The 49,095-nt window shown below is 74.4% G+C and carries 43 protein-coding genes and 1 pseudogene; 23 read left to right on the forward strand and 21 right to left on the reverse strand.

The window, feature by feature from the left end; all coding sequences use genetic code 11:
* Positions 1-21: 21 nt before the first annotated feature.
* Positions 22-459, reverse strand: a complete 438-nt coding sequence (locus tag ACFWEG_RS10965) for a DoxX family protein (protein ID WP_387212077.1) — start codon at positions 457-459, stop codon at positions 22-24.
* Positions 460-703: 244 nt separating this feature from the next.
* On the opposite strand from ACFWEG_RS10965, the gene ACFWEG_RS10970 reads away from it, so the two are divergent.
* Positions 704-871 carry a hypothetical protein gene (locus tag ACFWEG_RS10970; RefSeq protein ID WP_387212079.1) on the forward strand — a complete coding sequence of 56 codons (168 nt, stop codon included), beginning with the start codon at positions 704-706 and terminating at the stop codon, positions 869-871.
* A 39-nt stretch (positions 872-910) separates the two neighbouring features.
* Positions 911-1,120 carry a hypothetical protein gene (locus ACFWEG_RS10975; protein WP_387212082.1) on the forward strand — a complete coding sequence of 70 codons (210 nt, stop codon included), beginning with the start codon at positions 911-913 and terminating at the stop codon, positions 1,118-1,120.
* A gap of 80 nt (positions 1,121-1,200) precedes the next feature.
* On the opposite strand, the gene ACFWEG_RS10980 is transcribed toward ACFWEG_RS10975, so the two are convergent.
* Positions 1,201-2,385: a methyltransferase gene (locus ACFWEG_RS10980; protein WP_387212085.1), complete on the reverse strand. Its 1,185-nt coding sequence runs from the start codon at positions 2,383-2,385 to the stop codon at positions 1,201-1,203.
* Positions 2,386-2,476: 91 nt separating this feature from the next.
* Positions 2,477-4,171 (reverse strand): alpha-amylase family protein, encoded by a 1,695-nt coding sequence (locus tag ACFWEG_RS10985; protein ID WP_387212088.1) that lies wholly within the window; start codon positions 4,169-4,171, stop codon positions 2,477-2,479.
* A gap of 355 nt (positions 4,172-4,526) precedes the next feature.
* On the opposite strand from ACFWEG_RS10985, the gene ACFWEG_RS10990 reads away from it, so the two are divergent.
* A complete protein-coding gene (locus ACFWEG_RS10990) occupies positions 4,527-5,696 on the forward strand; it encodes a glycoside hydrolase family 64 protein (RefSeq protein WP_387212194.1) in 1,170 nt (389 codons plus the stop codon).
* 66 nt (positions 5,697-5,762) lie between these two features.
* Here the strand turns inward: ACFWEG_RS10990 and ACFWEG_RS10995 are convergent, their stop codons facing one another.
* The gene (locus ACFWEG_RS10995; protein ID WP_387212091.1) at positions 5,763-7,193 is read right to left on the reverse strand and encodes a dihydrolipoyl dehydrogenase family protein; all 1,431 of its coding nucleotides are present in this window, start codon (positions 7,191-7,193) and stop codon (positions 5,763-5,765) included.
* 116 nt (positions 7,194-7,309) lie between these two features.
* Here ACFWEG_RS10995 and trxA point away from each other — a divergent pair, with 116 nt between their 5' ends.
* Complete coding sequence (gene trxA, locus ACFWEG_RS11000; RefSeq protein WP_387212094.1) at positions 7,310-7,726, forward strand: thioredoxin; 417 nt, start codon at positions 7,310-7,312, stop codon at positions 7,724-7,726.
* A 279-nt stretch (positions 7,727-8,005) separates the two neighbouring features.
* On the opposite strand, the gene ACFWEG_RS11005 is transcribed toward trxA, so the two are convergent.
* Positions 8,006-9,124, reverse strand: a complete 1,119-nt coding sequence (locus ACFWEG_RS11005) for a glycosyl hydrolase family 18 protein (RefSeq protein ID WP_387212097.1) — start codon at positions 9,122-9,124, stop codon at positions 8,006-8,008.
* Positions 9,125-9,195: 71 nt separating this feature from the next.
* Between ACFWEG_RS11005 and ACFWEG_RS11010 the strand changes: the two genes are divergently transcribed.
* From ACFWEG_RS11010 to ACFWEG_RS11035, 6 genes are all read left to right on the forward strand, one after another.
* Complete coding sequence (locus tag ACFWEG_RS11010) at positions 9,196-9,642, forward strand: type II toxin-antitoxin system PemK/MazF family toxin (RefSeq protein ID WP_387212100.1); 447 nt, start codon at positions 9,196-9,198, stop codon at positions 9,640-9,642.
* A gap of 194 nt (positions 9,643-9,836) precedes the next feature.
* Positions 9,837-11,081 carry an ergothioneine biosynthesis glutamate--cysteine ligase EgtA gene (gene egtA / locus ACFWEG_RS11015; protein ID WP_387212103.1) on the forward strand — a complete coding sequence of 415 codons (1,245 nt, stop codon included), beginning with the start codon at positions 9,837-9,839 and terminating at the stop codon, positions 11,079-11,081.
* A complete protein-coding gene (gene egtB / locus ACFWEG_RS11020; protein ID WP_387212106.1) occupies positions 11,078-12,436 on the forward strand; it encodes an ergothioneine biosynthesis protein EgtB in 1,359 nt (452 codons plus the stop codon). Before egtA ends, egtB begins: the two co-directional genes overlap by 4 nt.
* Positions 12,436-13,191 (forward strand): ergothioneine biosynthesis protein EgtC, encoded by a 756-nt coding sequence (gene egtC, locus ACFWEG_RS11025; protein ID WP_387212108.1) that lies wholly within the window; start codon positions 12,436-12,438, stop codon positions 13,189-13,191. The genes egtB and egtC overlap by 1 nt, the downstream gene beginning before the upstream one ends.
* The gene (gene egtD, locus ACFWEG_RS11030; RefSeq protein WP_387212111.1) at positions 13,188-14,189 is read left to right on the forward strand and encodes an L-histidine N(alpha)-methyltransferase; all 1,002 of its coding nucleotides are present in this window, start codon (positions 13,188-13,190) and stop codon (positions 14,187-14,189) included. The genes egtC and egtD overlap by 4 nt, the downstream gene beginning before the upstream one ends.
* 42 nt (positions 14,190-14,231) lie before the next feature.
* On the forward strand, positions 14,232-14,450 hold the full coding sequence (locus ACFWEG_RS11035; RefSeq protein ID WP_387212114.1) for a dodecin: 219 nt from the start codon (positions 14,232-14,234) through the stop codon (positions 14,448-14,450).
* A 106-nt stretch (positions 14,451-14,556) separates the two neighbouring features.
* Here ACFWEG_RS11035 and ACFWEG_RS11040 read toward each other — a convergent pair whose 3' ends face one another.
* Entirely contained in the window at positions 14,557-15,045 is a 489-nt protein-coding gene (locus ACFWEG_RS11040; protein ID WP_387212117.1) for an HAD family acid phosphatase, read from the reverse strand.
* A 47-nt stretch (positions 15,046-15,092) separates the two neighbouring features.
* Between ACFWEG_RS11040 and ACFWEG_RS11045 the strand changes: the two genes are divergently transcribed.
* The 3 genes from ACFWEG_RS11045 to lepB all read left to right on the forward strand — a co-directional run bounded on the left by ACFWEG_RS11045 (position 15,093) and on the right by lepB (position 19,321).
* Positions 15,093-16,106, forward strand: coding sequence for an LLM class flavin-dependent oxidoreductase (locus ACFWEG_RS11045; protein WP_387212120.1), 1,014 nt, complete (start codon positions 15,093-15,095; stop codon positions 16,104-16,106).
* A gap of 27 nt (positions 16,107-16,133) precedes the next feature.
* Positions 16,134-18,464 (forward strand): ATP-binding cassette domain-containing protein, encoded by a 2,331-nt coding sequence (locus tag ACFWEG_RS11050; RefSeq protein WP_387212122.1) that lies wholly within the window; start codon positions 16,134-16,136, stop codon positions 18,462-18,464.
* 95 nt (positions 18,465-18,559) lie between these two features.
* The gene (lepB, locus tag ACFWEG_RS11055; RefSeq protein ID WP_387212126.1) at positions 18,560-19,321 is read left to right on the forward strand and encodes a signal peptidase I; all 762 of its coding nucleotides are present in this window, start codon (positions 18,560-18,562) and stop codon (positions 19,319-19,321) included.
* 12 nt (positions 19,322-19,333) lie between these two features.
* On the opposite strand, the gene ACFWEG_RS11060 is transcribed toward lepB, so the two are convergent.
* Positions 19,334-19,939 (reverse strand): TetR/AcrR family transcriptional regulator, encoded by a 606-nt coding sequence (locus ACFWEG_RS11060; protein WP_387212129.1) that lies wholly within the window; start codon positions 19,937-19,939, stop codon positions 19,334-19,336.
* A 142-nt stretch (positions 19,940-20,081) separates the two neighbouring features.
* On the opposite strand from ACFWEG_RS11060, the gene ACFWEG_RS11065 reads away from it, so the two are divergent.
* On the forward strand, positions 20,082-22,373 hold the full coding sequence (locus ACFWEG_RS11065; protein WP_387212132.1) for a glycoside hydrolase family 3 N-terminal domain-containing protein: 2,292 nt from the start codon (positions 20,082-20,084) through the stop codon (positions 22,371-22,373).
* Positions 22,374-22,478: 105 nt separating this feature from the next.
* On the opposite strand, the gene ACFWEG_RS11070 is transcribed toward ACFWEG_RS11065, so the two are convergent.
* From ACFWEG_RS11070 to ACFWEG_RS11080, 3 genes are read right to left on the reverse strand one after another with little or no spacing between them, the layout of a single operon-like run.
* Entirely contained in the window at positions 22,479-23,228 is a 750-nt protein-coding gene (locus ACFWEG_RS11070; protein ID WP_387212135.1) for a succinate dehydrogenase/fumarate reductase iron-sulfur subunit, read from the reverse strand.
* Entirely contained in the window at positions 23,225-25,174 is a 1,950-nt protein-coding gene (locus ACFWEG_RS11075) for a fumarate reductase/succinate dehydrogenase flavoprotein subunit (protein WP_387212138.1), read from the reverse strand. The genes ACFWEG_RS11070 and ACFWEG_RS11075 overlap by 4 nt, the downstream gene beginning before the upstream one ends.
* 1 nt (position 25,175) lies before the next feature.
* Positions 25,176-25,955 (reverse strand): succinate dehydrogenase, encoded by a 780-nt coding sequence (locus tag ACFWEG_RS11080; RefSeq protein WP_387212141.1) that lies wholly within the window; start codon positions 25,953-25,955, stop codon positions 25,176-25,178.
* A gap of 82 nt (positions 25,956-26,037) precedes the next feature.
* Between ACFWEG_RS11080 and ACFWEG_RS11085 the strand changes: the two genes are divergently transcribed.
* Positions 26,038-26,928, forward strand: a complete 891-nt coding sequence (locus ACFWEG_RS11085) for a LysR family transcriptional regulator (protein WP_387212144.1) — start codon at positions 26,038-26,040, stop codon at positions 26,926-26,928.
* Between the two features lie 22 nt (positions 26,929-26,950).
* On the opposite strand, the gene ACFWEG_RS11090 is transcribed toward ACFWEG_RS11085, so the two are convergent.
* Positions 26,951-27,844: a MerR family transcriptional regulator gene (locus tag ACFWEG_RS11090; RefSeq protein ID WP_387212197.1), complete on the reverse strand. Its 894-nt coding sequence runs from the start codon at positions 27,842-27,844 to the stop codon at positions 26,951-26,953.
* A gap of 395 nt (positions 27,845-28,239) precedes the next feature.
* Between ACFWEG_RS11090 and ACFWEG_RS11095 the strand changes: the two genes are divergently transcribed.
* Positions 28,240-29,946, forward strand: a complete 1,707-nt coding sequence (locus tag ACFWEG_RS11095) for an alpha/beta hydrolase (RefSeq protein WP_387212147.1) — start codon at positions 28,240-28,242, stop codon at positions 29,944-29,946.
* Positions 29,947-29,971: 25 nt separating this feature from the next.
* On the opposite strand, the gene ACFWEG_RS11100 is transcribed toward ACFWEG_RS11095, so the two are convergent.
* From ACFWEG_RS11100 to ACFWEG_RS11110, 3 genes are all read right to left on the reverse strand, one after another.
* On the reverse strand, positions 29,972-32,134 hold the full coding sequence (locus tag ACFWEG_RS11100) for a putative bifunctional diguanylate cyclase/phosphodiesterase (protein ID WP_387212150.1): 2,163 nt from the start codon (positions 32,132-32,134) through the stop codon (positions 29,972-29,974).
* Positions 32,131-32,943, reverse strand: coding sequence for an SAM-dependent methyltransferase (locus ACFWEG_RS11105; protein ID WP_387212153.1), 813 nt, complete (start codon positions 32,941-32,943; stop codon positions 32,131-32,133). The genes ACFWEG_RS11100 and ACFWEG_RS11105 overlap by 4 nt, the downstream gene beginning before the upstream one ends.
* A gap of 236 nt (positions 32,944-33,179) precedes the next feature.
* Positions 33,180-34,160, reverse strand: a complete 981-nt coding sequence (locus ACFWEG_RS11110; RefSeq protein WP_387212156.1) for an SCO0930 family lipoprotein — start codon at positions 34,158-34,160, stop codon at positions 33,180-33,182.
* 674 nt (positions 34,161-34,834) lie between these two features.
* Here ACFWEG_RS11110 and ACFWEG_RS11115 point away from each other — a divergent pair.
* The 3 genes from ACFWEG_RS11115 to ACFWEG_RS11125 are packed head-to-tail and all read left to right on the forward strand — an operon-like array spanning position 34,835 to position 36,059.
* Positions 34,835-35,038, forward strand: a complete 204-nt coding sequence (locus ACFWEG_RS11115; protein ID WP_387212159.1) for a hypothetical protein — start codon at positions 34,835-34,837, stop codon at positions 35,036-35,038.
* Between the two features lie 16 nt (positions 35,039-35,054).
* Positions 35,055-35,822: a DUF4239 domain-containing protein gene (locus tag ACFWEG_RS11120; RefSeq protein WP_387212162.1), complete on the forward strand. Its 768-nt coding sequence runs from the start codon at positions 35,055-35,057 to the stop codon at positions 35,820-35,822.
* A 42-nt stretch (positions 35,823-35,864) separates the two neighbouring features.
* Entirely contained in the window at positions 35,865-36,059 is a 195-nt protein-coding gene (locus tag ACFWEG_RS11125; RefSeq protein WP_387212164.1) for a hypothetical protein, read from the forward strand.
* Between the two features lie 78 nt (positions 36,060-36,137).
* Here ACFWEG_RS11125 and ACFWEG_RS11130 read toward each other — a convergent pair whose 3' ends face one another.
* Positions 36,138-37,907 (reverse strand): ABC transporter ATP-binding protein, encoded by a 1,770-nt coding sequence (locus ACFWEG_RS11130; protein WP_387212167.1) that lies wholly within the window; start codon positions 37,905-37,907, stop codon positions 36,138-36,140.
* Positions 37,904-39,691 (reverse strand): ABC transporter transmembrane domain-containing protein, encoded by a 1,788-nt coding sequence (locus ACFWEG_RS11135; RefSeq protein ID WP_387212170.1) that lies wholly within the window; start codon positions 39,689-39,691, stop codon positions 37,904-37,906. The genes ACFWEG_RS11130 and ACFWEG_RS11135 overlap by 4 nt, the downstream gene beginning before the upstream one ends.
* Before the next feature lie 216 nt (positions 39,692-39,907).
* On the opposite strand from ACFWEG_RS11135, the gene ACFWEG_RS11140 reads away from it, so the two are divergent.
* Positions 39,908-40,450, forward strand: a complete 543-nt coding sequence (locus ACFWEG_RS11140; protein ID WP_387212173.1) for a sigma-70 family RNA polymerase sigma factor — start codon at positions 39,908-39,910, stop codon at positions 40,448-40,450.
* Between the two features lie 114 nt (positions 40,451-40,564).
* Complete coding sequence (locus ACFWEG_RS11145; RefSeq protein ID WP_387212176.1) at positions 40,565-41,086, forward strand: hypothetical protein; 522 nt, start codon at positions 40,565-40,567, stop codon at positions 41,084-41,086.
* Between the two features lie 46 nt (positions 41,087-41,132).
* On the opposite strand, the gene ACFWEG_RS11150 is transcribed toward ACFWEG_RS11145, so the two are convergent.
* From ACFWEG_RS11150 to ACFWEG_RS11165, 4 genes are all read right to left on the reverse strand, one after another.
* A complete protein-coding gene (locus ACFWEG_RS11150) occupies positions 41,133-42,335 on the reverse strand; it encodes a sensor histidine kinase (RefSeq protein ID WP_387212179.1) in 1,203 nt (400 codons plus the stop codon).
* Positions 42,336-42,399: 64 nt separating this feature from the next.
* The gene (locus tag ACFWEG_RS11155) at positions 42,400-43,908 is read right to left on the reverse strand and encodes a cation acetate symporter (RefSeq protein ID WP_387212182.1); all 1,509 of its coding nucleotides are present in this window, start codon (positions 43,906-43,908) and stop codon (positions 42,400-42,402) included.
* Between the two features lie 10 nt (positions 43,909-43,918).
* A complete protein-coding gene (locus ACFWEG_RS11160) occupies positions 43,919-44,218 on the reverse strand; it encodes a hypothetical protein (RefSeq protein ID WP_387212201.1) in 300 nt (99 codons plus the stop codon).
* 109 nt (positions 44,219-44,327) lie between these two features.
* Positions 44,328-45,062 carry a LytR/AlgR family response regulator transcription factor gene (locus ACFWEG_RS11165; protein WP_387212185.1) on the reverse strand — a complete coding sequence of 245 codons (735 nt, stop codon included), beginning with the start codon at positions 45,060-45,062 and terminating at the stop codon, positions 44,328-44,330.
* Between the two features lie 230 nt (positions 45,063-45,292).
* On the opposite strand from ACFWEG_RS11165, the gene ACFWEG_RS11170 reads away from it, so the two are divergent.
* A complete protein-coding gene (locus ACFWEG_RS11170; RefSeq protein WP_387212188.1) occupies positions 45,293-45,898 on the forward strand; it encodes a zf-HC2 domain-containing protein in 606 nt (201 codons plus the stop codon).
* 78 nt (positions 45,899-45,976) lie between these two features.
* On the opposite strand, the pseudogene ACFWEG_RS11175 reads toward ACFWEG_RS11170, so the two are convergent.
* Positions 45,977-47,653 (reverse strand): annotated as a pseudogene (locus ACFWEG_RS11175) (SpoIIE family protein phosphatase); the annotation flags it as partial.
* A 64-nt stretch (positions 47,654-47,717) separates the two neighbouring features.
* On the opposite strand from ACFWEG_RS11175, the gene ACFWEG_RS11180 reads away from it, so the two are divergent.
* Positions 47,718-49,079 (forward strand): amidase, encoded by a 1,362-nt coding sequence (locus tag ACFWEG_RS11180; RefSeq protein WP_387212191.1) that lies wholly within the window; start codon positions 47,718-47,720, stop codon positions 49,077-49,079.
* Positions 49,080-49,095: the final 16 nt, after the last annotated feature.

Raw genomic sequence — 49,095 nt, forward strand, 5'->3', positions numbered from 1 at the left:
GGCGGGGACACCCGGCGCGCCTCAGGACCCGGCGACCGCCGGCTGCCGTTCGCGGGCGGCGGCCGGCCCGCGGCCTAGCGCCGACTCGACGGCCCAGCGGCCCGGCCCGAACGCGGCGATGAGCAGAAACGTCCAGCAGAACAGCGCCGACGCCTCCCCTCCGTTCTCGATCGGCAGCAGACCCGATCCCTGGTGGACGGAGAAGTACGCGTACGCCATCGAGCCCGAGCACACGAACGCGGCGACGCGGGTGCCGAGGCCGAGCATGACCAGGGCGCCGCCCACCAGTTGGATGGCGGCGGCCCACCAGCCGGGCCACTGCGCGACGGCCGGTACCTCGCCGCGCGGTCCGCCGAGGACGTCGAACAGGGTGGCCGCACCGTGGCAGGCGAAGAGCAGGCCGATCACGATGCGGAAGAGGCCGAGGACGTGGTCCCGGCTCCGGTCGAGCAGGGTCATGGGTGGTCTCACTCTCGTGTGGGGGTCCCGGGTTCCGTGGGGGATCCGGGCGGTGAGGGTGCCTTTTCTGGTCTAGACCAAGTGAGACCCTAGGGCAGCCCGCGGAGGGTGTCCAGACCGCCCCGCCGGGGCCGTGACATTGCGTCGAACTCGTAGGTATGGCTCGGCCGCGAGCGGGAATCCGCATGTCTACCAGGCAGCCAGGAACCGGGCGTACCGGTGACCGACGGTGGAGGTGTGTCAGATGACCGGGAAAATACTGGAGACCTTTCCGGCCGGTGAGCCCCGCGGCTGCCGGGCGGCCGAGGACTACGCTGCCCAGCGGCAGCGCGAGGGTGTGCCCGCCAGCGTCGTGATGGACATGGAGACGGACTCGTTCCTCGTCGTGGTCCCGGACCCGCAGCTGGCCTGAGCCCGAGCATTCAGCACCGAGTACCGACGGAAAGACCCCATGGACACCTCCAAGCTCGAACTGGCGGCCCAGCGTTTCGACGACGCGCGGACCGCCCTGGAATCGGCACAGTCGGACCTGCGCGCCGAGGCCGTCGCGGCCCTGCGCGAGGAGGGGGCGAACGAGGCCTCGATCGCGGAGGTCAGCGCGATCACCGGCTGGAGTCCGCAGGAGATCAATCAGCTGGCGGGCGCCGACTCGCCGCTCTGACTCCCCGCACCACCCGCAGCGCCCGGGGCCGCACAGTCGAACTGTGCGGCCCCGGGCGCTGTGACGTGGCGCGCTGCGTCTCAGCGCTTCACGGCCCGCAGCACCACGAACTTCGCGTCGCCCGCGACCAGTTCGCAGTTCCCGTAGAGCCGCTTCAGCTTGAGGTGGTAGCCGAGGTGCCGGTTGCCGACGATCCACAGTTCGCCGCCCTGGCGCAGCGCCCGGCGCGAGGTGGTGAACATCCGCCAGGCGGTGGCGTCGGTCATCGCCTGGTGGGAGTGGAAGGGCGGGTTGCTGAGCACCAGGTCGACGCTGCCGGGGGCGAGCCCGTCGAGCGCGTCGGCGACCGCGAACTCGGCCGGGTTCGCGGCCCCGTTCTTGGCGTAGGTGGCCTCGGCGGAGGCGACCGCCTGGTGCGACTCGTCGGCGAACAGGACCTCGGCCCGCGGGTTGGCCGCCGCGAGGGCGGTGCCGATGACGCCGTTGCCGCAGCCGAGGTCGACCGCGCGGAACGGTCCGTCGCCGGTGGGCATGTTCTTGCAGAAGAAGCGGGTGCCGATGTCGAGGCGCTCGGCGCAGAAGACCCCGGCGTGGTTGACGACGGTCAGCCCGGAGGCGAGTCCGGCGTCGGCGTCCACCTGGTAGGTCTTCGGCCAGGGGCTCGGCGCGCGGGCGAGGGACGGGTCCGGGGTGGAGAAGATCAGCCGGGCCTTCTTCTCGGCGAGCGAGGTGCGGGTCGGGCCGATGATCCGCTCGAACAGGTCGAGCGTAGAGGTGTGGATCTCCTTCACCATTCCGGTGCCGACCACGACGGTGTCCGCGTGGACGGCGGGGGCGAGCCGCCGCAGCTGGTCCTCCAGGAGCGCGAGGCTCTTGGGCACCCGCACCAGCAGGACGTCGACCCGGTCGGGCGGGGTGTCCCGGGTGGAGAGCAGCCGCGCCTCGCCGGCCTCGTTGCGGGCGAGGTTGGCGCGGGTGGCCTGCTGGCCGAGGTAGGAGTCGCTGATCTGGACGGGCGGCGGCCCGGCGGGTCCGGCCGACGCGGTCCGGCGGGCGGCGAGCGCGGTGGTCAGCGCGCCCCAGCGGTCGCCGACGACGACCACGGTGCCGCCGAGCGCGGCCCGTACGCCGTCCTCCGCCTCCCGGTCGGCGAGGTGCCGCAGCAGGTAGTCGTCGGATGCGTCCCAGGCGCGCAGCTGGTCGCGGGGGTCCTCGGGGTAGCGGGTGAGGGCGTGCTCGCCCCAGGGCGTGATCGAACGGTTCATGGTCCGCCCAGGCTAACGCGGACGGGCCGGCAGCACCCCCGGCGTCCCCGGCGGACGGCACGACGGCCGCCGGCCGGGGACCCCCTCGGCCTCAGGCCGCCCGCACCCCCAGCCCCGGGTTGCCGCAGGTGCGCAGCCACCGGTAGCCGTACGGCCCCAGCTCGGCGTGGACGCGGCCGTCGTCGCCGACCGTGCAGGTCTCCCCGCTGAGCACGTCCGCCAGCTCGGTGCCGGGCTTCGTCCCGGGCATCTCGAGGGCGACGGGAACGGTCCGGTCGGAGAAGTTGTGCAGCGCGAGCACGCACTCCCCCTCCAGCGCGCTGCAGTGCGCGAGGACGGCGGGGTCCTCCGCGGCGAGGATCTCGACGTCGCCCCAGGCCAGCTCGGGCGACTCGCGGTAGCGCTCGGCGAAGACGCGGATGCGCGAGAGCAGGGAGTCGGCGTCGAGCGCCTGGTCCTGGACGTTGACGTGCTCGGGCCCGTAGTCGCCGGTGGCCAGCGGCTCGGGGTACTTCTCCGGGTCGGCGGAGGAGAAGCCGGCGGTCGGCTCCGGGGTCCACTGCATCGGGGTGCGGACGGCCTGGCGGGCCTCGGCGGCCAGGTTCTCGCCCATGCCGATCTCCTCCCCGTAGAAGAGGACCGGGGTGCCCGGCAGCGTGAACAGCAGGCTGTAGGCGAGCTCGATCCGGCGGCGGTCGCCGCCGACCATCGGGGGCAGGCGGCGGCGCAGGCCCCGGTCGTAGAGCTGCATGTCCTTCTCCGGGCCGAAGGCGGCGAAGACCTCCTCGCGCTCCTCGTCGCTCAGCTTGTCGAGGGTGAGCTCGTCGTGGTTGCGGACGAACGTGGCCCAGTGCGCGTCGCGGGGCGCGTCGGGGCGGTCGCGCAGGGCGCGGTCCAGCGGGCCGGCCTCGCCGCGGGCCATGGAGAGGTACATCTGCTGCATGCCGATGAAGTCGAAGCACATCGTCAGCTCGTCGCCGCGGCCGGTGCTGGGCTCGCCGAAGAACTTCGCGGTCTCCTCGTAGGGCAGGTTGACCTCCCCGAGCAGCACCGCCTCGCCGTTGCGGCGGCCGAGGAAGGCACGCAGGTCGGCGAGGTACTCGTGCGGGTCGGGCAGCTGCTCGGCGTCGAGCTGGCCGTCGGTCTCCAGGAGGAACGGCACGGCGTCGACGCGGAAGCCGGAGAGGCCGAGCTCGGTCCAGAAGCCCATGATGCGGGCGATCTCGTCGCGGACGGCCGGGTTGGCGATGTCGAGGTCGGGCTGCTGCTTGTAGAAGCGGTGCAGGTAGTACTGGTCGGTGCGCTCGTCGTACTCCCAGAGGCTGTCCTCGGAGTCGGGGAAGACGACGCCCTCGGGCCCCTCGCCCTTCGCCGGCGGCTCGTCGCGCCAGACGTACCAGTCGCGGTGGGCGGAGTCGCGCGACGAGCGGGCGTCCTCGAACCACGGGTGGTGGTCGGAGGTGTGGTTGACGACGAGGTCGGCGATGACGCGTATGCCGCGGTCGCGGGCGGTGCGGACGAACTCGGTGAAGTCCCCGAGGGTGCCGAGGCGGGGGTCGACGCCGTAGAAATCGGTGATGTCGTAGCCGTCGTCGCGCTCGCGGGTCGGGTAGAAGGGCATCAGCCAGACGCAGGTGACGCCGAGGCGGACCAAGTGGTCGATGCGCTGGGTGAGTCCGGCGAAGTCGCCGATTCCGTCGCCGTTGCCGTCCTGGTACGTCTCGACGTCCAGGCAGTACACGACGGCGTTCTTCCACCACAGGTCGGACGTCCGGGTCATCCTCATCGAAGTGCTCCAGGGCTCGTGACGGGCGTTGCACGGCAGCGCGTACCCGGAGGACCGGGGATCATCGCCCGGCCGCGTCAACGCCCGGCCGCGCGCCGTCGGTTCATGTGCCCCGCGTTCGCGGAGGAATCGCGAAGGTCCACACCACAACATTGACGCGTCCCTGACGGGTCGATACGTTCCAGTCAGCCGTTGAGAGCGCTCTCAGAGTCGCTGCGGAGTGCTCCCTCGCGCCCACCCCCCACCGCACGGTCTTCCCGATGAGGAGAAGAGCTTGTCCGCCAACGCTCCCGCAGCTCCCCCCGCGGCCCCCCGAAGCCACCGCGCCCGGCGCTCCCGCCGCCGGTCCGCCGCCCTGGTCGCCGCGCTGGCGCTCGCCGGCGGCGGCATCGTCGCCACCCAGGTCATCCCCTCCGCCGAGGCGGCGGTGCCCGCGACGATCCCGCTCACGCTGACCAACAACTCCGGCCGCGGCGAGCAGGTGCACGTCTACGTCATCGGCACCGACCTCGCCTCCGGCCGCCAGGGCTGGGCCGACGCCAACGGCACGTTCCACCCGTGGCCCGCCGGCGGCAACCCGCCGACGCCCGCCCCGGACGCGTCGATCGCGGGCCCGGCCAACGGCCAGGCGAAGACCATCCGGATGCCGAAGTTCTCCGGCCGGGTCTACTTCTCCTACGGGCAGAAGCTCGTCTTCAAGCTGACCACCGGCGGTCTGGTGCAGCCCGCGGTGCAGAACCCGAGCGACCCGAACGCGAACATCCTGTTCAACTGGACGGAGTACACGCTCAACGACTCCGGGCTGTGGATCAACAGCACGCAGGTCGACATGTTCTCCGCCCCGTACGCGGTCGGCGTGAAGCGCCCGAACGGCACCACCGCGACCACCGGGCACCTCAGGCCCGGCGGCTACAACGCGGTCATCAACGCGCTGCGCGCCCAGTCCGGCGGCTGGGGCGGTCTCGTCAGGACCCGTTCCGACGGCACGGTCCTGCGGGTGCTGGCCCCCGGCCACGGCATCGAGGCGGGCGCGCTGCCTGCCTCCGTCATGAACGACTACGTCAACCGGGTCTGGAGCAAGTACTCCTCGCAGACGCTCACCGTCACGCCGTTCAAGGACCAGCCGAACACCAAGTACTTCGGGCGGGTCTCGGGCAACACCATGAACTTCACCAACGGTTCGGGCCAGGTCGTCACCAGCTTCCAGAAGCCCGACTCCGACAGCATCTTCGGCTGCTACAAGCTCCTCGACGCCCCCAACGACCTGGTCCGCGGCCCCATCTCCCGCACCCTGTGCGCCGGTTACAACCGCTCGACGCTCCTGAGCAACCCCAACCAGCCGGACGCGAACAACGCCGACTTCTACAAGGACGCGGTCACCAACCACTACTCGGCGAGGATCCACGCCCAGATGCAGGACGGCAAGGCCTACGGCTTCGCCTTCGACGACGTCGGCGCGCACGAGTCGCTGGTCCACGACGGCAACCCGCAGCAGGCGTACATCACGCTGGACCCGTTCAACTAGGCTTCAAAAACAGCTAGTTGACGGCCGGGGCCCCGGGGCGCACGCCGTCCCGGGGCCCCGGCGCGCTCACTTCCCGGCGACGTACGCCTCGATCAGGCGGAGCCAGATCTCGCTGATCGTCGGGTACGACGGGACGGCGTGCCGGAGGCGGGCGACGGGGACCTCGCCGGCGATCGCGACGGTGGCGGAGTGGATGAGCTCGCCGACGGCGGGACCGACGAAGGTGACGCCGAGGAGGATCTCGCGGTCGAGGTCGACGACCATCCGGGCGCGGCCCTTGTACCCCTCGGCGTAGAGGCCGGCGCCCGCGGCCGCGGACATCTCCTGGTCGACCGCGCGCACCCGGTGGCCCGCGCGCTCGGCCTCGGCGAGGGTGAGGCCGACGGAGGCGGCCTCGGGGTCGGTGAAGACGACCTGGGGCACGGCCGCGTGGTCGGCGGTGGCCGCGTGCGCGCCCCACGGGTCGGTCTCCAGGATCGGGACGCCCTGGGCGCGGGCGGCGATGGCCGCGCCCGCGATCCGGGCCTGGTACTTGCCCTGGTGGGTGAGGAGCGCGCGGTGGTTGACGTCGCCGACCGCGTACAGCCAGTCGTGGCCGGGGACGCGCAGGCTGTCGTCGACGTCGATCCAGGCGCCGTCCTCCAGGCCGACGGAGGCGAGGCCCAGGTCGTCGGTGCGCGGTGCGCGGCCGGTGGCGAAGAGGACCTCCTCGACGTCCAGGGTCGAGCCGTCGTCGAGGGTGAGCGTGACGGTGGCGCCGTCGCGCCGGAGCTCGGTGACGGAGACGCCGGTGCGGATCTCCGCCCCCGCCTCCTTCAGGCCGTCGGCGACCAGCTCGCCCGCGAAGGGCTCCATCCTCGGCAGCAGGCCGTCCCCGCGGACCAGCACGGTGACCTGGGCGCCGAGCGCCTGCCAGGCGGCGGCCATCTCGACGCCGACCACTCCCCCGCCGACCACCGCGAGCCGCGCGGGCACCTCGCGTGCGCTGGTGGCCTCCCTGCTGGTCCAGGGCCGGGCGCCGTCGATGCCGGGCAGGTCGGGCAGCACCGCGCGGGTGCCGGTGCACACGGCGACGGCGTGCCGGGCGGTGAGGGCGGTGACGGTGCCGTCCGCGGCGGTCACGCTCACCCGCTTGGCTCCGTCGAGCCGGGCCGTCCCGCGGAAGAGGTCGATGCCGGCGGAGTCGAGCCACTCCACCTGGCCGTCGTCCTTCCAGCCCGAGGTGAAGCCGTCGCGGCTCGCGAAGATCTCGGCCGTGTCCAGCGGACCCTGCACCGCGGCCCTGAGCCCGGGCACCCTGCGGGCGTCGGCGCGGGCGGTGACGGGGCGCAGCAGCGCCTTGCTCGGCATGCACGCCCAGTACGAGCACTCGCCGCCGACGAGTTCGCTCTCCACCACGGCCGCGCCGAGTCCGGCGGCGCGGCAGGTGTCGGCGACGTTCTCGCCGACGGGGCCGGCGCCGAGGACGACGACGTCGTAGATCCTGTCTTCAGTCATGCGAACAGTGTGGTCGGGGGTGTGAGCCGTGGCCACATGGGCAGCGGAATAGGGATGCGCCCCGCATGGTTGTGCGGAGCAGATTTCCCCGGATGTCCGGAAGAGGTACACACACCGTGAGCACACTCGAACTGACCAAGGAAAACTTCGACGAGATCGTCGAGCAGAACGACTTCGTCCTCATCGACTTCTGGGCGTCGTGGTGCGGCCCCTGCCGCCAGTTCGCGCCGGTCTACGAGGAGTCCTCGGAGCAGAACCCCGACCTGGTCTACGCGAAGATCGACACGGAGGCGCAGCCCGAGCTGGCGGCGGCGTTCCAGATCCAGTCGATCCCGACGCTCATGATCGTGCGCGACAAGGTCGCCGTCTTCGCCCAGCCCGGCGCGCTGCCGCAGTCGGCGCTGGAGGACGTGATCGGCCAGGCGCGGAAACTGGACATGGACGAGGTCCGCCAGCAGATCGCCCAGGCCCAGGCCGCGGAGGCGAACGGCGCGGCGCCGGACCAGCAGCCCGGCGGCCCGGCGAGCGCCTGACGCGCGGCCCCGTACGCCAGGAGGGGCGGCTCCCCGGACCCCGGGAGGCCGCCCCTTCGGCGTGTCGCTCGCAGTCCCGACCCCTGTTTCGGCGTGCCCCGACCCCGGGTCCGGCGATGCCGCGGAGCCCGGGGCCGGCGCGTACGCCGCAGGGCGGCGGGTCGACGGGCAGGCGACGCGGCGCCTCGCAGTGCCCACCGCCGTCAGCCGATGGGTTCGGCGCGCCCGGGAACGCCGGGCCGGCCGACGTCCGATGCCCCTCGGCGTGTCCGCGCCGGTTCAGCCCCCGGCGAGGACGGCCCAGAGCGCCGGGTCCTCGAAGTTCAGCGCCCAGAGCGCGGTCGACTCCACGCCGTGCCTGCGCAGCACCTCCAGGTGTTCGGCGACCCCTCGTGCGTCCTGGTACCAGACCTGCCGCCGGACCCCGTCCTCCTCGTAGTCGAAGTGCGGCGTCCGCGAGTCCTCGTCGATTTCGTAGGGCGCGCCCACCTCCTTCCGCAGCGCCTCCGCCTCGTGCCAGGTGACGTGCCGGGCGCGCGCGTCGCTGCCCTCGGCCCAGTCCCAGCCGTAGGCGGGCAGACCCATCTCCAGCTTGTCGCGGGGGATCTTCGCGGTGGCGTTGGCGAGGATGTCCTCGTAGAACTCCGGCGACGCGATCGGCCCGGGCTTCCCGGTCGCCCAGTGCAGGTTGTACGCCATGATCCGCACCCGGTCGGCGACCCGCCCGAGCCGCTCGTAGTCCCAGACGCGCCCGCTGACGGCCGTCTGCGGGGTGACGGTGGCGATGCACTGTTTCCGCAGCTCGTGCAGCGTGTCGCAGAGCTCGGTGAGGAGGTCCGCGTAGCCGTCGCGGACGGCGCGCCAGGTCGCGTCGCCGGTCGGCGCGATCGACTCGTAGTCGATGTCGAGCCCGTCGTGGTCTCCGGCGCGGACGACGGCGAGCAGGGCGTCGACGTGCCGGGCGCGCAGGGCGGGGGTCGTGACGATCTCGGCGAGCTTCCCGGCGGGCATGGTCTCCATGACGGTCGGCACGACCTGGATCCCGGCCGCCCGGAGCCCGTCGACGATCCGACGCTCGCCCGCCCCGCGGTGGCCGGCGACCCGCTCGGCGGAGTGCGCCTGGTACCAGAAGGGGCTGACGGTGTGCAGCTGCCCGGCGTGCTCCAGCGCGTCGCGGTACGCGCCCTCCTGGTCCCAGTACGGGAGCCAGGCGGAGACGGTGCGCGGGAGCCCGCCGCCGGCGGGAGCCGGCCCCGGCGCGCCGGCCGGTGCGGCGGCGGGCGCTGCGGCCGGCGCGCCGGCGGGTGGCGGCGACGGTTCGGCCTCGACGGCGGCGGCCGCCGGGGCGAGCAGCAGCAGCCCGCAGACCACGGCGACCAGCGTCTTCCTCGTGTCCATCCCCCGACCCTGCGGCCGCTGACGGCCCGTCCGCTCGGCGGGATGGTCCATCGGGGTCGTACCGTGTCCCGATGACCTTCCTCGACACGCCGGCGCAGCCCGGCAGCTCCGGCCCCTCGGCGACCACGGAGTGCGACCCCCTGGCCGTCGGCCCCGTCCGCACCGCCTACGCGCCCGACCGCGACGGCGATCCGGACCCGGGCGAGATCGTCTGGACCTGGGTGCCGTACGAGGAGAACGACGGGCGCGGCAAGGACCGCCCGGTCCTGGTGGTCGCCCGCGAGGCGGCGGGCACGCTCCTCGCGGTGCGCCTGTCGAGCAAGCCTCACCACGGCGACCGCGAGTGGGTGCGCATCGGCTCCGGCCCCTGGGACTCCGCCGGGCGCGACTCCTGGGTCGACCTCGACCGCGTCCTGCGCGTCCACGAGGCGGGCATGCGCCGCGAGGCCTGCGCCCTGGACCGCCCCCGCTTCGACGCGGTGACGGCCCGCCTCCGCGCCCGCTACGGCTGGACCTGACGCCCCGCTCGCCGTGCGGAATCCGCGGATCCGGGGTTTCGTGGTCACCGGACCCCGGTACCGCGGCGGTCCGCCATGACGCGAAGGCGCCCTTGTGCCGGAGGCATCGCGCGGGTTTGTCTGGACAGAAGGAACTCGGTCCCACCCGGACCGGGAGGAACTTCCGTCTCCGACATGTCAGGGAGGTTCGTGTCATGACACCGCTCACCGCGGAGGACGTCGAAGCACGAATCCGATGTATCTGCTTCAAGACCGGCCCGCCGCGCACCACCGGCGTGGAGCTGGAGTGGCTGGTGCACGACGCCGACGACTCCCGCACCCCCGTCTCCGACGACCGCCTCGACACGGCGTACGCGGCTCTCCGGAAAATCCCGCTGGACTCCGCGCTCACCGTGGAACCGGGCGGGCAGCTGGAGCTGAGCTCGCTGCCGGCCCCCTCGCTCACCGCGTGCGTCGACTCCGTCGCCGCCGACCTCGACCGGGTGCGCGAGGCACTGCGCCCCCACCGGCTGACCCTGGTCGGCCGCGGCCAGGAGCCGTACCTGCCGCCCCGGCGCCATCTGCACTCGGAGCGGTACAACACGATGGAGGCCTTCCTCGACCGGTCGGGACCGGCCGGGCGGTCGATGATGTGCGGCTCCGCCTCCGTCCAGGTCTGCCTGGACGCGGGGTACGAGGAGCCGGGCCCGCTCGGCCTCGGCCGGCGCTGGCTGCTCGCCCACCTCCTGGGCTCGGTCCTGGTGGCCGCGTTCGCCAACTCCGCGCTCCAGCTGGGGCGGCCGACCGGATGGCGCTCCACCCGGCAGGCGCACTGGGCCGACATCGACCCGGTCCGCGCGCTCGCGCCGGGCCCCGGCGACCCGCGCGCGGCGTGGGCCGCGTTCGTTCTCGACGCGCCCGTGATGTGCGTGCGCCGGGACGACGGCCCGTGGGACGTCCCCACGGGTCTCACCCTGCGCGCGTGGCTGGAGACCGGCGCGCCCCGCCCCGTCACCCAGGAGGACATCGACCACCACGTGTCCACGCTGTTCCCGCCGGCCCGGCCGCGCGGTCATCTGGAGCTGCGGATGATCGACGCCCAGCCGGGCGACGACGGCTGGCAGGTGCCGCTCGCGGTGACGGCCGCGCTCTTCGACGACCCGGAGGCCGCCGAGACCGCCTACCGCGCTGTCAAGCCGCTGGCCGAGCGGACCGGCGACCGGCCGGCGCCGCGCAACCCGCTGTGGCGGGACGCGGCCCGCGACGGGCTCACCGATCCCGAGCTGCGGTCGGTCGCCGAGACCTGCTTCGCCGCGGCCCTGGAGGCGCTGCCCCGCCGGGGCGTCTCCCCCGCGGTGCGGAGGGCCGTCGCCGACTTCACCGAGCGGTACGTGTCGCGCGGGCGCTGCCCCGCCGACGACCAGCTGGACCAGTTCCACGGAAGGAGCGCATCCGCATGACCGTGAACGGAACCGGGCACGGGACGCCGCGCGGAGCAGAGGACGCGACGGAGCACGACGCCGAGGCGCTGCGGACACGGGCGCTCACCGCGCTGTCCGAGGCCCGCGACCGGACCGCCCTGCTCACCTCCTGCGTCGACGAGGACGAGCTGACCGCCCAGCACTCCCCCCTGATGTCCCCGCTGGTCTGGGACCTGGCGCACATCGGGAACCAGGAGGAGCAGTGGCTCCTGCGCACCGTCGGCGGGCAGGAGGCGCTCCGCCCCGAGATCGACTCGGTGTACGACGCCTTCGAGCACCCGCGCTCCGAGCGCCCCACCCTGCCGCTCCTGGCCCCGGCCGAGGCCCGGACGTACGCGGCGGACGTGCGCGGCCGGGTCCTCGACGTCCTTGAGCGCACCCCCTTGCGGGGCGGCCCGCTCCTGGACGCCGCGTTCGCGTTCGGGATGGTCGCCCAGCACGAGCAGCAGCACGACGAGACCATGCTGATCACCCACCAGCTGCGGCGCGGCCCGGCGGCGCTCACCGCACCCGACCCGGACGCCTTCCCCGGGCCGGAGGGCGTGCTGCCGCCGGAGGTGCTGGTCGAGGCGGGCCCCTTCACCATGGGCACCTCCGACGAGCCGTGGGCGCTGGACAACGAGCGGCCGGCCCACCGCCGGCTCGTCCCGGCGTTCTTCCTCGACACCACCCCGGTGACCTGCGGCGCCTACCTCCGGTTCGTCGAGGGGGGCGGGTACCACGACCCGGCGCTGTGGGAGCCGGAGGGCTGGGCGCAGATCCGCAAGCACGACATCGAGGCCCCGCTGTTCTGGCGCAAGGACGCCGGGCAGTGGCTGCGCCGCCGCTTCGGCGTCGTCGAGCCGGTGCCGGAGGACGAGCCGGTGCTGCACGTCAGCTGGTACGAGGCCGACGCGTACGCCCGCTGGGCGGGGCGGCGGCTGCCGACGGAGGAGGAGTGGGAGAAGGCCGCCCGGCACGATCCGGCGGCCGACCGCTCCCGCCGCTACCCGTGGGGCGACGACGAGCCCACCGCGGCCCGCGCCAACCTCGGCCAGCGGCACCTGCGCCCGGCCCCTGCGGGCAGCTACCCCGAGGGCGAGTCGGCTTACGGCGTACGGCAGTTGCTCGGTGACGTGTGGGAGTGGACGTCCAGCGACTTCCTCCCCTACCCCGGCTTCGCCGTCTTCCCCTACCGGGAGTACTCCGAGGTCTTCTTCGGCGACGCCCACAAGGTGCTGCGCGGCGGCTCGTTCGCCGTCGGCACGGTGGCGGCGCGGGGCACCTTCCGCAACTGGGACCTGCCGGTGCGGCGGCAGATCTTCTCCGGATTCCGCACGGCGAGGGACGCCTGATGTGCCGTCATGTCGCTTACCTGGGGCCCGAGGTGCAGCTGCGGACGCTGTTGCGGGACCCGCCGCACGCCCTGCACCGGCAGTCGTGGGCGCCCCGCCGGCAGAAGCACGGCACGGTGAACGCCGACGGATTCGGCGTCGGCTGGTACGCGCCCGGGGACCCCGTCCCCGCCCGCTACCGGCGGCCCGGGCCGATCTGGGCCGACCTCGGTTTCACCGACCTGTCCCGGGTGGTGCGCACGAGCGCGCTGCTCGCCGCCGTCCGCGACGCCACCGCCCCGGGCCCGGACCAGGAGGCGGCGGCCGCGCCGTTCGCCTCGGAGCGGTGGCTGTTCAGCCACAACGGGGCGGTGCGCGGCTGGCCCGGCAGCCTGAGCGCGCTCGTGGACTCGCTGCCGCCGGCCGAGCTGCTCACCCTGGAGGCGCGCAACGACTCCGCGCTCGTCTGGGCTTTGGTGCGCCACCGGCTCGCCGACGGCGACGACGGGCCGACCGCGCTCGCCGACACCGTCCTGGAGGTCGCCGAGGCGGCCCCGACCTCCCGGCTGAACCTGCTGCTCACCGACGGCGAGACGATCACCGCCACCGCCTGGGGCGACACCCTGTGGTACCGCTCCGAACCCGGCCGCAGCACCGTCGTCGCCTCCGAGCCGTACGACGACGACCCGTACTGGTGCGAGGTGCCCGACCGGACGCTGCTCGCCGCCAGCCGCACCGACGTCCTCCTCACCCCCCTCAAGGAGCCCACCGCGTGAGCCGCGCCTTCGAGATCACCCGCACCCTGCCCGAGGACACCACCGGCGCCGACCTGCGCGCCGACGTCCTCGGCGGACTCACCGCCGAGCCGAAGGTGCTGCCGCCGAAGTGGTTCTACGACGCCCGGGGCAGCGAGCTGTTCGACGAGATCACCACGCTGGAGGCGTACTACCCGACCCGCGCCGAGCGGGAGATCCTGCTCGCGCGGGCCGGGGAGATCGCCGAGGCGACCGGGGCGCGCACCCTGATCGAGCTGGGCTCGGGGTCCTCGGACAAGACCCGCCACCTGCTCGACGCGCTGCCGGACCTGCACACCTACCTCCCCGTGGACGTGAGCGAGAGCGCGCTCACGCAGGCCGCGCAGGCGCTGGCCGAGGAACGGCCCGGCCTCGCCGTGCACGCGCTGATCGCCGACTTCACCCGCGAGCTCGACCTGCCCGGTGATCCGCCGGGCCCCCGGCTGGTGGCCTTCCTCGGCGGGACGCTCGGCAACCTGCTGCCCGCCGAGCGGGCGGGGTTCCTGCGGGCCGTGCGCGGCATGCTCGCCCCCGGCGACGCGCTGCTGCTCGGCACCGACCTGGTGAAGGACCCCGCCGTCCTGGTTGCCGCGTACGACGACGAGCAGGGGGTCACCGCGGCGTTCGACAAGAACGTGCTCGCCGTGATCAACCGGGAGCTGGGCGCCGACTTCGACCTCGACGCGTTCGACCACGTCGCCGTGTGGGACGCCGAGCGGGAGTGGATCGAGATGCGGCTCCGGTCGCGCGAGGCGACCACCGTGAAGATCCCGGCCCTCGACCTGGCCGTCGACTTCGCGGCCGGGGAGGAGGTCCGTACCGAGGTCTCGGCGAAGTTCCGCCGGGACGGCATCGCCGCGGAGCTGGCGGCGGCCGGGTTCGAGCTCGCCCGGTGGTGGACGGACGAGGGCGGCCGGTTCGCCCTGTCGCTGTCGACGGTGCCCGACGCGGCCGGGAACGGGAACGCACAGACCGTCTGAACCGTCAGGCGCGATCCAGTACGACCGAACGAGGAGACGAAGATGTCGAACCACACCTACCGGGTCACCGAGATCGTCGGGACCTCGCCCGAGGGCGTCGACCAGGCGATCCGCAACGGTGTCCAGCGGGCGTCGCAGACCCTCCGAAATCTCGACTGGTTCGAGGTGACGCAGGTGCGGGGGCAGATCGTCGACGGGACCGTCGAGCACTTCCAGGTCGGCCTGAAGGTCGGCTTCCGCCTGGAGGAGGGCGAGCAGTGACATCGGCGGCCTCCGGCCGCGTGGCCTCAGCCGCCGGTCCGGCTGCCGCGCCGCGCTGAGTGCCACCGCGTGTCCCGGCCCGCACCCCTCCCGGGTGCGGGCCGGCTCACGTCCGGCCCTCCCCCTCCTGGGCGGTCCTCAGCGCCGCCGACTCCTGCGCCCAGCCCGCGCGCACGACCCGGAAGCCGGCCTGCTCGGCGGCGTCGCAGACGAGGACGTCGTCGTCGACGAGCATGCGGATCTCGCGGGTGCGGGCCAGCTCCTGGAGCTTCTCCAGCTTGTAGTGCCGGGCCGGCCGGTAGTCGTTGCCCGGGCGCATCCAGAGCTTGCCTGCGGGCAGACCGTGCTCGGCCAGCCAGTCGAGGGTGTCGCGGCGGCAGCGGACGGGCCGGCCGGTCAGGTACTGGACCTCGCAGTCCTCCGCGCTCTCCAGGGCCAGGCGCACGCCCTCCTCCAGCGGCGGGTCCGCGGGCCCGGCGGAGAAGAACCCCTTCCAGTCCCGGGGCGTCCGCTCCAGGAAGTGCTGCCGGTGGGCGGTGTCGGCGAGCGTGTTGTCCAGGTCGAATACGGCCAGCGGCCGGCGCTTCTCGGTCACCCGAACAGCGTAGGGAATGCGTCCCCGCGGGAGGCGTTGAACACGGTGTGAGCTCTGTGATCGCCGACACCCGCTTCTCCGTCCTCGACCGCTCCCGGACCCGCCGTGGGCAGCCGGGCGCGCAGGCGCTGCGGGACACGGTGGCGCTCGCGCGGGAGGTCGAGGCGCTCGGTTACGCGCGGTTCTGGGTGTCGGAGCACCACAGCGTGCCGGGCGTGGCGGGTTCCGCGCCGACCGTCCTCGCGGCGGCCGTCGCCGCGGCGACCTCGCGGATCCGGGTCGGCACCGGCGGGGTGATGCTGCCCAACCACCTGCCGCTGGTGGTCGCCGAGCAGTTCGGCGTCCTGGAGTCGCTGTTTCCGGGCCGGATCGACATGGGGCTCGGCCGCTCGGTCGGCTTCACCGACGGCATCCGGCGCGCGCTCGGCCGCGACAAGGACGACGCCCGGGACTTCGGCGCGCAGCTCGCCGAGCTGCTCGGCTGGTTCGACGGCACGACCCCGTACCCCGGCGTGCACGCCCGCCCCGCCGAGGGCCTGCGACCGCCGGCGTTCGTGCTCGCCACCGGGGCCGGGGCGCGGGTCGCCGCCGAGGCCGGGCTGCCGCTGGTGATCGCGGCGGCGCGCGGCGAGGACGCGATGCTGCGGGCGATCGACGACTACCGCACCGCGTTCCGCCCGTCCGCGTGGGGCGAGCGGCCGTACGTCGTGGTGTCCGGGACGATCGCCGTCGCCGGGACCGCACGGGAGACGCGGGAGCTGCTGGTGTCCGAGGCGTGGGCGGCGGCGTGGTCCCGCACCCGCGGCGAGTTCCCGCCGCTCGCGCCGGCCGAGGAGGTCCTCGCGCGGGAGATGTCGGAACGGGAGCGCGGCTACTTCGAGGACGCCCTGCGCGGGCAGCTCCACGGCACCGAGGAGCAGGTCGCGAGCGGCCTGGAGAAACTGCTCACCCGGTCCGGGGCGGACGAGTACCTCGTCGCGACCAGCACGTACGACCGGGCCGCGCTGCTCGACTCCTACGCTCGGCTGGCCCGGCTGACCGGCCTCACCCGACGGTCCTGACCAGCCAAAACGCTTAGAGTCGTGGGTATGGACGACGCCGAGAACGGATTCATCCGGGTGCGCGGGGCCCGCGAGCACAACCTGCGGGACGTGGACGTCGACGTGCCCCGGGACGCGCTGGTCGTCTTCACCGGCGTCTCCGGGTCGGGCAAGTCCTCGCTCGCCTTCGGCACGATCTACGCGGAGGCGCAGCGCCGGTACTTCGAGTCCGTGGCGCCGTACGCGCGGCGGCTGATCCACCAGGTCGGCGCGCCGAAGGTCGGCGGGATCACCGGCCTTCCGCCCGCCGTGTCCCTGGAGCAGCGCCGCTCCGCGCCCGGCTCCCGCTCCTCCGTCGGCACGGTCACCACGCTGTCGAACCTGCTGCGGATGCTGATGTCCCGGGTCGGCGACCACCCGCCGGGGGCCGAGCGGCTCGACTCGGACGCGTTCTCCCCGCGCACGGCCGTCGGCGCGTGCCCGGTCTGCCACGGGGTGGGGCGGACGTACGACACCAGCGAGGAGCTGCTCGTCCCCGACCCCTCGCTGTCGGTCCGGGAGGGCGCGATCGCCGCCTGGCCGGGGGCGTGGCTCGGCAAGAACCTGCGGGACATCCTCGACACGCTCGGCCACGACGTGGACCGGCCGTGGCGGGAGCTGCCGGCGGCCGACCGGGAGTGGATCCTGTTCACCGACGAGCAGCCGGTGGTCACCGTCCACCCGGTGCGGGACGCGGCGCGGATCAACCGGCCTTACCAGGGCACGTACCAGAGCGCCCGGCGGTACGTCCTGCACACGTTCGCCGACACGAAGAGCGCCTCCTTGCGGGCGAAGGCGGAGCGGTTCCTGAGGAGCGAGCCGTGTGCGGCGTGCGGGGGCAGCGGGCTGCGGCCCGAGGCGCTCGCGGTGACGTTCGCGGGGCGGACGGTGGCCGAGCTGGCGGGGCTGCCGCTCGCCGCGCTCGCGGAGCTGCTCGCGGGCCGCGCGGACCGGGGCGGGACGGAGCGGGTGATCGCCGATGACCTGCTGGCGCGGATCTCCGTCGTCACCGAGCTGGGCCTGGGCTATCTGAGCCTCGACCGCACCGCCCCCACCCTCTCCGCCGGCGAGCTCCAGCGGCTGCGGCTCGCCACCCAGCTGCGGTCCGGCCTCTTCGGCGTGGTGTACGTCCTCGACGAGCCGTCGGCCGGGCTCCACCCCGCCGACGCCGAGGCGCTGCTCACCGTCCTGGAGCGGCTGCGGGCGGCGGGGAACTCGGTGTACGTCGTCGAGCACCACCTGGACGTGGTGCGCCGCGCCGACTGGCTGGTCGACGTGGGGCCGGGCGCCGGGGAGCACGGCGGGCGGGTGCTGTACGGCGGACCGCCGGACGGGCTGCGGCAGGTCGAGGGGTCCGCGACCCGGCGCTTCCTGTTCGGCGGCGCGGCTCCGGAGCCGCGGGCGGTGCGGACGGCCCGGGAGTGGCTGACGGTGGGGCCGGTGACGCGGCACAACCTCAGGGACGTGGCGGCGGACCTGCCGCTCGGCACGCTGACCGCCGTGACGGGGGTGTCCGGCTCGGGCAAGTCGACGCTGGTGGGCGCGATCGACGGCGTGGAGCGGCTGGTGACGGTGGACCAGAAGCCGATCGGCCGCACCCCGCGCTCCAACCTGGCCACGTACACCGGGCTGTTCGACGTGGTGCGCAGGCTGTTCAGCGCAACCGAGGAGGCGGGGGAGCACGGGTACAAGGCGGGCCGGTTCTCCTTCAACGTGGCCGGCGGGCGCTGCGAGACCTGCCAGGGCGAGGGGTTCGTGTCGGTGGAGCTGCTGTTCCTACCGAGCACGTACAGCCCCTGCCCGGACTGCGCGGGCGCGCGCTACAACCCCGACACGCTGCGGGTGGCCTACCGCGGCCGGAACATCGCCGAGGTCCTCGACCTGACGGTGGAGGCGGCGGCGGACTTCTTCGCGGACGTGCCAGCGGCCGCCCGCAGCGTGCGCGCGCTGCTCGACGTCGGGCTCGGCTACCTGCGGCTCGGGCAGCCCGCCACGCAGCTCTCCGGCGGCGAGGCGCAGCGCATCAAGCTGGCCACCGAGCTGCAGCGGGCCCGGCGCGGACACACCCTCTACGTCCTGGACGAGCCGACGACGGGGCTGCACCCGGCTGATGTCGAGGTGCTGATGCGGCAGTTGCACGACCTGGTCGACGCCGGGAACTCGGTGGTGGTCGTCGAGCACGACATGCGGGTGGTGGCCGGCGCGGACTGGGTGGTCGACCTGGGGCCGGGCGGTGGCGACGAGGGTGGCCGGATCGTGGCGGCCGGGCCGCCCGCCGACGTGGCCCAAACGCCCGGGAGCCGTACGGCCCGGTATTTGTCGGCCGTTCTCGCGGGTTAGCCGAACCCGGGGCGCGTCCGGCTCGTTGGGCCCGGCAAGGGCCCCGCCCGGCCGGCGGCCGGGGCGCGGGCGGACGTACGGTTCGAGGAGTGGGTGTGGGCGATCTGTCGGTGGGCGCGCGGTCGGAGGTCCCGGGGGCGGGACCGGAGGCGGCTGAGGGCGGGGCGCCGCCGCCCGCGGGCGGGAAGCGGGCGAAGGGGAAGCGCAAGCCCAGGCCGCTCTGGAAGGAGCTGCCGATCCTGCTGGTCGTCGCCCTGTTCCTGGCGTTCCTGGTGAAGACGTTCCTGCTCCAGGCCTTCTCGATCCCCTCGGGCTCCATGGAGAGCACCTTGCAGAAGAACGACCGGGTACTCGTCGACAAGTTGACGCCGTGGTTCGGATCCGAGCCGGAGCGCGGCGAGGTCGTGGTGTTCCACGACCCGGGCAGCTGGCTGGCCGCGCAGCCGGTCGTCGAGCAGACGGCCGTCCAGAAGGCGCTGGGCTTCGTGGGGCTGATGCCGTCGGCGGCGGACCGGGACCTCATCAAGCGGGTCATCGGGACGGCCGGGGACACCGTCGAGTGCGAGGGGACGGGCCCGGTGAAGGTCAACGGGCGTGCGCTGGAGGAGGGTTACGTGTACGCGGGCAACACGCCGTGCAGCACGGACCCGGACGGGCAGTTCAAGGTCACGGTTCCCGAGGGGCACCTGTGGGTGATGGGCGACCACCGCCAGGCCTCGGCCGACTCCCGCTACCACCGCGACGAGCACGACGGCATGGTGCCGTTGGACGAGGTGGTCGGCCGGGCCGTCGTGGTCGCGTGGCCGGTCGACCGCTGGTCGACGCTGCCGGTGCCGGACACCTTCGACGGGCGGTGATCCCGGGGCCGCTCAGGGACTCTCCGGGAACGGCACCGTGAGCTGCGCCCGCACATGGGCGCGGAGCACCCCCGCCATGTCCGTCACGCAGCCGCTGAGCAGCCACTGCACCTGGAGGCCGTCCATGAGCGCGATGAACTGGCTGCCGGCCGTGTCCGGATCGATGCCGGGCCGCAGAGCGCCCTCGTCGCGGGCCTGGGCGTAGGCGAGCGCGGTGGTGGTCACGGAGTTGCGGTAGCGGTCCACGAAGTAGTCGTGGGCGGGGTGTCCGGCCGAGGTGGCCTCCGCGGCGAGCACCGAGTACAGCTCGACGATCCCCCGCCGCCGGGCGTTGAGTTCGGCCAGGTCGGCGAGCCGGCGCAGCCGGTCGATGCCGGCGGGGTCGCCGAGCCACTCGTCGTCGACGGCGTCCCGGTGCTCCAGGACGGCGAGCAGCAGGGACTCCTTGGTCGGGAAGTGGTGGAGCAGACCGGGGTGGGAGATGCCGCAGCGGGTGGCGATGACCCGCAAGGAGGCCCCCCGGTAGCCCACCTCGCCGAAGAGGCTCATGGCCTGGTCGAGGATCTCCCGCCGCTTCGCGCGGCCCTTCGCGTAGCCCTGCCGCGTCGTCGCGGTCACCGGCCGCCTCCCTCACGTGCGCTTACGTCGTCGACGGCCGGAAAACGCCGTCGCCGGTCTCAGATTCCCACAGTTACCTACTTACCACTAGGTCGGTATTCGTCGTACGGTGAACGGGATCGCCGCCGCGAAAGGACCCGCCGTGCCTCTGCTGCCCTATCTCGACCCCGCTCTGCCCGTCGCCGAGCGCGTCGCCGACCTCGTCGGACGCATGACGCTGCCCGAGAAGGTCGGCCAGATGTGCCAGCTGAACGCCAAGGACGGCGTGCGGCACCAGGTGGCGGACCTGCACGCCGGCTCGATCCTGCACGCCTCGCCGGAACGGGTCCGGGAGGCAGCGGAGCTGACCGCCCGCACCCGGCTGCGGATCCCGCTCCTGGTGGCCGAGGACTGCATCCACGGGCACTCCTTCTGGGAGGGCGCGACGATCTACCCCACCCAGCTCGGCCTGGCGGCGACCTGGGACCCCGAGCTGGTCGAGCGGGTCGCCCGCGCGGCGGCGGTCGAGGTCGCGGCGACCGGGGTGCACTGGACGTTCTCTCCGGTCGTGTGCATCACCCGCGACCTGCGCTGGGGCCGGGTGAGCGAGACGTTCGGCGAGGACCCGTTCCTGATCGGCGAGTTGGCCTCGGCGATGGTCCGCGGCTACCAGGGCGAGGGCCTCTCGGACCCGACGGCGATCCTGGCGAGCGCGAAGCACTTCGCCGGCTACTCCGAGACGCAGGGCGGCCGGGACGCCAGCGAGGCGGACCTCTCCCGGCGCAAGCTGCGCTCGTGGTTCCTGCCGCCGTTCGAGCGGGTCGCGAAGGAGGGCTGCCGGACGTTCATGCTGGGCTACCAGTCCACGGACGGCGTGCCGATCACGGTCAACAGCTGGCTGCTCGACGAGGTCCTGCGCGGCGAGTGGGGCTACGAGGGCACGCTCGTGACCGACTGGGACAACGTCGGCCGGATGGTGTGGGAGCAGCGCATCCACCCCGACTACGCGCACGCCGCCGCGGCCGCCGTCCGGGCCGGCAACGACATGATCATGGCGACGCCGGGCTTCTTCGAGGGGGCCCAGGAGGCCGTCGCGGCCGGGATGCTCGACGAGGCGGAGCTCGACGCGGCCGTGGCCCGGATCCTCACGCTCAAGTTCGAGCTCGGCCTCTTCGAGAACCCGCGCCACCCGGACGCCGCCCGGCAGGCGGCGGTGATCGGCAGCGCGGAGCACGCGGAGCTGAACCTGGAGGCCGCCCGCCGCTCGCTGGTGCTGCTGACCAACGACGGCACACTGCCGCTGGCCGGCGGGTTCACCGCGGGCGCGGACGGCCGCGCGGTGGCCCGTGACGCCGCCGCGCCCGCGCGGACGGTCGCCGTGATCGGCCCGAACGCGGACGACGCCCAGACACAGCTCGGCGACTGGGCGGGCTCCTCCGGCCAGATCGACTGGATGCCCGACGGGCAGCCGCGCCACATGATCCGCACCGTGCTCGACGGCTTCCGCGAGCACGTCCCCGCGGGCTGGGACGTCGTCCACGCGCGCGGCGCGGACATCCTGACCGTCGGCCCCGACCCGGAGGGGGCGTTCTTCCCCGACGGGCAGCCGCGCCCCGAGGTCGTCGTGCCCGCCGAGCCGGACGCGGAGCTGATCGCGGAGGCGGTCGCGGCCGCCGAGGCCGCGGACCACGTGGTCGCGGTCGTCGGCGACCGGATCGAGCTGGTCGGCGAAGGACGGTCCACGGCCACGCTCGAACTCATCGGCGGGCAGGTCGCGTTGCTCGACGCGCTCGCCGCGACCGGCAAGCCGCTGGTCGTCGTCGTCATCAGCTCCAAGCCGCTGGTCCTGCCCCCGTCCGTGCTCGGGGCGGCGGCGGTCGTCCACGCGGCGAACCCGGGCATGCTCGGCGGCCGGGCGGTCGCGGAGCTGATGCTCGGCCTGATCGAGCCGTCCGGGCGGCTGCCCGTCTCCTACGCCCGGCACGCGGGCCAGCAGCCGACGTACTACAACCAGGTCCGCGGCCAGCACGGCACCCGGTACGCCGACCTCACCCAGAGCCCGGCGTTCGTCTTCGGCGAGGGGCTGACGTACACCACGGTCGAATACTCGGGCCTCGAGGTGCTCACCGCGTCGGTCGGCCGGGCCGACACCGTACGGGCGAAGGTCACGCTGGCGAACACCGGGCAGCGGCCCGCCCTGGAGACCGTGCAGGTGTACGTCAGCGACACGGTGACGTCGGTGACCTGGGCGGAGAAGGAGCTGAAGGCGTATCGGCAGGTGCGGCTCGCGCCCGGTGAGCGGCGGGAGGTCGTCGTGGAGGTGCCGGTCGCGGACTGCACGCTGGTGGACGCGCAGGGGCGGCGGGTGGTCGAGGCGGGGGCGTTCGAGCTGCTCGTGGGCCCGTCGTCGCGGGACGAGGCGCTGCTGCGGGCCGGGTTCACCGTCAAGGACTGAGCCGGCCGAGGTGTGCGGGGGCCCCGGACACGTGGGGGGACGCGTCCGGGGCCTCCGGGGAGGACCGCGGGTCCGGTGGGCCGCCGCCCGGGACCCGCGGTCTGGTCAGCGCCGCGGCGCCTTGCGGGTGGCGCGCAGCCACTCCTTGTTCATCGCGGCGATCGACGGCAGCGGGATGCCCTTCGGGCAGGCGGTCGCGCACTCGCCGGTCAGGGTGCAGCCGCCGAAGCCCTCGGCGTCCATCTGCGCGACCATGTCGAGCACCCGGGTCTCCCGCTCGGGCGCGCCCTGCGGGAGCACGTTGAGGTGGGTGACCTTGGCCGCGGTGAAGAGCATCGCCGAGCCGTTGGGGCAGGCCGCCACGCACGCCCCGCAGCCGATGCACTCGGCGTTCTCGAAGGCGAGGTCGGCGTCCGGCTTCGGCACCGGGGTGGCGTGCGCCTCGGGGGCGGCACCGGTGGGGGCGGTGATGTAGCCGCCGGCCTGGATGACCCGGTCGAAGGCGCTGCGGTCCACGACCAGGTCGCGGACGACGGGGAAGGCCTGCGCCCGCCACGGCTCGACGTCGAGCGTGTCGCCGTCGCTGAACGACCGCATGTGGAGTTGGCAGGTGGTGGTCCGCTCGGGCCCGTGGGCGTCGCCGTTGATGACGAGCGAGCAGGCGCCGCAGATGCCCTCGCGGCAGTCGTGGTCGAAGGCGACGGGGTCGTCGCCGCGCAGGATGAGCTCCTCGTTGAGGGTGTCCAGCATCTCCAGGAAGGACATGTCCTCCGAGATGCCGTCGACCTCGTAGGGAACCATCTCGCCGGGGGCGTCGGCGTTCTTCTGCCGCCAGACGCGCAGGGTGAGCTTCATGCGTAGCTCCGCTGGGTGGGGTGGACGTACTCGAAGACGAGGTCTTCCTTGTGCAGGACGGGGGCCTCGCCGGTGTCGGCGAACTCCCAGGCGGCGACGTAGCCGAACTCCTCGTCGCGGCGCTCGGCCTCGCCGTCGGGGGTCTGGGACTCCTCGCGGAAGTGGCCGCCGCAGGACTCGGCGCGGTGCAGCGCGTCGAGGCACATCAGCTCGGCGAGCTCCAGGTAGTCGACGATGCGGTTGGCCTTCTCCAGCGACTGGTTGAACTCCTCGCCGGTGCCCGGGACCTTGATCCGCCGCCAGAACTCCTCGCGGATCTGCGGGATGCGCTCCAGGGCCTTGCGCAGCCCCTCCTCGGTGCGGGCCATGCCGCAGTACTCCCACATCAGCTCGCCGAGCTCGCGGTGGAAGGAGTCGGGGGTGCGGTCGCCGTCGACCGCCAGCAGCCGCCGCAGCCGGTCCTCGGTCCCGGCCCGCACCTCGGCGACGGCGGGGTAGTCGTCGTCGAGGTCGCCGGTGTGGGGGTTGCGGGCGAGGTAGTCGTTGATGGTGGCCGGCAGGACGAAGTAGCCGTCGGCGAGGCCCTGCATCAGGGCGCTGGCGCCGAGCCGGTTGGCGCCGTGGTCGGAGAAGTTGGCCTCGCCGATCGCGAACAGGCCGGGGATCGTGGTCTGCAGGTCGTAGTCGACCCACAGCCCGCCCATCGTGTAGTGGACGGCGGGGTAGATCCGCATCGGCGTCTCGTACGGGTCCTCGGCGGTGATCCGCGCGTACATGTCGAAGAGGTTGCCGTACTTGGCCTCGACGGCGGCGCGACCCATCCGGGAGATGGCGTCGGCGAAGTCGAGGTAGACGCCCTGGCCGCCGGGGCCGACGCCGCGGCCCTCGTCGCAGACGTTCTTCGCGGCGCGGGAGGCGATGTCGCGGGGGACGAGGTTGCCGAAGGAGGGGTAGATGCGCTCCAGGTAGTAGTCGCGCTCGTCCTCGGGGATCTCGTTCGCCGGCCTGTCGTCGCCCTTGGCCTTCGGCACCCAGATCCGGCCGTCGTTGCGGAGCGACTCGCTCATCAGGGTGAGCTTCGACTGGTGGTCGCCGGTGCGCGGGATGCAGGTGGGGTGGATCTGCGTGAAGCAGGGGTTGGCGAAGTAGGCGCCCCGGCGGTGGGCGCGCCAGATCGCGGTCGCGTTGGAGTTCATGGCGTTGGTCGACAGGTAGAACACGTTGCCGTAGCCGCCGCTGGCGAGGACGACGGCGTCGGCGAAGTAGGTGTCAATCCGGCCGGTGACCAGGTCGCGGGCGACGATGCCGCGGGCGCGGCCGTCGACGACGACCAGGTCGAGCATCTCGGTGCGCGGGTGCAGCTCGATGTTCCCGGCGCCGATCTGCCGCTCCATCGCCTGGTAGGCGCCGAGCAGCAGCTGCTGGCCGGTCTGGCCGCGGGCGTAGAAGGTGCGGCTGACCTGGACCCCGCCGAAGGAGCGGGTGTCGAGCAGGCCGCCGTACTCGCGGGCGAAGGGGACGCCCTGGGCGACGCACTGGTCGATGATCTCGACGGAGACCTGGGCGAGCCGGTGCACGTTGGACTCCCGCGCGCGGAAGTCGCCGCCCTTGACGGTGTCGTAGAACAGGCGGTGGATCGAGTCGCCGTCGTTGCGGTAGTTCTTCGCGGCGTTGATGCCGCCCTGGGCGGCGATGGAGTGGGCGCGGCGCGGGGAGTCCTGGAAGCAGAACTGGACGACGTGGTAGCCCTGCTCGGCCAGCGTCGCGCCCGCGGAGCCGCCGGCGAGGCCGGTGCCGACGACGATGACGGTGTGCTTGCGGCGGTTGGCGGGGTTGACCAGCTTCGCCTCGAAGCGCCGGGTGTCCCAGCGCTCGGCGACCGGGCCCTCGGGGGCCTTCTCGTCGGTCAGGGGGGCGCCGGTGGTGTAGCGCGCGTAGGCGGTCATGTCAGTTCACCAATCCCGTCATGACGGCGACGGGGACGGAGACGAAGCCCAGGGTGAGCACCAGGGCGAGGGCGTTCGCGACGGCCTTCAGAGCGCGGTCGCGGGTGGCGTTGCCGGCGCCGAGGGTCTGCGCGGCGCTCCAGAAGCCGTGCCGGACGTGCAGGCCGAGGGCGGTGACGGCGGCGATGTAGACGACGTTGCCGTACCAGGTGGAGAAGGTGTCGACGACGTTGTCGTAGGGGTTGCCGTGCTCGAAGCCGCCGGGGTGGGCGGTGCCGGTGGTCAGGTCGAGGATGTGCCAGACGATGAACAGGGCGAGGATGATCCCGCCCCAGCGCATGGTGCGGGTCGCATAGCTCGCGCGGCGGCGCTTGTGCGCGTACGCGGTCGGGCGGGCCTTCAGGTCGCGGCGGCTGAGCTGGTAGGCGCAGACGCCGTGCAGGACGACGGCGGCGACGAGGGCAACGCGGACGATCCACAGTGCCCACTCGTGGTGCAGGAGGGGTTCGCCCATGGTGCGCAGCCAGTGCGCGTAGCCGTTGAAGTCCCCCTTGCCGAAGAAGATCTTCAGGTTGCCGAGCATGTGGGCGACCACGTAGGCGAGCATGACCAGGCCGCTGACGGCCATGATCACCTTCTTGCCGATGGTGGAGTCCCACAGCGTGCGGACGGCCGAGGGCCGCCGCGGTGGTGTGCCGGGGGGCGACTGTCCCTGCCGCCCCCGCCCCTGATCCGTACGTGCCTGGTCGCGCCCTCGGTCCGTACGCGTTGCCGATGCCATGTCTTTCACGGTAGGTACATCGGCACCAGAGATCCAAGACATGAATCAGGTGATGTCCATAGGGTCCGCCTATGCTGGGCCCATGCAGTTCCAACAGCTCCAGTACTTCGTGGCGGTCGCGGAGACCCGGCACTTCACCCGGGCGGCCGAGGCGGTGCACGTCGCCCAGCCGTCGCTGTCGCAGCAGATCCGGGCGCTGGAGCGGGAGCTGGGGGCGGAGCTGTTCAGCCGGGCGCGGGGCAACATCGCGCTCACCGACGCCGGGGAGGCGCTGCTGCCGCTGGCCCGGCGGATCCTCGCCGACGCGGACACCGCCCGGCAGGAGGTGGGCGAGGTCGCACAGCTGAAACGGGGGCGGGTGCGGCTCGGGGCGACGCCGTCGCTGTGCACCGGGCTGCTGCCGGACGTGCTGCGGCACTTCCACGACCGGCACCCGGGGGTGCGGCTGCTCATCGAGGAGGGCGGCTCGCACGACCTGGTGCGGGGACTGGCCCGCGGGGCGCTCGACCTGGCGCTGATCGTCCTCCCGCTGCCGTCGCCCGCGCCGGCGCTCACCACGCTGGAGTTGCTGCACGAGGACCTCGTCGTCGTCTCCTCGCCGGACTCCCCCGCCCCCGGGCGGGCGGGCACGGTCCGCGTCGCCGCGCTCCGCGACCACCCGCTCGTGATGTTCCGGCACGGCTACGACCTGCGGGACCTGACCGTCTCCGCCTGCCGGGCCGCGGGCTTCGAGCCGTCCTTCACCGTCGAGGGCGGCGAGATGGACGCGGTCCTCGGCTTCGTCCGCGCCGGCCTCGGCCTCGCGGTGGTGCCGCGGATGGTCGCCGAGCGCCCCGCGTCGGGGCTGCGGGTCACCCGCCTCGCCCGCCCGGGCCTGAGCCGCACCATCGCCCTCGCCCACCGCAGCGACGTGGCCCCTCCGCGGGCCGCGCGGGAGCTGCGGCGGATGCTGCGGTCGGTGGTGGAGGTGTAGGCGCGGGGTCGATCCCGGCGGGCTACGCGGCCGACTCCGCGTGCAGGGCGGTGAGGAGCCAGTCGTGCGCCGCGCCCGGGGTGGTGACCGACGGGCCCCAGAGGTCTGCCGCCAGGTCCCAGTAGCGGTCGATGCGGGGGTCGGCCGCCAGGGTGGCGGCGAGGCGGCGGCGGTAGTCCGGGGTGTCGCGCACGCCCGCGGCCGCGGCGTAGGCGGCGACGAAGCAGTCCAGGGCCTCCCCCGCGTGCGGCGCCGGTGCGCGGCGCATGGCGGCCGCGGCCAGGGCGTAGGCCTCGCCGAGGCCGGCGTAGAGGACGGCGGGGCGGCCGGGGCCGCGGTGGGCGGCGGGCCTGCCCCGGTCGCGGTCGCCGGGGCCGCAGGGGCTCGCGACGAGCGCGTGGAGGCGGGCGAAGGCGAGGACCTGGGCGGGAGTGGGGTCGGCGGGGATCCCGGGGACGGCCTGGTCGAGGATCTCCGACACCAGCCGGGCGGGCATCCGCGGTGGCAGCCACCGCCGCCAGAACCGCGCCACCGCGTCCGTACCGGGCACCGGCCCCACCGCGCCGACCAGCCGCAGCCGCTCGGCGCGCTCGCCCATCGGGCTGTCGTGGATCAGCCGCAGTGCCGCCTCGCGCCAGCGCAGGCCACGCAACTCCTCCTGCACCTGCCGGAGTTGTGCGCCCAGGGCCTCGCCCAGCGCGTCCTCCGCGTCCAACGCCCGCTCGACGGCGGGGACCGGCAGGTCGAGCGCCCGCAGCGACCGGATCTCCCGCAGGCGGTCCAACGCGTCGGGCCCGAAGCGCCGGTGGCCGCCACCGCTGCGGGCCGCCACGGGCAGCAGCCCGCGGTCGGCGTAGTAGCGCACGGTCTTGACGGTCACCCCCGCCCGCTCGGCGAGCTCCCCGATGCTCCACAGACCGTCCACTTGAACCTCCCGCTGGGGGAGTTCCTACCGTACCCGCGAGCCGGGACGGCCCGGCAGACGCCTGGAGGGAGAGCGGGATGACGGTGTTCGTGCTGGTCGCGGGGGTCCACACCGGGGGGTGGGTCTGGGAGGACACGGCGGCCCGGCTGCGCGCGGCGGGGGCGGAGGCGTACGCGGTGACCCTGACGGGGCTGGAGCGGGGCGCCCCGGGCGCGGCCGAGTGGGCGGCCGGGAGGGCGGGCCCGAAGAGGTCGGAGGCAGCCCGCGTGGGCCGTGCCGGCCCGGAGAGCGTATCCGGGCCGGGGCCCCGGGAGACGGGGCAGGCGGACCGGTCCGTCAGCGCGCACGCGCGACCGGACCGACTTCCGCCTGCGGAAGCGCCCTCGATGGGCCCGAGGAGCACGACCGCGGCGGGGCCGGGCGCGCGGACGACGGATCCGGCGGCCGAACGCCCCGGCCCCGCCGAGCCGTACGCCGCCGCACGCAACGCGCCGCCGGACGTCGACCTGGAGACCCACATCGCCGACGTGGTGGGGCTGATCGACGCGCTGGACGCTCCGGACGTCGTCCTCGTCGGGCACGGGTACGGCGTCCTGCCCGCGACGGGCGCGGCCGACCGGCGGCCGGGACGGGTGGCGCGGATCGTGTACGTCGACACCGCCCCGCCCGGGGACGGCGAACCGGCGCTCGCACTCCTCACCGTCGCCGGGCTCCGCGAGGAGGCGGCCCGCCTGGCCGGGCCGGGCGGCACGGACCGGCAGGGGCACGCCGGGCCGACGGCCGACCCGGCCGGACGGAACATGGAGCGCGGCGGGGAAGGCCCGCACGGCGAGACGGTCACGTCGCCCGCCGCCGTGCAGCGTCCCGCAGTGCTGCACGGTGACACCGACCGACCGGCCCACCCGGCGGCTTCGCACCCGGCGCCTTCACACCCAGCGGCACCGGGCTCTTCGGCCGCTCGCGAGGATTCGGCCCCCTGCGGCGTGCAGCCGCCCACGAAGGACGAGTGGCACCGGCACGGGAGCACCGACGGCCTCACGGACGGCGACCTGTCGCGGCTGAGCCGACGAGCCGTGCCGCACCCCGTGGCCACGCTCGTGCAGCCGCTGCGGCTCACCGGCGCGGCGGCGGGTCTGCCGACCACCGGCGTCCTGTGCACGGCCAACGGGTCGAGCATCGCACTGGTGGAGAACCTCGTGCGGATCGGCGAGCCGCGCATGGCCGCGCTGGCCCGCCCCGGGACGGGGTTCTTCGAACTGCCCACCGGACACTGGCCGATGCTGTCCGCACCGGGCGACCTCGCCCGCCTGCTGGTGCGGGCCGCGGCCGACGAGGGCCGGCGGATCGCCGCGCCGGGCGGTGAACTCCCGCCGCACCTGCGGCCGTTCGTCCTCGATCCGCCGGTCGCGCCCCGCGAGCGGATCGGGCGCGTCGACCTGCACCTGCCCGGCGCGGACGGCCCCCGCCCCGCGATCGTCCTCGTGCATGGCGGCCCGGTGCCCGAGACGGCGCGACCGACGCCGCGGGAGTGGCCCGGCTACCTGGGCTGGGCCCGTCTCGCGGCGAGCCTCGGCGCGGTGGGGGCGGTGCTGGACCACCGGCTGCACGGGCCGGCCGACCACGAGCGCGCCGCCGCGGACGTGGCGGCGGCGGTGGCGACCGTACGCGCGCACCCGGGCGTGGACGGCGACCGGATCGCGCTGTGGTACTTCTCCGGCGGCGGACTGCTCGCCGCCGAGCCGCTGGCGGACCCGCCCCCGTGGCTGCGCTGCGTCGCGGCGTCGTACCCGGTGCTGGCCCCGCTGCCCGGCTGGGGCATGTCCGACTCCCGGTTCCGCCCGGCGGAGGCGATCGGCCGCGCGGGCCGGCTGCCCGTCGTCGTGACCCGCGTCGGCCGGGAGCTGCCGGAGATCGCGGCGACCGTCACCGCGTTCCTGGCGGCGGCGACCGCCTGCGGGGCGCACGTCGAGGTCGTCGACGTGCCGGAAGGGCACCACGGCTTCGAGACGGTCGACCGCACCGAGGAGGCGCGTGACGGCGTCCGGCGGGCGATGCGCGCCGTCCTCGGCCACCTCGAAGCGGCAGGTTCATGACATCTGGGACAACCGGCCGCGCCCGTCAGCTCGCGTCGACCAGGGACAGGGCGTGGAGCTGGTCCGCCGGGCCGGGGCGGGCGTAGTACCAGCCCTGGGCGGTGTCGCAGCCGAGGAGGCGGAGCTGCTCGGCCTGCGCGCCCGTCTCGACGCCCTCGACGGTGACGGCGAGTTCGAGGCTGTGCGCGAGCGAGACGATCCCCTCGACGATCTTCACGTCGACGGGATCCGGGGGGTGCTGCTGCATGCCGATCGTGAAGGACCGGTCGAGTTTCAGGACGCTGACGGGGAGCCGCCGCAGGTTGGCGAGGTTGGAGTAGCCGGTGCCGAAGTCGTCCAGCGCGATGTCGACGCCCATCTCCGCCAGCCGGCGCAGCGGCTTCAGGAGGTCCTCGTCCGCGCCGATCAGCGCGCTCTCGGTGATCTCCAGGCAGAGGGCGGAGGGTTCGAGCCCGGCGCGCTGGAGGGTGTCGACGGTGTCGGCGACGAGGCGCGGGTGGTGCAGCTGGTGCGGCGAGAGGTTGACGTTGAGCCGCAGCGGGCCCTCGATCGCGTGGTCGAGCTGCCAGGCGCGGGCCTGCCGGACGGCCTGGTCCATCACCCAGCGGCCGAGCGGGACGATCAGCCCGGTGTGCTCGGCCAGCGGGATGAACCGGTCGGGACCGAGCACCCCGTGCTGGGGGTGGGACCAGCGGACGAGCGCCTCGGCGCCGTGCACCCCGCCGTCGTCGAGCCGGACCAGCGGCTGGTACTCGATGAAGAACTCGCCGCGCTCCAGGGCCGCGGGCAGCGCGGTGGTGAGCCCGTGCCGGGTGATCGCGCGCGCGTCGGCCTCGGCGTCGGCGAGCTCGAAGCGGTTCCCGCCGGCCGCCTTGGCCCGGTACATCGTGATGTCGGCGCTGCGCAGCACCTCCGCCGCCCCGCGCTCGCCGCCCGCCGGGCCCTCGACGATGCCGATGCTGCCCCGTACGGACAGTTCTCGGCCCTCGATGCGGACCGGCGCGGAGAGGGCGTGCAGGATGCGGCCGGCGAGCTCGTCGACCGCGGCGGCGGTGTCGCTGCCGGTGGTGAGGGCCACGAACTCGTCGCCGCCGAGCCGGGCGACCATCTCGCCCGGCGCGGTGGCGCAGGCCTGCAGCCGGTCGGCGACCTCCACGAGCAGCTGGTCGCCGGCGGCGTGGCCGAGGCTGTCGTTGATGGTCTTGAAGCCGTCGAGGTCGAGGTAGCAGAGCCCGAAGCGGCGGCCGTCGCCGGCGGCCAGCGCCTTCTCCAGGCGCTCGAAGAACAGCGTCCGGTTCGGCAGCCCGGTGAGCGCGTCGTGCGTGGCCTCGTAGCGCAGCCGCAGGTTGAGCAGCCGGCGCTCGGTGGTGTTCTCCATCAGGGCGAGCTGGTACTGCGGGTTGCCCTCGTGGTCGCGCAGCAGCGACACGGTGAGGTTGGTCCACAGGACGGTGCCGTCGAGCCGGTAGAAGGGCTTCTCGACGCTGAAGTGCTCGCGTTCACCGCGCACCAGTTCGGTGTACTGGCGCCAGACGCCGGGCGCGTCGTCCGGGTGCGTCCAGTCGGTGACCCGCTTTCCGCGCATGGCGTGCGAGGGGACGCCGAACATGCGCACCATGGCCTCGTTGACCTCGACGATGGAGCCGTCGAGGGTGGCGATCCCGATGCCGATCGCCGCGTCCTCGAACACGGTCCGGAAGCGGGCCTCGCTGGCGTGCAGCGCGGCGGCGACCTCGTGGTGGGCGGAGAGCGCGGCCCGCGAGATGGACTCCTGCTCGCTGCGGGTGCGGTCGCGCAGCGCCTGGGCGAAGCCGGCCGCGACCGCGTGCTGGAGGCGGGCGCTGCGGTGGCGGTTCTCCTCCGCGTCGCGGCCGTCACCGGGCCCGCAGTAGAGGACGAGGTAGGCGTCGACGACGTCGAGCGTGCGGCTGAGCGCGTCGGGGTCCGTGCAGTGCGCGGCGATCAGCGCGGCGCCGACCTGCCGGGCCTCCTCCGGCGCGAACGTGCGCCGCACCAGCCCCTCCCGCAGCTGGCGGGCGAGCGGGAGGAGGAGCTCCTCCAGCTCGGCGCGGGTCAGCGACGACGCGGTCACGGGGAAGACCGCCCGGCTCCATATGACGGCGAACCGCCTGAGTCTGTCCTCGGCCTCGGCGGTGTCCGCCGCGGGCCCCACCGATCCCGGGGTCACGCCTTGCGCCCCACACCGGCGTATCCGGAGAAGGCGAAGGGGTCCTCCAGCTCGACGGGCGACTCCGGCCGCCACAGCGGCATCTTCACCAGCCCGGGCTCGACCAGCTCGAAGCCGGTGAAGAACCGTTCCACCTCCGAGGCCGGCCGCATGACGAGCGGGTTGCGGATGTCGTTGTAGACCTTGACCGCCCCGTCGACCTCCGAGGGCGGGACCGGGACGGTCTCGGAGGACGCGTGCGACAGGATCAGCAGGCTGCCGGGGGCCAGGCCGTCCCGCAGGGCCGCGACCGCGCCGTAGGGGTCGTCGGAGTCCTCGACGAAGTGGAGGACGGAGACCAGCATCAGCGCGACCGGCTGCTTCAGGTCGAGCAGTTCGCCGACCTCGGGCGAGTCCAGGATCTCCTGCGGCCTGCGCAGGTCGGCGGCGAGCACGGTGGCGTCGTCGCGGCCCTGGAGGACCGCCTTGCTGTGCGCGACGGCCACCGCGTCGTGGTCGACGTAGACCACCCGGGAGTCCGGGTCGCCCTGGTGGGCGACCTCGTGGACGTTGCCGAAGGTGGGGATGCCGGAGCCGATGTCGAGGAACTGGGTGACGCCCTCGGCGAGCGCATAGCGGACGGCGCGGTGCATGAACGCGCGGTTCGCCTGCATCACCTTCGGCAGGCCCGGCACGAACTCCATGGCCCGCCGCGCGGCTTCCCGGTCCACCTCGAAGTTGTGCGAACCGCCCAGGTAGAAGTCGTAGATACGGGACACGCTCGGCACGGATATGTCGATGCCCTGCGGCGCCCAGGCGGGTCGCTCCATGTTTCTCTCCCACGCTTCCGCGATCCGGTGTTCGAGGCGAAGGCTACTTACCACTCCTGCAACAGGGCGAGGGAAAACGGAAATTGGTGATCCTGACTGCGTCACACCCGGCCGTACTGACCCTGGTCCCGGGCCCTCCCGCACGTCGCTCCGGCCCCCGGGAGCACGGGGCCGGCCCGCGACCACTGGGAGGGTGTGGTCGCGGGCCGGGAGGCTCGCCGGGAGAGGAGACCTCCCTACTTGGTGGCTCCGACGAGCTTGCCCTCGGGGGTGACGGCGTACCAGGTGCCGCCGACGCCCTGCCCGTTGGTCTCTCCGGGGTTCTGGTCGCCGGCGTAGGTGTAGAGCGGCCAGCAGTCGATGGTCTGCTGCTTGAGCCCGTCGGGACGGTTGAAGGTCACGTAGCCCTTCTGGGAGATGCCATCGGTGTCGCCCTTCGCGACGGGCTCGACGACGGGCCAGTTGTCCAGGCAGTCGTCGACGCAGGCCGTCTTCATCGGCCAGGCCGAGTCCTTCTTGAACCGGTAGACGGTCATGCCGTTCTTGTCGACGACGATCTCGCCGAGCTTCGGGTCGTTGCGCGTCGAGAGGCCGGGCAGGTCGCCCGCGGCCTCGGCGTCCTCCGCGCCGCCCTCCTCGGCCGCGCCGTCCTCCGCGCCGCCCCCGCCGCTCGCCGCCGCCTTCTTGCCCTCGGGCGAGGAGGCGAACCAGGTGCCGCCTACGCCCTGGCCCTTCACGTCCCCGGGCTCCTTGTCCTCGGCGTAGCGGTACATCGGCCAGTCGCCGACGGTGAGCTGCTTGGTGCCGTCGCTGCGCGTGACCTCGCCGAGGAGGGACTCGTCCACGCCGGGGGCGGCCGTGACGTCGCCGGCGGCGACCACGGGCCATGCCTTGGCGCAGTCACCCTCGCAGGTGGACTTCGGCGGCTTGGCGGTGTCCTTGTCGAAGCGGTAGAGCGTCATGCCGTTGCTGTCGGTCAGCACCTTGCCGAGTTCCTTGCTGTTCAGGACCGCGAGCTGGCCGGCCGGCTCCGCCTTGGCCGCAGCGCCGCCACCGCCCCCGTAGTCGTACCCGCCGTCCTGGGCCGGCTGCTGGACGGCGTTGCCGACCGACTGGCCGTTGGTGCTCTCGCCGCCCTGGTCCTGACCGCACGCCGTCGTCAGGACCAGCATCGCCGCCGCGGAGACCGCGAGTGAGGCGTTCCGCCAGGTGTTCATCGTCAACTCCATTGGGCTTGCGAGGTTGTGTCGAGACCGGCCGTCGGCCGCCCCGTCGCGTCTGGCCCTAGGTACGGGCGGACGGACGGGGGGTGTTCAACGCGCGGGGAAGTTTTTTCGCGGGATGCGGTTTCGGGGCGTCAAAGCACGTCCCGACCTCCTCCCTCCTTCGTGGGACTTCGCCGCGGATCCCGGCGAGCCGTCCTGCGGGGGCGCCGATGATCCCTCTCGTGCACGCATCGGAACGACCTTGTCCGCTTGATCGCCCCCGCGCGCCGGCCGCCCGCCGGTGGGCGGCCGCCGGCGTCCTCGCGCTCGCGCTGCTCGGCTCGGCGCCGCCGGCGCGGGCCGACGCGTGCGCGTTCGTGGGAGGCGGCCCGGACGGGCGGCCGGTCGCGGTCGCGGTGGCCGGGGACTGCCCGACGCCCGAACCGCCGCCACCGCCGTCGCCCACTCCCCCGCCGCCGGAGCCGCCGCCGGAGCCGACGCCCGCGCCGCGCCCCGAGCCGACCCCGGAGCCGACGCCCACGCCCTCCCCCGCTCCGGCCCCTCCGCCCGCCCCGGCCCCCCGGCCCACACCCCCGCCCGAGCCCCAGCCCGAGCCCGTCCCGCCGCCCGTGCGGCCGGCCCCCACTCCCCCGCCGCCCCCGCGCGCACCCGCGCCGCCCCCGCCCGTGGGCGCCACGCCCCCACCGCCCGCGCCCCCGCCGGCCCCCGCGCCGCGGCCCGCGCCCACCGCCTCACCGCGGCCGGTCGCGATCCCCACGTACCACAAGGCCGTCCGTCAGGTGCCGCGCGGCGGCACGTCGACGACGACGTTCGTCCTGCTCATCATGGCCCCCGCGGTGTTCGCGGTCGCCGCCCTGCGTCCCCGCTGACCCCCGGAGATCCCCCATGTCGGAATGGCTCGTCCTCAGCATCGCGATGGCCGCCGCCTGCGCCGTCGTCCTGACCATCGCCGTCCTCAAACAGCGCCGGGCCGGCGCGGCCGACGTCCCCGACGAGACGCCGGACGTCATCGAGTACATGACGATGATGATCGGCGTGGTCTACGCGATCGTCCTCGGCCTCGCGATCGCCGGCGTCTGGGAGGGGCGGGGCGCGGCGCAGGAGCACGTCCGCTTCGAGGCGCAGGCGCTGTACGAGGTGGACCGGCGCGCGGAGGTCTACCCGGTGGAGGTGCGGGAGCGGATCCGGGCCGACGTCGACGCGTACGTGGCGCACGTCGTGGACTCCGAGTGGCGGACGATGGCGGACACCGGACAGCTCTCCGCGAAGGGCACGGCGCTGCTGGAGAAGGTCCGGCGGGACGTCACGGACTACGTGCCGCGCACGGACCACGAGGGGCAGGCGTACCAGCCGCTGGTCGACCAGGTGGCGGCGGCGGACGAGGCGCGCAACGCCCGTGGGCAGTCGGCGAGTTCGACGATGCCGGGGGTGGTGTGGTTCGGGCTGGTCATCGGAGCCCTGGTCACCGTCGGCATGGTCTTCGCCCTGCAGATCCGGAACTCGCCGCGGGAGCTGCTCCTGGCGGGGCTGTTCTCCGCGCTGATCGCGTTCCTGCTGTTCCTGATCTGGGACTTCGACTCGCCGTTCAGCCGTGGCCTGGCGGCGACGGCCGACCCGTTCCTGACGCTCTTCCCCGATGTGGCGAGGACATGACGCCGTAACCCCGTTGTCAGTGGTCGCGTCTAGTCTTCGGACATGACTTCGCATCAGGTGTCACCCGAGTCCCGTCCCGCCACCCCCGTCCGCCCCGCGGCGGCCGTCAACGAGGAGATCCGCGCGCTCTGGCTGCGCGGACCCGGCCATCTCACCGGAGAACGCCGGCAGCACTACGAAGAGCTGGTCGCGGAGTGGGCGGCGGCCGTCCGGGCGGAGGTGGTCACGGCGGCGTGAGCGGGGGCCGGCTCCCCCCCGTCGGGAGAGCCGGCCCCGGCCGGTTCAGCGCGCCTCGGCCTCCCAGGGCCCCCGTTGCTACCGCGGGGTGGGATCGGGGGCGGGCCCCGTTCCCGTGCCGTGCCAGGAGTTCCAGAGCGCCGCGTACGCGCCGCCCGCCGCGACGAGTGCGTCGTGCGGGCCGACCTCGACGAGTCGGCCCTCGGCCATGACGGCGACCCGGTCGGCGTCGTGGGCGGTGTGCAGCCGGTGGGCGACGGCGATGACCGTGCGGCCGGCGAGGACGGCGGCCAGGGCGCGTTCGGTGTGGCGGGCGGTGGCGGGGTCGAGGAGCGCGGTGGCCTCGTCGAGGATCAGGGTGTGCGGATCGGCCAGGACGACCCGGGCGAGGGCGAGCTGCTGGGAGTGGGCGCCGTCCAGGCGGTGGGCGTGCGGGCCGAGTTCGGTGTCGAGGCCGCCGGGCAGTTCGTCGGCCCAGTCGGCCCCGACGGCGTGGAGCGCGGCCCGCAGCCGGTCGTCGGTGGCGTCGGGAGCGGCGAGGACCAGGTTGTCGCGCAGCGTGCCGAGGAAGACGTGGTGCTCCTGGGTGACCAGGACGACCTGCCGGCGCGGCCGCTCCGGACCCAGCTCGGCGAGCGGGACGCCGCCGACGGTCACCGACCCGGCGGACGGCGCGTCGATGCCCGCGAGCAGCCGGCCGAGGGTCGTCTTGCCCGCGCCGGACGGGCCGACGACCGCGAGCCGTTCGCCGGGGCGGACGGTGAGCGAGACGTCGTGCAGGACGTCCGGGCCGCCGGGGTAGGCGTAGCGGACGCCCGTGACCTCGATGCGGTCGTCGGCGGGGGCGCGGTCGGCGGCGGCCTCGGTGGTGGGCGCCTGCGCCAGGCCCTCGACGCGGGCGAACGCGGCGCCGCTGCTCTGCAGTTGCTCGACGCCCTGGAGGATCACGTTGAGCGGGTCGTCCATCTGCCGCAGGTACAGGGCCGCGGCGACGACCGCGCCGAGGGCGAGCGTTCCGTTCTCGACCAGCGGTGCGCCGACGAGCAGCACGGCGGCGAGTGGCGGGACGAACGCGCTGTCGACGACGGGGAAGAGGACGTTGCGCAGGAACAGGGTCCGCATGCGGGTGCGGCGGGACGCGGCGACGGCCGTCGCGCACGCCTCGATCCGCCGGCCCTCCAGGCCGAGGGCGGCCACCGTGCGCGCTCCGGCGGCGGTGGCGGCGAGCACCTCGGCGACCGCTGAGTTGGCGGCGCCCTCGTCCAGGTAGGCGTCCCTGGCGCGGCGGAGGTACCAGCGGGCGACGCACCAGGCGAGGAGCAGCCCGAGGAAGCTGCTCGCCCCGAGCACCGGGGCGACGACGAAGACCGCGCCGACGACGAGGACCAGTTGCACGCAGGCGATCAGGATGTCGGGGGCGGCGTCGCGGAGGGTCGTGCCGACGAGGTCGACGTCGGCGGTGCCGCGGGCGGCGAGGTCGCCGGTCCCCGCGCGTTCGACGGTGGAGGGGGGCAGCGCGAGCGCGCGGTCCACGAACCGTTCGCGGATCCGGGCCGCGGTGCGCTCGCCGAAGCGGTGGCCGAGGTACTGGGCGTATCTGACCAGCACGAACTGGAGCAGGGCGAATCCGAGGAGGGCGAGGGCGAACCGGTCGACGTCCCGGGTCCCGGCGCCCGCCTCGATCCGGTCGATCATCCGGCCGAGGAGGAACGGGCCGACGAGTCCCGCGGCGGCGGCGAGTCCGTTGAGGACGAGCACGACGGAGAAGGCGCGGCCGTCCCGCCGGACGAGGGACCAGGCGGCCCGGCGGACGTGCGGCCGGTCGGCGACGGGCAGCGGGGAGGTCATCGCGGGAGCTCCTCGGCGTGGTGGCGGGCCGGCGGGACGGGAGCCGGCCCCACCGCCTCGTCGGGCTCCGCCTCGCGCGCCACCAGCGCGCGGTAGCCGGGCTCGGCGCGCAGGAGGCCGCCGTGGGTGCCGGTCGCGGCGACGCGTCCGTCGGCGAGGTAGTGGATGGTGTCGGCCTGTTCGAGGACGAGCGGCGAGGACGTGGTGACCAGGGTGGTGCGCCCGGCCCGCGCGGTGCGCAGCCGCGCGGCGACAGCCGCCTCGGTGTGCGCGTCGACGGCTGAGGTGGGTTCGACGGCCAGCAGCGTCTCGGGGTCGGCGAGCAGTGCGCGCACGAGCCGGACCCGCTGGCGCTGGCCGCCGGAGAGGTTGCGGGCCTGCGCGTCGACCGGGGCGTCCAGGCCGGCCGGGAGCCCGGCCACGACGTCCTGGGCGGCGGCCGTGCGGAAGGCCGCGGCGACGGTCTCCTCGTCGAGTTCCGCGGGGTCGGTCCGACCGGCGACGACCTCGCGGAGGGTGCCGGCGAACAGGTCGGCCTCGTTGTCGGCGACGAGGATGCGGGCGCGGACCTGGGGAAGGTCGAGGCCGTCGAGGCGCAGACCGCCCCAGGTGGCGTCGGAGGGGGCGAACCGGCCGAGGCGGTTGACGACGGCGGCGGCGTCGGCGGGGCGGGCGGTGACGAGCGCGGTGAGCCGGCCGGGGAGCAGCTCGACGCCGGACTCGGGGTCGTACAGGACGGCCGGCCCGGCGGGGGCGTCGATCGGCGCCGACGTGCCGTCCGGGTCGCCGGAGTCGTCCGCGCGCAGACGCAGGAAGTCGGTGATGCGCCGGGCGGCGACGAGGCCGCGGGTGATCTGCCCGCCGCACTCGATGAAGAAGAAGACGGGGATCACCAGGACGGCGACGTACCCGTAGACGGAGACGAGTTCGCCGACGCTGATCTCGCCGCGGGCGGCCATCCGGGCCGCGGGCCAGGTGACGGCGGCGACGAACAGGGCGGGCAGCCCGACGCCGAGCGCCTGGATCCAGCTGTTGACCGCGCCGACCCGGTAGCCCTCGGCGCGGGTGGCGTCCGAGGCCGCGCGGTAGCGGGCGGCGCAGAGCTCCTTGCCGCCGAGTCCGTTGAGGACCCGCAGTCCGGCGACGAGGTCGGCGATGCGGGCGGTGAGCGCGCCCTGCCGCTCGCGGTAGCCGCGCTCGGCGGACTCCAGCCGCCCGAGGAGCGGGCCGAGGAGCAGGACGATGACGGGCACGCCGAGCAGGACCATGACCGTGAGCAGCGGCGAGACGGCGTACAGGAGCCCGGCGACGAGGAAGTAGGCGAGGAACGAGCCGACGCCGGGCCCGACGACGGTGAGCGCCGAACTGACGCGCTGCACGTCGGTGATGCCGATGGCGACCACCTCGCCCGCGCTGACGTGCCGGGTGAGCGCGCCGCCGAGCCGGGTCGACTGCCGGACGACGGCCCCGACGGTGCGGAAGGTGGCGTCCATGCGGATGTGGGTGAGCGTGCGGTGCCGCAGCATCCCGACGAGTCCGGTCACCACCCCGGACACCGCGAGCACCCCCGTCCAGGCGTACAGCGCGCCGGAGTCGCCCGCCCGCAGCCCGTCGTCGATCGCCCGCGACAGCAGGTACGGCGGAAGGGTGAGACCGGCCATCCACAGGGTGCCGAGCACGGAGGCGGTCAGGACCCGGCGGAGCTGGCGGTGGGCCAGCCACCACAGGTAGCGCGCGGGGCCGCGCTGTTCGGGTTCCTCGGACCGCGCCGTCGCCGTGATCACCTCACCGACCCTATCGGCGGCCCCCGCGGGGGGAACCCGGATTTCCGGCTCCCCATCCGCCGTCCCGCGACCGCTCGTCGTACCACTCGTCGCCCCGTTCGACCGCTGGTCGCCCCCGCGGTGCCCGCCAGGTGTGCACGTCGTCCGGGATGCGCTCGTATACGGCCTGTGGCGGACGTCACAGCGCGACAGGAGCCGAGGGAGAGGGAGTCGACGGTGGGCACCAGGACGGAACGGCGGACCGACGAGCGGGCGCTGGCCGAGCTGCAGCGCGAACACGGCCGCGCGCTGCACTCGTTCCTGCTGGGGCTCACCCACGGGGACCGGATGCGGGCGGAGGACCTGGCGCAGGAGACGTACGTCCGCGTCTGGCAGCACCCGGAGGCGATGGACACCGCGCACGACTCGATGCGGCCGTGGCTGTTCACGGTCGGCCGGCGGCTCGCCATCGACGCCCGGCGGGCCCGGCAGGCGCGGCCGTCGGAGGTGGCGGCGGTGGAGCCGGAGGACGCCCGGGTCCGCGCGGACCATTCCGACCACGCCGACCGCGCGGCGGCCGCCCTCGACGTGCGCGAGGCCGTCCGCACCCTGCGGCCCGAGCACCGCGACGTCCTGGTGCAGGTGTACTTCCGCGGGGCCAGTGTGGCGGAGACCGCGGCCGCGCTCGGCATCCCCGAGGGCACGGTCAAGTCGCGGGCGTACTACGCTTTGCGGGCACTGAGGAACATACTTCCGGAGTACGCGGTCGACCTGCGGTGAAACTCGGCGGAGGTTCAAGGGTTGGCAAAGCGCCTTGCCCCGGACCCCCGTTGAGTAATCGGCTACTTCCATCCGTGTTCTGCCATGAGGACAGTCGGAGGAAGGCGAGTCGGCATGTTGCCCAACAGCTCGAACGAACAGAACAGCACCAGCGGCGGCGAACTCGCGGTGCCGATGGCGTGGATGTACGCCGAGTACATCGCCGATGAGCTGCTGCGCACCGGTGACCTGATGCCGCCGACCACCTTCGAGTTCCGGGCGGGGCGGGACGCGCTCGCGCTGACGATCTTCCTGGAGGACTCCGAGGGCGAGCTCTCCGGCATCCGTGTCGTCTCCCAGCTGGAGTGCTGGCTGGCGCTGACGGCCTACGACCAGCCCTGGCGGTCCTGGGTGCTCGAACGGCTCGCCCGCCGAGAGGCGGAGGTGCGGGAGTCGGGCGGGCCCGCCGGACCGGACCTGGAGCTGGCCCGGGCGGCCTGGCGGTGGCTGCAGGAGACCGAGCTGCTGGCCGCCGACCTGGACGCGGTGACGCTGCCGGGCGGGCCGCCGCCGGACGAGGACGACGGACCGAAGGTGTGGACCCCGGCCTGGCGGCTGGGGCTGCCGCTCGGCCACCTGGCGATCCACCTGTTCTGACCGTGCGACGGCCTGCGGGGATCGCCCGCACGGACCTGACGTCGCGTCAGGAGTGCACGCCCGCCCGGTACTTCGGCACCCGCACCGTGATCTTCATGCCCGCGTCCTGCCCGGTCTCGATGACCAGCCCGTAGTCGTCGCCGAAGACCTGCCGGAGCCGCTCGTCGACGTTCAGGAGGCCGACCCCCGCCGACGGGCCGCCCTCCCCGCGCAGGATGCGCCGCAGGCGCTCGGGGTCCATGCCGCCGCCGTCGTCCTCGATGACGACCTCCGCCTCGCTCCCCGCGTCCTGGGCGCTGAGCGTGATCCGCAGCGGCGGCCCGGACGGGGCGGCGGCCCCCTCCAGACCGTGCTTGACGGCGTTCTCCACCAGCGGCTGGAGGCAGAGGAACGGCAGGGCGACGGGCAGCACCTCGGGGGCGATCTGCAGCCGCACGGACAGCCGGTCGCCGAACCGCGCCCGCACCAGCTCCAGGTACTGGTCGATGGAGTGCAGTTCGTCGGCGAGCGTCGTGAACTCGCCGTGCAGCCGGAAGGAGTAGCGGGTGAAGTCGGCGAACTCCAGGAGCAGTTCGCGGGCCCGCTCGGGGTCGGTGCGGACGAACGAGGCGATGGCGGCGAGCGAGTTGTAGACGAAGTGCGGGGAGATCTGCGCCCGCAGCGCCTTGACCTCCGCCTCCGCTACCCGGGTGCGGGAGAGGTCGAGGTCGGCGAGTTCGAGCTGGACGGAGATCCAGCGGGCGACCTCGTCGGTGGCCCGCGCGAGGACGGCGGACTCGCGGGGCGCGTAGGCGACGAGCGCGCCGAGGACCCGGCCGTCGACGACGAGCGGGGCGGCCACCGCCCAGCGCAGCGGGCACTCCAGGTCCGCGCAGGAGCTGTCGTGGGCGGCCTGCCGGCCGGTGTCGAGGAGCCCGGCGAGCTGCGGCATGACCCCCGCCGCGTGGTGGTGTCCCGAGCCGTCCCAGGCGAGGACGGCGGACCGGTTCGTCAGGCACAGCGCGTCCGTGCCGAGCAGGGTCCGCAGCCGGCGGGCGGCCTTGCGGGCGGTGTCCTCGGTGAGCCCGGCCCGCAGCGGGGGCGCGGCGAGGGAGGCGGTGTGGAGCGTCTCGAAGGTGGCGCGCTCGACGGGGGTGCCGACGTCGCTGCGGCCGTCGGGCGAACGGGCGGCGCGCCGGCCGAGGAGGAAGCCGCCGGCGAGCAGCAGCGGGCAGAGCGCGAGCAGCACGGCGGCCGCGATGCCGGTCATCGCGGGCTCCGGGGGCTCCGGGGGCTCCGGGGGCTGCGCGGGCGCCGCGGGCGGCGCGGGCCGGTCACGACAGCCGCCGGGTGAGCGACTCGGGCAGGTGCAGCCGGGTCATGGTGGCGCTGGTGTGCGGGGGCACGGCGTGCGGGGTGGCGAGCGAGACGAGGACCATGGCGAGGAAGCCGACCGGCACCGACCAGACGGCCGGCCAGGCGAGCAGCGTGTGCAGCCAGCCGCCGCGCACGACTCCCCCGACGGTGAGCGCGACCGCGACCAGCGCCGATCCGCCGCCGAGCAGCAGCCCGGCGATCGCGCCCGGCGGGGTGAGCCGCCGCCACCAGATGCCGAGGACGAGCAGCGGGCAGAACGAGGACGCGGACACGGCGAACGCCATCCCGACCGCGTCGGCGACCGGCACCCCGCTCACGAGGAGCGCCCCGCCGAGCGGGAACGCCGTGGCGAGGACGGTGGCGAGCCGGAAGTGCCGCACCCCCTTCGCCGGCAGCACGTCCTGGCTGAGCACCCCGGCGACCGCCATCGTCAGCCCGGAGGCCGTGGACAGGAACGCGGCGAACGCGCCCCCGGCGACGAGCGCGCCGAGGAGGTCGCCCCCGATGCCGTCGACGACCTGTGAGGGCAGCAGCAGGACGGCGGCGTCGGCGTCCTGGCCGGGGTCGAGGCCGGCCGCGTAGACCCGGCCGAGGGCGCCGTAGACCGGCGGCAGCAGGTAGAAGCCGCCGATCAGGGCGAGGACGGCGACGGTGGTGCGGCGGGCGGCGCGGCCGTCGGGGCTGGTGTAGAACCGCACGACGACGTGCGGCAGGCCCATGGTCCCGAGGAAGGTCGCGACGATCAGCCCGTAGGTGGCGTAGAGCGGGTGGTCGGCGCGGCTGGTGGCGAGCGCCTGGGAGGAGCCGGTCGCGTCGGCGGCCCGGTGCAGGTCGAACCCGCCGGCGGGCGAGCCGTCGCCGCGCCAGGCGAGGACCAGGAACGCGGCGGGGACCAGCAGCGCGGTCAGCTTGAGCCAGTACTGGAAGGCCTGCACGAAGGTGATGGACCGCATGCCGCCGGCGGCGACCGCCGCGACGACGACCACCGCGACCAGCGTCCCGCCGAGCCAGCGCGGGGCGCCGGTGAGGATCTCCAGGGTCAGCCCGGCCCCCTGGAGCTGCGGGACCAGGTACAGCCACCCCGCGCCGACGACGAACACGCTCACCAGCCGGCGCACCGCCGTCGACTCCAGCCGGCCCTCGGCGAAGTCCGGCAGGGTGTACGCCCCGGAGCGCCGCAGCGGGGCGGCGACGAAGAGCAGCAGCACCAGGTAGCCGGCGGTGTACCCGACCGGGTACCAGAGCATGTCGGGGCCGTGCACGAGGACCAGGCCCGCGATGCCGAGGAAGGAGGCGGCCGAGAGGTACTCGCCGCTGATCGCCGCCGCGTTGAGGCCGGGGCGCACCGTGCGCGAGGCGACGTAGAAGTCGGAGGTGGTGCGGGAGATCCGCAGCCCGAACCCGCCGATGAGGACGGTGCTCAGGACGACCGCGGCGACGGCCGGGACGGCGTAGTTCTGGTTCACGTCGACCGCGCTAACGCCCGCGGACCAGGCGCGCGAAGTCCCGTTCGTTGCGCTCGGCGCGGCGGACGTACCACCAGGCGGTCAGGACCAGCGGCGGGTAGACGCCGAAGCCGAGCACCGCCCAGACGACGGTCGCGTTGCGCAGCGCGGCGAAGACCAGCGGCAGGGTCACCACGACGAGCGCGAGGACGGCGAACGCGGTGAGCCCGGCGCGCAGCTGGCTGCGCATGAGGGAGCGGACGTAGGCGGCGCCGAGGACGGTCTGCTCGTCGATCTCGGACTGGGTGCGGTGGCCGGGCAGCGCGCGCACCTGGCGCGGGACGCCGGTCACCGTCTCGCGGCGGGGTGCGGGGTCTGCGGACACGGGCCGGAGTGTACGCAGGCCGGGGCGGGCGGCGACAGGGGCGGGGGCGGGCGGCTCAGCGGGCCCGGGTCCGGCGCATCAGCAGGTCGCGCACCTCGCGCGCGTGCCGCCGGCTGACGGCGAGCACGACGTCGCCGAGCCGTACGCTCATCGCGCCGCCGTCGACCCGCAGTTCGTCGATGCGGTGCAGGGCGACGAGGTGGCTGCGGTGGATCCGCACGAAGCCGCGGTCCTGCCAGCGCTCCTCCAGGGTGGAGAGCGGGATGCGGACCAGGTGGCTGCCGTCGGCGGTGTGCAGCCGGGCGTAGTCGCCCTGCGCCTCGGCGTGGACGATTCGGTCGATGTCCACGAACCGGGTCACGCCGCCCAGTTCGACGGGGATCTGGTCGCCGGCCGGCCGCGGCAGGGCCCGCAGCTCCGCGACCCGGCGGACGGCCTCGGCGAGCCGTTCGCGGCGGACGGGCTTGAGGACGTAGTCCACCGCCTTGAGGTCGAAGGCGCGGACGGCGAAGCCCTCGTGGGCGGTGACGAAGACGATGGGCGGCGGGTCCAGGAAGCCGGCGAGCAGCCGGGCGACATCCAGTCCGGTCAGTCCGGGCATCTGGATGTCGAGGAAGATCACGTCGAGCGCGGCCTCCGGCGGGCCCTCGACGGCCCGTCCGATGCGCCGCAGCGCCTCGGTCGCGTCCGTGGCGCCCTCCGCGCTCCGCACCCGCGGGTCGTCGCGGAGCAGGTAGAGCAGCTCGGCGAGGGCGGGCTCTTCGTCGTCGACGGCCAGTACGCGCAGCATGCGGACGGAGTTTAGGGGGTGTCCGACGGATCCTGCCCGTGGTCGTGGTGCCGGACGCAGATCGGAAGCCCGATCCCAGCCGGGCCAGATCCGCCGGACACCCCCAGGGGCTTCGGACCGTAGTTGAGTGATTCCGGGGCGGCACGCGTAAGGAGGGGTGGGCGCCCCGGGTGGGGCGTCCGGTTTCCGAGACGCAATCCATGGCACAGGGACGTACCCAGGATGACGGCATGAGGTCCCCCGAGCGGGAGCGGCACCACGACGTCGGCGCGTACGCGCTCGGCGTCCTCGACCGGGCGGAGGTCCTCCGCTTCGAGGAGCACCTGGCACGGTGTCCGGCGTGCACGGCACGCCTTGGCGAACTACAGGAGCTGGCAAGGGAGTTGGCCACGCTCGCGCCGGTCCCCGAGACGCCGCGGCGACCGCCGGACGGGCGGCTGCGGGCGACCGTGCGGCGGGCCCGCAGACGGCGGCGGGCCGGGCTGCTGGCCGCGGTCGCCGTGCTCGCCGTCGGTGTGCCCGCGGCGACGCTCGCGGCGGTCCCGCCGGCCGTGGCCTCCGCGTCCGTGACCGCGCACCCGCGGGCCTGGGGCGGCACGGACATCGACGTCACCGTCCGCCATGTCCGCTCGGCGTCGGCCTGCTCCCTCGTCGCCGTCGGCCGCGACGGGTCCCGCGAAACGGTCGCGACGTGGTCGGCGCGCGACGGAGCGGAGGTGACGGTGCAGGGGGGTACCTCGATGCCCCGCGACGGCATCGACCACTTCGAGGTGAGCACCCCGGACGGCCGTCGGCTCCTGACGGTGCCACCCCCTTCCGGCCCGGCCGGCGTCTGAGGCCGGGGGCGCAGCCCGGCACGGGGGTGCAGGGCCCCCGCCTCAACGGTGCGGGCGGGGCCGGGTGTCCACGGAGGCGCCGGCGGGACCGGCGAAGGGCGCGACGCGGCGCAGGAGGAGCAGGGCGACGTCGTCGTCGTTGCGGCCGCCGAGGACGTCCTCGCAGAGGCGGTCGGCGAGTTCCTGGAGGTCGTGCGGGCCCTCGTCGACGAGGCGGTGCACCAGGCGGACGCCGTCGTCGAGGTCGGCGCCCGGCTGCTCGACGAGGCCGTCGGTGCACAGCAGCAGCGTCGCGCCGGGGTCGAGGACCACGGTGGTGACCGGGTAGTCGAGCGCCCCGAACTCCGCGGAGAGGCCGAGCGGGAGCCCGCCCGGCACGGCGACCCGGCCGCAGGGGCCGTCCGCGGGGCGCAGGAACGGGTCGATGTGACCGGCCCGGACGAGCCAGGCGAGGCCCGCTCGCAGGTCCACCTGGGCGTAGGTGCAGGTGGCGAAGCGGTCGGTGTCCAGCTCGTTCAGGAAGACCGAGGCGCGGGCGACGACCTCGGCCGGTCCGTGCCCCTCGGCCGCGTAGGCGCGCAGCACGATCCGGAGCTGTCCCATGACGGCCGCCGCGTCGGTGTCGTGGCCCTGGACGTCCCCGATGACCGCCCCGAACCGGCCGCCGGGCAGCGGGATCAGGTCGTACCAGTCGCCGCCGATGTCCCGGCCGAACCGGGCGGAGCGGTAGCGGACGGCGATCTCCGCCCCGGGCACGTCGGGGATGCGGCGCGGCAGCATCGCCTGCTGGAGCCCCTCGGCGAGGTCCTTCTCCTGCTCGTAGAGCATCGCCCGCATCAGGCTCTGCCCGATGCTGCTGCCGAGCGCGACCAGGACGTTGCGCTCGTCGGTGGTGAAGCCCGTCTTGCCGCGGAAGAGCAGCCCGAACGCGCCGATGGGCCGGGCCTGGGCGATGAGCGGCAGGTAGGCGGCCGAGGAGACGTCCAGGTGGGTGATCTTCGACCACAGGCCGGGGTAGGACGCGGCGAACTCCTCCCGGCTCTCGATGAACCGCGGCGCGAGCGTCCGCACCGCCTCGCTCATCGGGTACGGCTCGTCGATGCGGGTCAGCTCGGTGCCGGGCACGAACCCGCTCTGCCGGTCCTCCGCGACGAGCCGGATCCGGTTGCCCTCGACCAGCCCCATGACGAGGCTGGCCGCGCCGAGCCGGGAGAGTCCGCCGAGGTCGCGCAGCACGTCGATGACGTCCCGCACCGTGCGCGCGTGCGCGAGCGCCGCCGTGGTGCCCTGCACGATGCCGGCCTGCCGGAGGCTCTCGGCGTCCTGTTCGAACCGGGCGGCGGAGTCCGCGAGTTCCAGGGTGGCGTCGCGCACGATGCCGATGATCCGGTGCGGCCGTCCGTCGGCCGCCCGGCGCACGGAGCCCTGGGTGTGGGTCCAGCGCAGGGAGCCGTCGCGGCGGCGGATGCGGAAGTACGCCCCGTAGCGGTCGGTGCCGCTCTTGAGCGCCCGGGAGACGACGCCGTCCAGGCGTACGGCCTCGTTCGGCGGGACGCGGGAGGCGAGGGTCGCCGGCCGGTCGTCGTATTCGTCCGCACGCAGGTCGAACACGCGCAGGGCAGCGGAGTCGAGGTGCATGAGGCCCCGGTCGAGGTCCCAGTCGAAACCGCCCATGTCGTTGAGGGCCAGGCTCAGGTCCGGGTGGGCGGGCCAGTCGTCCGGAACTGACAGGGCCCTCTCCTCCCGTTCGCCCATGGGCTCACTGTGACACCGTTCGCCCCCTGCCGCGATCGGACCGCCGCTCACTACGGTGGGGCGCATGACGACCTGGGAGACGAGCACCGCAGGGGACATCGCCGCCGCCGTACGGGAGGGCCGGGCCGTCCCGCGGCAGGTGGTGGCCGACCGGCTCGCCCGGATCGAGCGGCTCGACGGCCGGATCGGCGCCTTCCGCACGGTCCGGGCGGCGGCCGCGCTCGCCGAGGCCGACGCGGTCGCCGCCCGGCCCGACCTGGACCGGCTCCCGCTGGCCGGGGTGCCGGTCGCGGTCAAGGACAACGTGCCGGTGCGGGGCGAGGCGACCCGCTCCGGCTCCGCCGCCACCTCCGCGGCCCCCGCCTCCGCCGACCATCCGGCGGTCGCCCGGCTGCGGGCCGCCGGCGCGGTCGTGGTCGGCCTGACGAACGTGCCGGAGCTGTGCGTCTTCCCCACCACCGACGGCCCCTACGGCACCGCCCGCAACCCCTGGGACCTGCGCCGGACCGCAGGCGGCTCCTCCGGCGGCGGCGCGGCGGCCGTCGCCGCGGGCCTGGTCCCGCTGGCGCTCGGCAACGACGGGCTCGGCTCGCTGCGCATCCCCGCGGCGAACTGCGGGGTGGTCGGCTTCCGGGCCGGCCACGGCGCGGTCCCCTCCGGGCTGGGGGCAAGCTCCTGGTTCGGGATGGCGGAGAACGGTCCGCTGGCCGGGACAGCGGAGGACGCCCGGCTGATGTACGCCGTCCTCGCGGGCGAGCCGGCGCAGGACCCCGCCCCGGCCTCGCTGCTGCGCGTCGCGCTGTCCGTCCGGAGCCCGATGCCCGGGCTGCGGGTCGCGGGCGCCTGGACCACGGCGGTCGAGGAGGCCGCGAAGGTCCTCACGAAGGCCGGCCACGAGGTGGTGCCCGCCGAGCCGCCCTATCCGGCCTGGCTGGGCGCGGCCGCCCTGGCCCGCTGGACGGCCGGGACGGCGGAGGACGCCGCCGGGCTCGACCCCGCCCTCCTCGCGCCCCGCACCCGCCGCCACGCGGCCGCCGGCCGCCTCGCCGCCCGCGCCGGGCTGCTGCGCACCGACCACCGGGCCCGGCTGCGCGCGGTCATGGACCCGTTCTTCGAGCGGTACGACGTCCTGCTCACGCCCGCCCTCGCCCGCCGCGGCCCGCTCGCCGCGGACTCGGCGGGCCGGGGCTGGGCGGACCGCGGCTGGCTGCCGAACCTGGTCGACAGCGCCCGCTACGCGCCGATGTCCGCGGTCTGGAACATCGCCGGGTGGCCGGCCCTCTCCGTGCCGTTCGGCCGGCTCGGCAGCGGGGCGCCGTGCGCGGTGCAGCTGGTGGGGCGGTCGGGTTCGGAGCACCGGCTCCTGGACCTGGTCCGGCAGATCGAGGAGCTGCGGCCCTGGACGCGGCTGGCCCCGGTCGGCTGAACGCGCCGCCGGGGCC

Source organism: Streptomyces sp. NPDC060194 (assembly GCF_042728285.1).
Taxonomy (GTDB): Bacteria; Actinomycetota; Actinomycetes; order Streptomycetales; family Streptomycetaceae; genus Streptomyces.

Coding starts and splice junctions, on each gene's coding strand:
- ACFWEG_RS11050 (WP_387212122.1), top strand. CDS start 16,134: ATGGACGACGCCGAGAACGGATTCATCCGGGTGCGCGGGGCCCGCGAG.
- egtC (WP_387212108.1), top strand. CDS start 12,436: ATGTGCCGTCATGTCGCTTACCTGGGGCCCGAGGTGCAGCTGCGGACG.
- ACFWEG_RS11180 (WP_387212191.1), top strand. CDS start 47,718: ATGACGACCTGGGAGACGAGCACCGCAGGGGACATCGCCGCCGCCGTA.
- ACFWEG_RS11080 (WP_387212141.1), bottom strand. CDS start 25,955: ATGGCATCGGCAACGCGTACGGACCGAGGGCGCGACCAGGCACGTACG.
- ACFWEG_RS10965 (WP_387212077.1), bottom strand. CDS start 459: ATGACCCTGCTCGACCGGAGCCGGGACCACGTCCTCGGCCTCTTCCGC.
- ACFWEG_RS11165 (WP_387212185.1), bottom strand. CDS start 45,062: ATGCTGCGCGTACTGGCCGTCGACGACGAAGAGCCCGCCCTCGCCGAG.
- ACFWEG_RS10985 (WP_387212088.1), bottom strand. CDS start 4,171: ATGAGGATGACCCGGACGTCCGACCTGTGGTGGAAGAACGCCGTCGTG.
- ACFWEG_RS11130 (WP_387212167.1), bottom strand. CDS start 37,907: ATGACCTCCCCGCTGCCCGTCGCCGACCGGCCGCACGTCCGCCGGGCC.
- ACFWEG_RS11125 (WP_387212164.1), top strand. CDS start 35,865: ATGACTTCGCATCAGGTGTCACCCGAGTCCCGTCCCGCCACCCCCGTC.
- ACFWEG_RS10970 (WP_387212079.1), top strand. CDS start 704: ATGACCGGGAAAATACTGGAGACCTTTCCGGCCGGTGAGCCCCGCGGC.
- ACFWEG_RS11145 (WP_387212176.1), top strand. CDS start 40,565: ATGTTGCCCAACAGCTCGAACGAACAGAACAGCACCAGCGGCGGCGAA.
- ACFWEG_RS11070 (WP_387212135.1), bottom strand. CDS start 23,228: ATGAAGCTCACCCTGCGCGTCTGGCGGCAGAAGAACGCCGACGCCCCC.
- ACFWEG_RS10975 (WP_387212082.1), top strand. CDS start 911: ATGGACACCTCCAAGCTCGAACTGGCGGCCCAGCGTTTCGACGACGCG.
- ACFWEG_RS11150 (WP_387212179.1), bottom strand. CDS start 42,335: ATGACCGGCATCGCGGCCGCCGTGCTGCTCGCGCTCTGCCCGCTGCTG.
- ACFWEG_RS11110 (WP_387212156.1), bottom strand. CDS start 34,160: ATGAACACCTGGCGGAACGCCTCACTCGCGGTCTCCGCGGCGGCGATG.
- egtA (WP_387212103.1), top strand. CDS start 9,837: ATGACACCGCTCACCGCGGAGGACGTCGAAGCACGAATCCGATGTATC.
- ACFWEG_RS11005 (WP_387212097.1), bottom strand. CDS start 9,124: ATGGACACGAGGAAGACGCTGGTCGCCGTGGTCTGCGGGCTGCTGCTG.
- ACFWEG_RS11075 (WP_387212138.1), bottom strand. CDS start 25,174: ATGACCGCCTACGCGCGCTACACCACCGGCGCCCCCCTGACCGACGAG.
- ACFWEG_RS11170 (WP_387212188.1), top strand. CDS start 45,293: ATGAGGTCCCCCGAGCGGGAGCGGCACCACGACGTCGGCGCGTACGCG.
- ACFWEG_RS11105 (WP_387212153.1), bottom strand. CDS start 32,943: ATGGAGCGACCCGCCTGGGCGCCGCAGGGCATCGACATATCCGTGCCG.
- egtB (WP_387212106.1), top strand. CDS start 11,078: ATGACCGTGAACGGAACCGGGCACGGGACGCCGCGCGGAGCAGAGGAC.
- ACFWEG_RS11035 (WP_387212114.1), top strand. CDS start 14,232: ATGTCGAACCACACCTACCGGGTCACCGAGATCGTCGGGACCTCGCCC.
- ACFWEG_RS11120 (WP_387212162.1), top strand. CDS start 35,055: ATGTCGGAATGGCTCGTCCTCAGCATCGCGATGGCCGCCGCCTGCGCC.
- ACFWEG_RS11010 (WP_387212100.1), top strand. CDS start 9,196: ATGACCTTCCTCGACACGCCGGCGCAGCCCGGCAGCTCCGGCCCCTCG.
- ACFWEG_RS11095 (WP_387212147.1), top strand. CDS start 28,240: ATGGGCCCGAGGAGCACGACCGCGGCGGGGCCGGGCGCGCGGACGACG.
- ACFWEG_RS10995 (WP_387212091.1), bottom strand. CDS start 7,193: ATGACTGAAGACAGGATCTACGACGTCGTCGTCCTCGGCGCCGGCCCC.
- ACFWEG_RS10980 (WP_387212085.1), bottom strand. CDS start 2,385: ATGAACCGTTCGATCACGCCCTGGGGCGAGCACGCCCTCACCCGCTAC.
- ACFWEG_RS11085 (WP_387212144.1), top strand. CDS start 26,038: ATGCAGTTCCAACAGCTCCAGTACTTCGTGGCGGTCGCGGAGACCCGG.